The following is a 56,442-nucleotide window of genomic DNA, read 5'->3' on the forward strand; positions in this document are numbered from 1 at the left end:
GATCGATCCGGAAATCCTCAAGACCTACGAGAAGCTCGGCATCCCGCTGCGCGAGGTTGCGATCCTCGAGGGCGTCGAGCCGCCGCCCGGCGGCGAGCAGACGCCGAACCGCAAGATCGCGGTCGATGCCGTGTTCGATTCGGTTTCGGTCGCGACCACCTTCCAGAAGGAGCTGAAGGCGGCCGGCGTGATCTTCATGCCGATCTCGGAGGCGATCCGCGAACATCCCGAGCTGGTGCAGAAATATCTCGGCACCGTGGTGCCGACCTCGGACAATTACTTCGCGACATTGAATTCGGCGGTGTTCTCCGACGGCTCGTTCGTCTACGTGCCGCCGGGCGTGCGCTGCCCGATGGAGCTGTCGACCTATTTCCGCATCAACGAGCGCAACACCGGCCAGTTCGAGCGCACGCTGATCATCGCCGACAAGGGCTCCTACGTCTCCTATCTCGAGGGCTGCACCGCACCGCAGCGCGACGAGAACCAGCTGCACGCCGCCGTGGTCGAGCTCGTCACGCTCGACGATGCCGAGATCAAGTATTCGACGGTGCAGAACTGGTATCCGGGCAATTCGGAAGGCAAGGGCGGCATCTACAATTTCGTCACCAAGCGTGGCGACTGCCGTGGTCGCAATTCGAAGATCTCCTGGACCCAGGTCGAGACCGGTTCGGCGATCACCTGGAAATATCCGAGCTGCATCCTGCGCGGCGACAATTCGAGCGGCGAATTCTACTCGATCGCGATCTCGAACGGTTTCCAGCAGGTCGATAGCGGCACCAAGATGATCCACCTCGGCAAGAACACGTCGAGCCGGATCATCTCCAAGGGCATCGCCGCCGGCAAGTCGCAGAACACCTATCGCGGCCTGGTCAGCGCGCATCGCAAGGCAACCGGCGCGCGCAACTACACCGCCTGCGACTCGCTTCTGATCGGCGACAAATGCGGCGCGCACACCGTGCCCTATGTCGAGGCCAAGAATTCCTCGGCGACGTTCGAGCATGAAGCGACGACGTCGAAGATTTCCGAGGATGTGCTGTTCTACTGCATCCAGCGCGGGCTCTCGCAGGAAGAAGCCGTCGGCCTCGTCGTCAATGGCTTCGTGAAGGACGTACTGCAGCAACTGCCGATGGAGTTCGCGGTGGAAGCGCAGAAGCTGATCTCGATCAGCCTTGAAGGTTCGGTTGGCTAATCCATCCCGCTAACGGCGCGGCCGACGCGCGCCTTTCGGGTGATGCTCAGGAAAAATCAGATGTCTCTGCTTGAAGTGAAAGATCTGCAGGTTCGTGTCGAGGAGCGTGAGATCCTCCACGGGCTGTCGCTCACGGTGAACCCGGGCGAGGTGCACGCGATCATGGGGCCGAACGGCTCCGGCAAGTCGACGCTCTCCCACGTCATCGCCGGCAAGCCGGGCTATGAAGTCACCGGCGGTCAGATCCTGTTCAGGGGCGAGGACCTGCTGGAGATGGAGCCCAACGAGCGCGCCGCCAAGGGTGTGTTCCTGGCGTTCCAATATCCGGTCGAGATTCCCGGCGTCACCACCTGGAACTTCCTGCATGCGGCGCTCAACGCCCAGCGCAAGGCGCGCGGCGAGGACGAGATCTCGTCGCCGGCCTTCCTCAAGAAGGTCCGCGAGGTCGCCAAGTCGCTGAACATCCCGCAGGACATGCTGAAGCGCGGCGTCAATGTCGGCTTCTCCGGTGGCGAGAAGAAGCGCAACGAGATTCTGCAGATGGCGCTGTTCGAGCCGGCCGTCTGCATCCTCGACGAAATGGATTCTGGCCTCGACATCGACGCGCTGCGGATCGCGGCCGACGGCGTCAACGCACTGCGCTCGCCGGAGCGCGCGATGGTCGTGATCACCCACTATCAGCGGCTGCTCAACTACATCGTGCCCGACTTCGTGCACGTGATGTCGAAGGGCCGGGTGGTGAAGAGTGGCGGCAAGGAGCTGGCGCTGGAGCTGGAAGAGTCCGGTTACACGCAGTTCGAAGACGCTGCCTGACAAACGCGGGTTTTGTGATGAACGTTGTTGCAAAGACCGAGACCGGGCGCGCGCTGGGCGACGCATTCGCCGTGGTGCGCGACCGTCTGCCGGGCGAGGGCAAGATCGCCGATCAGCGGCGCCAGGCCTTCGAGGCTTATGAACGATCAGGCCTGCCGCATCGCCGGATCGAGGACTGGAAATACACCGACCTGCGCGCGCTGATGCGCGAAGTGCTGCCGCTCGCTGCATCCCCGGATGATGCCGCGCTGAGCCGCGCCAGGGCCGTCGTAGAGGCCCGCGCGATCGAAGGCGTCCGGCGCCTGGTGCTGGTCGACGGCGCGTTCGCGCCTGATCTCTCCGATTTGAAGGATCTGGAGAAAGGGCTCTCGATCAATCCGCTGCGCGTTGCGCTGGAAGCCGGCGACGAGATCGTCGCGACACAGGCTCTCGCGTCCGATGCCGCCAACCCCATGATCGCGCTGAATGGCGCGATGGCGACCGACGGTGTCGTCATCGACGTCGCCAACGGCGCGGTGCTGACCCAGCCGCTGCATATCGTGCATGTCGCATCGGGCACCGCGCCGGCCTCGACGTTCACGCGGTCGCTGCTCCGGCTCGGCCGCGATACCGGCGTGACGCTGGTGGAGAGTTATCTCGCCGCCGACGGCGCCAAGGCCTACCAGACCCATGACGGACTGGTTGTTGCGATCGGCGACAATGCGCGGCTCGATCACGTGCGTCTGGTCGAAGACAGCGTCGATGCCTTCAACATTTCCTCGGCGACGGTGTCGCTCGGCGCGCATGCCCATTTCAACACCTTCGGCCTGACCTCGGGCGGTCATGTCAGCCGCTATCAGCTGACGGTGACCTGCGCCGGCGAGGGCTCGACGGTCGAGACCAACGGCGTCAATCTGATCAACGGCAAGCAGCACGCCGACACCACGCTGTTCGTGGATCACGCGGTGCCGCACTGCGCGAGCCGCGAGATCTTCCGCGCCGTTGTCGACGACCGCGCCCATTCGGTGTTCCAGGGCCGCATCATCGTCCGCCCCGACGCGCAGAAGACCGACGCCAAGATGATGACCCGTGCGCTGCTGTTGTCAGACGACGCGGAAGCCGACAACAAGCCCGAGCTCGAGATCTTCGCCGACGACGTCACCTGCGGTCACGGTGCGACCACCGGCGCGCTCGACGAGAGCCTGCTGTTCTACATGCGCGCCCGCGGACTGCCCGAGAAGGAAGCGCAGGCGCTCCTGATCCAGGCCTTCGTCGGCGAGGCGATCGAGACCATCGCCAGCGACGCGTTGCGCGAGGTCGCAATTGCCACCGCGCAGCGCTGGCTTCAGGCGAGGGCGTGAGCATGCACAAGGCGGTCGCCAACGGCAGTTACGACGTCGCGCTGGTGCGGCAGGATTTCCCGGCGCTCGCCATGCAGATCTACGGCAAGCCGCTGGTCTATCTCGACAACGCGGCCTCGGCGCAGAAGCCGAATGCGGTGCTCGACCGCATGACCGAGGCCTACAAGAGCGAATACGCCAATGTGCATCGCGGCCTGCACTACCTCGCCAATGCCGCGACCGAGGCCTATGAGGGCGCCCGCGGCAAGGTCGCGCAGTTCATCAACGCCCGCCGCAATGAAGAGATCGTCTTCACCCGCAACGTCACCGAGGCGATCAACCTGGTGGCGTCGTCCTGGGGCGGGGTGAACATCAAGGAGGGCGACGAGATCGTCCTCTCGATCATGGAGCACCACTCCAACATCGTGCCCTGGCATTTCCTCAGGGAGCGCCATGGTGCCGTGATCAAGTGGGCACCGGTCGACGACGAGGGCAACTTCCTGATCGAGGAGTTCGAGAAGCTCCTGACCCCGCGCACCAAGATCGTCGCGATCACGCAGATGTCGAACGCGCTCGGCACGCTGGTTCCGGTCAAGGACGTGATCCGGCTGGCGCACGACCGCGGCATCCCGGTGTTGGTCGACGGCGCGCAAGGTGCGGTGCACCTGCCGATCGACGTCCAGGACCTCGATTGCGATTTCTACGCCTTCACCGGCCACAAGGTGTACGGACCGACCGGCATCGGCGCGCTCTATGCCAAGCACGAGCATCTGGTGGCGATGCGGCCGTTCAACGGCGGCGGCGAGATGATCCGTGAGGTGGCCAAGGACTGGGTCACCTATGGCGATCCGCCGCACAAGTTCGAGGCCGGGACGCCGCCGATCGTCGAGGCGATCGGGCTGGGGGCTGCGATCGACTACGTCAATTCGATCGGCAAGGAGCGTATCGCTGCGCATGAGCATGAGCTGCTCACCTACGCGCAGGAGCGCCTGCGCGAGATCAACTCGCTGCGGGTGATCGGAACCGCGCGCAACAAGGGCCCGGTGATCTCGTTCGAAATGAAGGGCGCGCATCCCCACGATGTCGCGACCGTGATCGATCGTCAGGGCATTGCGGTGCGCGCCGGCACGCATTGCGTGATGCCGCTTTTAGAGCGGTTCAACGTCACGGCCACCTGCCGTGCATCCTTCGGGATGTATAATACCAGGGAAGAAGTCGACCATCTGGCGCAGGCGCTGATCAAGGCGCGGGAATTGTTCGCATGACCGATACAGCCGAAGTCAAGACGGCCACCATGGAAACCACCTCGGCGCTGCCGGCGGAGGAGACCGAGCGCATGAGCGGCGAGATCGTCGCGGCGCTGAAGACGGTGTTCGACCCGGAAATCCCGGCCGACATCTACGAACTCGGCCTGATCTACAAGGTCGATCTCAAGGATGATCGCTCGGTCGACATCATGATGACGCTGACCACGCCGAACTGCCCGGCCGCCGGCGAGCTGCCGCAGATGGTGGAGAACGCGGTCGCCAGCGTTCCCGGCGTCGGCGTCGTCAACGTCAACCTGGTGTGGGATCCGGCCTGGACGCCGGACCGGATGTCGGACGAGGCGCGCCTCGTCCTCAATATGTGGTGATGCGTTAGGGGATCGAGCTTAACCTCGGAATTTCAGGCAATTGATTTTTCGCTGGGACTGACCACATGAGTGACATGACGCAAGCCTCGCCAACCCCAGCCAAGCCGAAGCGGCCGCGCCCGCAGGTCATGAAGCTGACCGATGCCGCGGCGGAACGGATCACCGAGCTGACCAAGCGCGCCGATTCCGAGATCGTCGGCCTGCGCGTCGGCATCAAGAATGGCGGCTGCGCCGGCCAGTCCTATACCGTCGAATACGCCCACGAGATCCGCCCGACCGACGAAGTGGTCGAGGACAAGGGCGTGAAGATCCTGGTCGATCCGAAGGCCGTGCTGTTCCTGCTCGGCACCGAGATGGACTATGTGGCCGACAAGATGCAGGCCCAGTTCGTGTTCAACAACCCGAACCAGGTCTCCGCCTGCGGTTGCGGCGAGTCGGTGCAGCTCAAGCCGGCCACGGTTTAGAGAGACGTCCGCATATCGATTGTTGTGTGATCGGCACCTGTGTTGCCCGTCATTGCGAGCGTAGCGAAGCAATCCATGTTTCCGCTTGTTGCGCGATGGATTGCTTCGCTACGCTCGCAATGACATGGATGGAGACGTGCTCCTTACCATGAGGCGACAGAAACGGGGGCGATTGGCACATGGACCGCGAATTCCTCACCGACCTGTTCGCCGATTTCGGCCCGGTCACGCTGCGCCGGATGTTCTCCGGCTACGGCATCTCCGCTGACGGCACCAATTTCGCGCTCGCCTTGCGTGCCGGGCTCTACTTTCGTGCCGACGAGCAGACCATCCCGCAATTCGAGGCGGAGGGCTGCGGGCCATTCCAATATCAGACACGGTCGAAGACCGTCACGGTGAACTCCTACTGGCAGCTGCCGGCACGGCTGTTCGATGATTCGGAAGAACTCGCGGTCTGGGCACGGTCGGCACTCGGCGCCGCCCAGCGCGCCGCGCTGCGCAAGCGGCCGAGGAAACGAGCGGCTGCGCGAAAGTCGAAGGCGCCTGCGAAGAAGACTGCAGGCAAGAAAGCTACGGCAGAAAAGGCGGTCGCGAAGAGGCCATCGGCCAAGAAGAAGCGATCGGCAAGGAAGCGATCCGCATCCTGAGCAGCCAATCCATCCACGTCATTGCGAGCGAAGCGAAGCAATCCATGGATCCGCATATGCGGCAGGTGGATTGCTTCGCTTCGCTCGCAATGACTGTGGAGGACGTGAGGGAAGTCACGCCACGCGGGTCTGGATCTCGGCGCTGTATTCCGGATCGGCCTCGCAGATCACACGGTTGCGGCCGGCGCGCTTGGCGGCATAGAGGCAGGCGTCGGCGCGCTCGATCAGCGAGTCCGTGTCGTCAGTCGGCTTCAGCATGGAGACGCCGACCGAGATCGTGACACGGCCGAGGATCTCGCCGGTCGACTTCTTCTTCAGCTCCTTGGCCATCACGGCGCGGCGGATGTGGTCGGCGACCGTCAGCGCCTGCCGCAGCGCCGTGTTGGGCAGCACCACGGCGAATTCCTCGCCGCCATAGCGGGCGGTGATGTCCTGGCCCTTGATGTTCTGCTTCAGCGACTGCGCCACCAGCCGCAGCACCTGATCGCCGGTGAGATGGCCGTAGGAGTCGTTGAACGACTTGAAGTGGTCGATGTCGAACATCAGGAGCGACAGCGGCTCGCCGCTGGCGAGCGCGGCCTGCACCGCCATGTCGATCGAGCGGTCGAAATATTTCCGGTTGCCGAGGCCGGTGAGCGGATCGGTCAGGCTCTCGGCGCGGATCGCCTCGAGGCTGTGCTGCAGGTCGCTGATCTCCGACTTCGACAGCGCGAGCCGGCTCTCCAATGCCTGATTGGTCTCGCGCATCTCGCGCGTCGATTTTGCCAGGCTATCGACGATTGCCTTGATGTGATCGCGGGTGGTCGCGCTCGCAAGCTTGTCGCTGGCGCCGACGAGGCTGGCGTCATAGGTCGCGGACACGCCGAGCGCGTCGGTGATCAGCTTCATGACGGCGTCGATCTCGCCGATGACGCGCGCGCCGACCTTGTCGATACGGTCCGAGGTCTTGATGTGCGAAAGGTAGGTCTCGTAGATCTGCTCGAGATCGGATTCAGAGAGCTTGCCGCTGCGCGCCAGCGTCTCGTTGATGACCTTGTTGAGCGGCGCGTTGTATCCGGTCGCGTAGACGTACCAGATTTCGTAGTTGCGGGGGACTGCGGTCTGGCGAAGCGAGCGGATCTGGCCAAGCGCGACTTCGGCAAAGGCCAACGTACGTTCGTGTTCGTCCAGCAGCTTGACCACTGTCACGCCCTCAATGCACGCAATGCCGATTAAGCCCGGCAGCAATGACTAAACTATTGGTGCGAGGGTACGGGACGAGAGTGAAGGCAAGGTAAATAGTGGAACTACGGGGAAGCCGGCTGCGGCGACCGTGCGGCGCGCCCGATGTTTGTCCGCCTTGAGCGCCACTTTCGGGCGCCTTTCGTTTGCTCGCCAGAGCATGATCCGGAAAAGTGCGCAGCGGTTTTCCGAAAAGATCATGCTCAAACAACGAGCTAAGGCACAATGACGCTTCACGCAAATCTCATCGCGCTTTGGTGCGAGGCGCAAACTGCGCGCATTTGCTTCAAACGCTGAGGATCAGCGCATGCGCCGGTCGCGGGCGGTAACAGAAGTGTCCGGACTACCGCCGCTGGCGCGGCGGCATCAGAGCAGGCCTTATGCGCGTGCGCGCACAGGTCGCAGCAGGAAGGCGGGCAGGTGCGAATGATCGGCGGGCTCGTGGTCCACCTCGCGCTGCGGCCGCCGTGGCTCGGCACGCCCGATCGACGGCACGTGCGACGGAGCGGCCTGCGGAGCCGAATTGCGGCCGCGGCGCGGTTCACGCTCCGGCTTCGCTGCGTGTTCCTCGCGGGGCTCCCGCTCGTGACGCGCTTCGCGCGGCTCGCGTTCACCATGGCGCGCCTCGCGTTCACCGTAGCGCGCCTCGCGCTCACGGCGCGGCTTGCGGCCGCCGCGGGCACCATCGCGCGAACCTTCGCGGCCACGCGAGCGGCGCGGCGCGGCGTCCTCGTCGGAGGCTTCGCTGTGAACGGTGTAGTCGCCCTCAGCGCGCGGGATCGGCTGGCCGATCAGCTTCTCGATCGCGGTCATCGACTTGCTATCGAGCGAGGTGACGATGGAGATCGCAGTACCGGTGCGTCCGGCGCGGCCAGTACGGCCAATGCGGTGGACATAGTCGTCGGGGTGGTGCGGTACGTCGAAATTGAAGACGTGGCTCACCGCGGGAATGTCGAGACCACGGGCGGCGACGTCGGAGGCGACGAGCAGCGGAATCTCGCCCTTCCGGAATTGATCGAGGGCCGCGGTGCGGGCGGATTGATCCATATCGCCGTGCAGGGCACCGACGCTGAAGCCGTGCTTCTGGAGTGACTTGTGAAGGACGGCGACTTCGCGCTTGCGATTGCAGAAGATAATCGCGTTGTTGAGATCCTTGGCATCGCGCAGCAGGCGGCGGAGGATCTCGCGCTTGTCATGCGCTTCGCGACCGGCCGGGACCTGCAATTGCGTCACGGTGACGGCGGTGGTCGCGGGCCTGGAGACTTCGATCCGCGCAGGATTGTGCAGGAAGGCCTCGGTGATGCGGCTGATCTCCGGAGGCATCGTCGCGGTGAAGAACAGGGTCTGCCGCGTGAACGGGACGAGCTTGCAGATGCGTTCGATGTCGGGGATGAAACCCATGTCGAGCATGCGATCGGCTTCGTCGATCACCAGCAGTTCGACGCCGGTGAGCAGCAATCCGCCGCGTTCGGTGTGGTCGAGCAGGCGGCCGGGCGTTGCGATCAGGACGTCGACGCCGCGCATCAGCTTGGAGTCCTGGTCGCCGAACGAGACGCCGCCGATCAGGAGCGCCACGTTCAATTTCTGACCGGCGCCGTATTTGTCGAACTGCTCCTTCACCTGCGCGGCAAGCTCGCGGGTCGGCTCGAGGATCAGGGTGCGCGGCATCCGTGCCCGGGCGCGGCCCTTCTCGAGCAGGGTAAGCATCGGGAGAACGAAGGCAGCGGTCTTGCCGGTGCCGGTCTGGGCAATTCCGAGGACGTCGCGCCGGGCGAGAACGTGCGGGATTGCCTGTTCCTGGATGGGAGTGGGGTTGGTGTAACCGGTGGCCGCAACTGCGGCGAGGACCTTATCGGACAGGCCTAGATTGGAAAAAGACATTGAGCCTCTGGTCGAAACCGCCGTTCGGCATCGCAGGTAAAAGGCTGTCGCGTTCGGCCCCGAAACGGCTCGCTTTTCTATAAAGCTCGGGGGCTCTGACTAACGCCGACGGACGGCAAACCTGACGAATCGCGTTTCGATCCGAGGGCCGCGTTGCCCGCAACATAGGGGCGAAAGCGGTAAAGTCAATCTTGGAACCAGCCGGATGGCCGAAAAAGCTTAACGTTTTGACTGAAATACGCGCCTTTTCGTCATTTGGCGGTCAAATGAATCACGACCCCCGTCCCGGACGGCAGGGCGACAGCGGGGGCCTCCGCGCTGTTTTTCATCCTGAATCCGCCAGGCGTCAGGCCTTCGGAATCGCCGAATATCCGGTAGAAGGTGGCGAGGCTGCCGAACCCGCAGGTGAGGGCGATGTCGGCGATCGGCCGCGGCGGCTTCTCGCAAAGCAGCCTTCGGCTCTCGCTCAGGCGCTGGGCGGTGACGGTCTGCGAAAAGCTCGTCCCGGTCGCTTCGAACAAAACGTGCAGGTAGCGCACCGAGACGCCGAGCATCTCTGCGACCATGCTTGGCGACAGCGCCGGCTTTGCCAGATGACGCGTGATGAGGCGGCGCGCGAGGCTGAGCCGGCCGACGCGCAGCGCCTGCTGCGCCCGGCGGCTGCCCGGCCTGATCACACCGCGCTCGATCAGCGCAAGGTCCGCCACGATCTTGACCAGCGCAGGAATGCAAGCGGTATCACCGGCCTCCGTGGCCTCCTTGAAGTCGGCGAGGCAAGCTTCGAGCAACGGCGCCCAGCCGTGATTGTTGGTCGCCGCTGAGCCCTGACGGGCTGGCTCAGATGCCGGGATTTGATCCGCTCGCAGGTCCGCGGCATCGAGATGAATGCGCGTCGCGCCTGTAGCTGGCGTTTCCTGGCTGTGATCCCCGTGCTTACCGCGCATCGTGACTGATCCCTCGCTCTGCATGAGCGCGCGCGTCGCCGGTAAGGAAATTTGCGGTGCCGAACCCGGGCGAAGCGCCGCAGTGGTTCTGGCGAAATGGCCGGAAAATATCTTCTCAATGCGCGCAGGCTGATCACTTCGGTTCAGCGAACGTCGGATCGCGCGGCGATGTGAAGTTCAAGGAGGTGAAGGGGGCGCGGCCGGTGTCTTGGCCGGTCCGGACAGGCGCTCAGGCCGTTCGCGCGCGGTAGTCGCCCGGCGTCATGGATTCGGATGCATTGAAGAGGCGGTAGAACGTCGCAAGGCTCTCGAATCCGCAGGCAAAGGCGACCTCGGCGATCGTCTGCCTGGGCTGCTCGCGGAGCAGGCGGCGGCTTTGTTCGAGCCGGAGCGCGGTGACGGTCTCCGAGAAGCTCATCTCGGTTTCCTCGAACAGAATGTGCAGGTGACGGACCGAAATGCCGAGCAGGCCGGCAATCAGGGTTGGCGACAGCGCTGCGCGCGCCAGGTGGCGCCGGATCAGGCGCCGGGCCAGCGACAAATGGGCGGTGCGCAAGGCCTGCTGCGCGAGCCGGCTCTTCGGCCGCATGATGCCGCGCTCGATCAGCGCGATATGGGCCAGCGCCTGCACCGTCGGCGCCGTGCCCGCCGCCGCGGCATCGTTGCTCTCGATGAGGTCGCGGAAGCATGCTTCCAGCAGGGCCCGCAGCGCGGTCTCATCCTGCATGGGCTTGGGGACGAGTTCGCCGAGCTCGGCGCCCGGCGGGACGATGTTCGCGACCGGGACCTTGATGATGCGCAGGTGGAAGCCGTCGTCGTGCAGGGGGACGGTGCGATAGGGCAGGTCCGAGTAGCTGGTCGCGAACATGCCGTCGCGAACAGCAAATTCATCGAGCCGCGCGCCGCCGAACCAGCCGCCGCCGCCAAGCTGCTGGTAGATGCACAGGCTGTCGCTGGCCGCATCGGCGATGTCGCCCGTGCGCCGCTCGACGCGGTACGGCGAGGCCCGTAGCTCGACCAGCCCGGCATCGCCGAGCTTGCGCAGCGAGAACTCGCCGAAGAAGTCGCGGCGCCGGTCGGCTTCCAGCTCGGCGGTGACGCCGAACAGCCCCTTGGCGCGGACCTCGCGCCAATAGTCGAAGCGATCCTTGGGATCGACTTGATCAGTAGACCATGTGTGCACGGAAAAGCCGTTGCGACGTGCGGAGAGCTCGAGCCGGATGGAGCTTCGAATCTATCACGCGGGCCGTAAAAAGAAACTTGACCTAAGACAAATCGGACCCCTCATTTCGGCCTGGCGCGGCCGGCCGGAATGGCCGTCCGCGGCCGGCCTTGAACCGGCGAAACGGCTGGTCCGACTATTAGGCGGCGGTCGCACGGGCGGCGCATTTGTCGTGCAGGCGGGAAAACGGGATGAAGAGCTGGCTTTCGAGACTTTCGGCGATCCTTTGGGCGGTTGCATTTGTCGCATTGGCCGCACCCGCCCAGGCCGAAAAGCGCGTCGCGCTGGTGATCGGCAACAATGACTACAGGAACGTGCCCAGGCTGCAGAAGGCGGTCAACGACGCCCGCACCATGGGCGACACGCTGAGGCAGCTCGGCTTCAGCGTCATGGTGGCCGAGAACCTCAACCGGCAGGCGTTCTCCGAGACGCTGCTCGCGTTCGACCGCGCCGTGGAACCCGGCGATACCGCGTTCTTCTTCTATGCCGGCCACGGCTTCGAGATCGCCGGCCAGAATTTCCTGCTGCCGACCGACGTCCCGGCCGCCACCGAAGGGCAGGAGGAATTGGTGCGCGACGCCTCTGTTCTCGCCGACCGCATCGTCGAGCGCTTGCAGAACAAGAAGGCGCGGACCTCGATCCTGGTGTTCGACGCCTGCCGCAACAATCCGTTCGAGCGCGCCGGCACACGCGCGGTCGCCGGTGGCGGTGGCCTCGCGCCGATGACGCAACTGCCGGAGGGCGTGTTCTCGGTGTTCTCGGCGGGGCCGCGCCAGACCGCGCTCGACCGTCTTTCGAACGATGATGCCAATCCCAATTCGGTATTCACGCGGACCTTCGCCAAGGAGCTGCTGCAGCCCGGCGAGAATCTCGTGCAGGTCGCGCAGCGCACGCGGCGCCTGGTCAGCGAGATGGCCGAGACCGTGAAGCACAAGCAGATCCCGGTCTATTTCGACCAGATGGTCGACGATGTCTTCCTGAACGGGATCGCGAAGGGGCAGGCCGAGGCGGCCAGGCCGTCCGCGCCGCCGCAGCAGGTGGTCGCGCTGCCGCCGGTCGCGGTGCCGAAGCTGCCGAAGGAGGATTCGATCAACGCGCCGATCGCGAGCTTCTCGCGGCACAATGGCGGCTGGACCGTGGTGTTCTCGATCGCCGATCCGACGCTCGGGATTTCCTGGCGGATCGGCGACAGCGGCGATTTCCGCGAAACCGGCTTCATCGACACGCTCGATCCGCGCACGCGCAAGCGGATGCCCAATCCGTCGGTCGAGCTGCCGGCCGATGCGCCGGCCGCCACGATCGAGATTCGCTATGTCGATACGCAAGGCACGATGCAGGGGCCGTTCCCGATCAAGTTCGATCCCGACGCCGCGCTGATCCGCGACCAGCGCAAGATCCTCGACATGACCGCGACCAGCTGGCTGTCATTCCGCGAATTCAACGGGCTGCTGGTCTACTATACGCACCTGATGTCGTATCGCTGCGCGATCCGCGAGGTGCGCATCGGCATCGACACCGCGGTGCCGGACAAGGTTCTGAAGATGCCATCCTGCAATTCGCGCGATCCCAGCGCGATTCCGTCTGACGCGCAGCCCTATCTGAAGCTTGCGCCGCAGACCAGGGCGGTCTCGGTCGAGCTGACCTATCGCGACGGCAGCGTGTCGGAAATCAAGACCTTCAGGCGATAGCCTTGCATCCTTGCCGCCAGATCCGCGTTACAATCGGATTCTGAGGGGCGAGGCAGCGGTGAGGACGGCATCATGGATGCAGGCAATCCGGCAGGGCCGAACACGCGTCAGATCAGGGCGCGCTGCTGTGTGGTCGGTGGCGGGCCGGCCGGCATGATGCTTGGCTATCTGCTCGGACGCGCCGGGGTCGATGTCGTGGTGCTGGAGAAGCACGCCGACTTCTTCCGCGACTTCCGCGGCGACACCGTGCATCCGTCGACCCTGCAGGTGATGGACGAACTCGGCCTGATCGACGGCTTCCTGAAGCTGCCGCACCAGGACATCCAGACGCTCGACGGCATGTTCGGCGGCACCTCGGTGCGGATCGCCGACCTCCGCCGCCTCAGCGTCAAATACCCCTTCATCGCGATGATGCCGCAGTGGGACTTCCTCAATTACCTGCGCGAGAGCGGCAAGCGCTTTCCTTCGCTGAAGGTGCTGATGAAGGCCGAGGCGACCGATCTGATCCGGCGCGGCGATGCTGTCGCGGGCGTGCACGCGAACACACTCGACGGCCCGGTCGAGATCGAGGCGGATCTGACCGTCGGCTGCGACGGACGTCATTCGATCGTGCGCGAGCGCGCCGGCCTCGACGTCGAGGAGATCGGCGCGCCGATGGACGTTTTGTGGTTTCGCGTCGGGCGGCGTCCGGATGAGACCGAGAATTTGTTCGCCCGCGTCGAGCACGGCAAGATGATGGTGACGTTCGATCGCGGCGATTACTGGCAGTGCGCCTATGTGATCGCCAAGGGCCAATGCGAGGCGGTGAAGGCGAGGGGATTGCCGGCGCTGCTCGACGACGTGCTGCGGCTGGCGCCGATCCTCAAGGCCGGCATTGCCGACGTGAAGAGCTTTGACGACGTCAAGCTGCTCACGGTCGCGATCAATCGCCTGACGCGCTGGACCCGTCCCGGCCTGCTCTGCATCGGCGACGCCGCGCATGCGATGTCGCCGATCGGCGGCGTCGGCGTCAACCTCGCGGTGCAGGATGCCGTCGCGACCGCCAACATCCTGGCGGCGAAGCTCGTTCACGGCGTGCCGTCGGAAGACGAACTCGATGCGGTGCGCCGGCGCCGCGAATTCCCGGTGCGCGTGACACAGCGCATGCAGGTGATTGCGCAGAACAACATCATCAGCGCGGCGCTGAAGGCCGGGGATCAGCCGGTGCCGTTGGCGCTGCGCTTGATCACGGCAATGCCCTGGCTGCAGGGCCTCACCGCACGTCTGGTCGCTATCGGGGTGCGGCCGGAGCACGTGCATTCGCCGGCCGCGGGCTGAACTGCGTGCCGCGCGACCGGAAGAGCGCCCGTGTTTTCAGACCATCACCGAATAGCCGCCGTCGACGGGGATCGCAGTGCCGGTGACGAAGTCCGACGCGGGCGATGCCAGGAACACAGCGATGCCTGCGAAGTCGTCGATCGCCCCCCAGCGTGCCGCCGGCGTGCGCGCAAGCACGCGCTCGTGCAGCCCGGCCACCTGCTGGCGTGCGCCTTTGGTCAGGTCGGTATCGATCCAGCCGGGCAGGATGGCGTTGACCTGGATGTTGTCGGGAGCCCAGGCGTTGGCGCAGGCGCGGGTGTACTGCACGATGCCGCCCTTGCTCGCGGCATAGGCCGCGGCGAAGCTCGCTCCGAAGATCGACATCATCGAGCCGATATTGATGATCTTGCCGTGGCCCGACGCCTTGAGCGCCGGATAGGCCGCCTTTGAGCACATGAACGCGCTGGTGAGGTTGGTGTCGATCACCTTGCTCCACTCCTCCAGTTCGAGCTCGTGCGGAGGCTTGCGGATGCTCATGCCGGCGTTGTTGACGAGAATGTCGATCCGGCCGAGCTCGCGAACGACCCGTTCGACCATGGCCGCGACGGCGGCCTTATCGGTCACGTCGGTTGCCACCGCGATCGCCTTGACGCCGCGCTTGCCGAGATCCTCGACGGCGGCCTTCGACTTCGCCTCGTTGCGGCCGACCACGGCAACCGCCGCGCCGGCGTCCGCCAGGCCGCGCGCCATGCCAAGCCCGATGCCGCCATTGCCGCCGGTGACGATGGCGACCCGGCCCGAGAGATCAAACTGTCCGTTTTTCATTGTTGTTGTCCGCTGAGGTTTGAACCGGGCGCGAGAGTGCCCGATCGTCACGGCGCTGACCAGATCGGCCACAGCCGGTCCGCCCTGCGCCGGCGGGCTTGCGCGTGGGGCGATTTCGATGACGTTCGGGCAACAAAAAAGCCCCGGACAATGCCGGGGCTTTTGCTCTGCTATCTCAGCAGGGATCAGTACGCAGCTCAGTACTTGGCAACAACCGGACCGGTCCAGTTGAAACGGTAGACCAGCGAGGTGCTGATGGTCTGGACAAGCGGCTTGAAGGTGATGTCGCGGCCGTTCGAGATGTTGGTGCCGTCGATCAGCTCCGAGATGTTCTTGTTGTCGTAGTAAGCGGCGCGATACTCGGTCTTCATGAACCAGCCCGGCGCGGTGATGCCGAAGATGTTCAGGTTGTTTTCGACGCCGCCGCCGACGAACCAGCCGCCGCGATCGAAGTCGTTGGTGTGCAGACCCGAGGGAAGCGCGCTCGCGGTGTTGAACAGCGTGGTGCCCTTCCAGTGCGAGCTGGAGTAACCGGCGTTGACGTAGGACAGGACGTTCGGCGCGATCAGATAGCCGAGGCGCGCACCAGCCGCCCAGCTGTAGTCGTTCTTGATGTTGCCGGCGACGAACGGACCCTGATCCTGGATGGTGCCCTTCAGGCTGCCGAACTGACCGTCGGCGAACACGCCGATGACCCAGCTGTTGGCGGTCTGCCAGTCGTAACCGGCACCGACGGTGCCGTACCAGCCATCGCCGCCCTGGCGCTGGTTGAAGCCGAGGATCGGCGCACCCGTGACGGTCGACTGGACGCCAGTGTCAGCATCCCAGACGCCGCCGCCGCCGCCGCCGAAGATGTAGAAGCCGGTCCAGCTCGGAGCGACCGGAACCGGGGCAGGAGCCTTGGTGTAGGGGCGGGCGGCCAGATCGGCAGCCGACGCCGATGCCGTCATCGCAGCAACCGCAGTCAGAGCGAGCAAAATCTTCTTCATATCCAAATCCTCGACTAGCGTTCGATCAGGTCGCTCAGGGGAGTGCGCTGGCACCGATTCCCGAAACTCATGGTCGGACTATACGTGGTTCCGCCGGAAATGCTGTTGCTGGTGAGACACATCCGGCTGAAAACGAAGCCACTGGGGCTCTCCGAACGGGCAAAATGGCAACGGCCGCCCCAATCTGGGGGCGGCCGGAAACTCATTTCAGATCAATCGGTTGGGCCTAGACGTCGAGCAGGTCGTCGCTGGCGAATTCGGCCTTGTCGGAAATGAAGGCAAAGCGGGCTTCGGCCTTGGTACCCATCAGCCGCTCGACCGAATCGGCGGTGCCCTCGCGATCGTCGGCCAGCAGCACCACGCGCAGCAGCGTGCGCTTGGCCGGATCCATCGTGGTTTCCTTCAGCTGCGCCGGCATCATCTCGCCGAGGCCTTTGAAGCGATTCACCTCGACCTTGGCGTTGGCGTTGAACTCGCTCTTCAGCAGCTCGTCCTTGTGCGCGTCGTCGCGGGCGTAGATCGACTTGGTGCCGTGCTTCAGCTTGTAGAGTGGCGGAACCGCCAGATAGAGATGCCCTTCGTCGATCAGCCGCGGCATCTGCCGGTAGAAGAAGGTGATCAGGAGCGATGCGATGTGCGCGCCGTCGACGTCGGCGTCGGTCATGATGATGATGCGCTGGTAGCGCAGATCCTCTTCGCGGTAATGCGCGAGCGTGCCGCAGCCGATCGCCTGCACGAGATCGGAGAGCTGCGCGTTGGCGGTCAGCTTGTCCTTGCCGGCAGAGGCGACGTTGAGGATCTTGCCGCGCAGCGGCAGCACGGCCTGCGTCTTGCGGTCGCGCGCCTGCTTGGCGCTGCCGCCGGCCGAGTCACCTTCGACGATGAAGAGCTCTGAGCCTTCGGTGCCGGCGTCGGAGCAATCGGCGAGCTTGCCGGGCAGGCGCAGTTTCTTGCCGGCGGTCTTGCGCGCAGTTTCTTTTTCCTGGCGGCGGCGCAGCCGCTCCTCGGCGCGATCGATCACGAAATCGAGCAGCCGGTTGGCCTGGTTCGGATTGCCCGACAGCCAGTGGTCGAACGGGTCCTTCATCGCCTGTTCGACGATGCGTTGCGCTTCGGCGGTGGCGAGGCGGTCCTTCGTTTGGCCCTGGAATTCAGGCTCGCGCACGAACACCGAGAGCATGACGGCCGCGCCCACCATCACGTCTTCCGAGGTGATGGACGCCGCACGCTTGCCCTGGCCCGCGCGTTCGGCGTGGTCCTTGAGGCCGCGCAACAATGCGCTGCGCAGGCCGGATTCATGCGTACCGCCATCGGGCGTCGGCACCGTGTTGGTGTAGGACGACAGGAAGCCGTCGGCATCGGCCGTCCAGGCCACGGCCCATTCGCAGGCGCCATGCGCGCCGCTGCGGCCGGATTTGCCGGAGAAGATATCCTGATGCACCAGCGTGTCGGCGTGGATCGCCGCGGCCAGATAATCCTTCAAGCCGCCGGGGAAGTGGAACTTGGCTTCCGCGGGGACGTCCTCGACGCCCTTCAACAGCTCCTGATCGCAGTGCCAGCGAATCTCGACGCCGCCGAACAGATAGGCCTTCGAGCGCGTCATCTTGAACAGACGTTGCGGCTTGAACGCCGCCTTGGCGCCGAAAATGTCGGTGTCCGGCTTGAAGCGGATCCGCGTGCCGCGGCGGTTGTTGACCTTGCCGAGGTCTTCGAGCTTGCCCTTGGGATGGCCGCGCTCGAAGGTCATGCGATGCAACTGCCCGCTGCGCGCAACCTCGACCTCGAGCCGCGAGGAGAGGGCGTTGACCACGGAGACGCCGACACCGTGCAGGCCGCCCGAGGTCTCGTAGACCTTGGAGTCGAACTTGCCGCCCGAGTGCAGCGTGCACATGATGACTTCGAGCGCCGACTTCTTCGGGAATTTCGGATGCGGGTCGACCGGAATGCCGCGGCCATTGTCGGTCACGGTCAGGAAGCCGTCGGCGGTCAGCTCCACGTCGATGAAGGTGGCGTGGCCCGCCAGCGCCTCATCCATGCAGTTGTCGATCACCTCGGCGAACAGGTGGTGCAGGGCCTTCTCGTCGGTGCCGCCGATATACATGCCGGGCCGCCGGCGGACCGGTTCCAGCCCTTCCAGCACCTCGATGTCAGCCGCCGTATAGCCGGCTTCGGCGCTTCCAGCGGATCGCGAAGCAGCCTTCGCCGGGGCGCGTCCCTTCGGTTCCGGGGCTCCGAACAGATCGTCGGCAGATTTACTTTTGGCGTTCGACTTCAATGATTTGGCCATGGTTCTTCAAGTGGCGCGCCGGTCACGGCGCGGCGAATCGGTTGCTCTGACTATGCCACGGATGGGCTGCCAATGGGGACGGCCGCACCCTGGAGCCCGGCCATCCCCATAGATAGGAGACCGCGATTACGCCCGCGAGGTGCGGAATACAACGACCGTGAACAGGGCCATGGCGGCGACCACCAGCAGTGACCCGACGATCGGCGCCGCCTCGAACGACGGTCCCTTCAGCAGCACGGCGGCCACGCCGGCCGGGAACAGGACGCCGCCGACGATATGCAGCCAGCCCTGGATTCTGGCGAGCAGCATGCTGCCCGCTTCCGGCACCAGCCGGTAGTAGAGGCCAAACAGGAACAGCAGCACGCCGCCGACCAGATTGAGATGCGCATGCGCCGGTCCCAACGTGAAGTCGTGCTGGATACCCATGGCGATGCCCGCGAGCATTCCGAACAGCAGAACGAGAACGCTCACGCACATCATCAGCGATCCGATCATCCAGTAATTCCTTTTTCTTGTGAGGGAGATGCCAACCTGGACCTCAAGGGCCTTACGGGAAATCACGCTCGATCCCCGCCTTTGTGACTTGATGTCACGCAATCGGCTGGCTTACCTGTTCTTAGGCTGCGTGCGGCTAGAAAGGTTCATTCGAGGTTCAACGGAGCGGGAAGGCACACGACGAGATGGAAGACCTTGCGCGGGCCCTGGCCGAATTCGTGCGGCACCACCAGGCCTGGGCCGCTCCGATCGTCATGTTGCTGGCGTTCGCTGAATCGCTCGCCTTCATTTCATTGCTGGTTCCGGCCTGGGGTGCGCTGGTCGCGATCGGCGCCCTGATCGGTGTCAGCGGGATCAGCTTCTGGCCGATCTGGATCGCGGGCGGCGTTGGTGCCGCGCTCGGCGACTGGGTCTCCTACTGGTTCGGCTATCGCTACAAGGAGCAGGTCGCGCAGATGTGGCCGCTGTCGCGCTACCCGGAGATCCTGCCGCGGGGCGAGGCCTTCGTGAAGAGCTGGGGCGTGCCCAGTATCTTCATCGGCCGCTTCTTTGGTCCACTGCGCGCCTCGGTGCCGCTTGCGGCCGGCATTTTCGAGATGTCGTACTGGCAATTCCAGATCGCCAATTTCGTCTCCGCGCTGGTCTGGTCGGCGGCACTGCTGCTGTTCGGCGACGTCATTGCCCATGCCATCGAGTTGGTGTGGCGGGTGGTGTAGCACCGTCAGTCCGCGACACCGGACGGGTGCCCACACGCGAAAAGAGAAACCTAAAAGTTTTTCTATCCCGGCGAGGCGACGGTAATCTCGCGGTGCTAGCTCAACAGCCGACGTTTCGGTCGTCGTCGGGCTTGCATCACCATGATCGCGCGCATCTGTCTCCTTTTCGCTTTACTGCTACTGACGCCGTTGAGCTTTGCCGCAGCCGATACATCGGCTTCAACGACTGCGGATCCGCACCGGGTCTGGATCGATCCGGGTTGGCGGCGGACGATCAGCCGCTATGCGATTACTTTCGACGAGCAGGGCCTGAGCACGACTATCTTCGATTTCGAAGCCCAGGCGCTCGAGAAGGGGGCCGAGGCGCTCGCTCGACGAACCTTCCGCTACAACAGCTATTTCTACGACTTGTCATCCAGCGAGCTTGCTACGTTGAAAGCCGACGGCCGGGTCATTGCGGTCGACGAACGCGCAATCCGAGACCAGCCGGCCTCGACGGATGGCTCCTCTCCCTATTTTGACGAGCAGCGGCAGCGGTTGGTTGCTTATCCGGACGTCGCTCCCGGCGACAAGGTCAAGGGGCGGTTGATCTACAAGGCGAAGAGAGCCGAGTTTCCCGGCGAATTTGCTGGCTACTGGAGTCAAATGGCGGATCAACCTCGCGAGGTGATGGAGCTCACGCTCGATGCGCCCGCGTCGAAGCCGTTGCATGTCGGGTTGCGCAATGTCGAACATGAAGAGGAGAGGAGAGGCGACAGGATCGTTCATCATGTTCTCTTCAGGCAAGAAACGCCGAGGCCGCGCGAGATGGACGCGGGGACATTCGACGATGCCCGGCGGTTCGAGGTCAGCACCTTCGCGGACTATGCAACTCTTGCGGCGGTGTTGAACGCCCGTAACGCGCCGATGGCGCAGCCTGACGAGAGTTTGGAAAAGCTCTCTGCCGAGATCGTCGGCGACGCCGCGGACGCCCGAAGCAAAGTTGAACGAATTCACAACTGGGTCGCGCGGAATATCCGGTACGTTGGGATCGGGCTCGAGGATGGTGGCTTGACGTCGCAACCCGCATCCGCAGTCCTCGCGGCGCGCTACGGTGACTGCAAGGCGCATGCGACGATCCTCAAGGCGTTGCTCGCGGTTCAGGGGATCGAAGCCAACCTTGTCGTGGTGAATGCCGGCCTGCAGTACACGCTGACGGAGGTCGCGACGCAGAATTTCGACCACGCGATTGTCTATGTTCCGGCAATCGACCGCTATCTCGACCCGACCTCTTCGCTGGTGGCGTTCGATTCCCTGCCGCCGAACCTCGGCGGCAAACCCGCGCTCAACATCGACAAGGGGACGATGGGCCGTATCCCGGTGACGGCACCGCAGCGCTTCGTGTTGGCAGCGGATACGGAATACACGCTGCATAGCGATGGTACACGTCAGGCGCGCTCGGTGTTGTCCGGCAATGGACTGGGAGCAAGTGTTGGACGATCCGTCGCACTAGGCCTTGACGCGGGGGACCGGCAGAACGGCGCCAGGAAGCTGATCGAGCAGGCGGGGCTGAGCGGCACGGGCGACTACAGCTTCCCGAATCCCCGCGACCTGTCCGACAGCTATGCGATCACCACGAACTTCCAGATCATCAAGCCCGTCGGCCTCAATCATCTCGAGCGGATCAGGATGCTGCCCCTGACTGACCCGCGCCCCTCGCTGCTGCTGCTCGCCACCAGCGGGCCAACCGACCGGGCCTTTCTGTGCCGCTCGCTGGAATATCGGGAGACCAGTTCGCTCACCGTGCCTGAGGGAACCAACTTCTACGAAAAGCCAGCGCCGGTCATCTATAGCAAGAGTTTCAGCGGCAGCACGGCATACGGCGCTGCGACGGGGCGGATCGAGGTCAACGCGACCGCCACGCTCAACGGCCGCACGATTCGCTCCAGCGCGTTGGTGCGGTTCAGCGTCGACGCTGCGGTCTGTCCGGCGGAATTTGCTGCGGCGATCAAGGCCGGCTTGGACAAGTTCGCGGAGTTCAAATACGGGCCGATCGGATTGACGCCGAAACCGGTACCGCTCGTTACGGAAATCAGCGCCGAGTTTACCGATGGCGTGAACGCGTATCAGGCGCAAAACTACGTGCGCGCGATGGCTCTGCTCCGACCGTATGCCGAGCATGGCAACGCCAAGGCTCAATCCTATGTGGGGTACATGTACGAAAGCGGCTACAGCGTCGAGCGCAACTACGCCGAGGCGATCCGTTGGTTTCTGATGGCCGCCGAGCAGGGCGATTCCTACAGCCAGGGGAAGCTGGGCTACGCACATGAGTACGGGCTTGGCACGGCGCGCGACGAGAAGGTCGCAGCCCAATGGTACGCCAAGGCAGCCGAGCAGGGCGATGTCTTCGGTCAGACCCACCTCGCGCGCCTCTATCGGGATGGCGCCGGTCTCGCCCAGGACTATCAGCAAGCTGCGACCTGGTTTTCGAAGGCTGCCGATCAGGGCTCGGCTTGGGCGCAGGGGAATCTCGCATTGCTCTACATCAAGGGCCGTGGCTTGCCGCTCGACCTATCCCGGGGCATCGCGCTGCTTCGGGTTGCCGCCGATCAGAACGACAGTGAGGCCCAGTACAATCTGGGATATGCCTATGAGAGCGGCACGGGTGTTCCGAAGGACATCCGGGAGGCCGCCAAGTGGTACAGCAGGGCGTCCGATCGCGGTAATGCGCTCGCCCGCACGCGCCTCGAGGGATTGCTGGGAGGCGGCGGAATTTTGGGCCACCTGCGCCAACTCTTCGGTCGTCTTTGAGCTCCTGATCTGCCTACGCCGACGACCGTGCGCCAGCGCATCCGACCCACGAGAGCCGTTTGCCGACCGTCGGCCTCGGAATAAGGCCGCGGCGCAGGGGTTAGCCCGGACGATCGCCAAGTCGCGCAACCGTCATCGCGCGGGCATCGAAAGGCTGATACAACCTCGCCTACAACTGCGAATTCACCGGGCGCCGCTTCACTAGGAGGACACCACATGGAATTGACCCGACGTCACGCTCTCGCGGGCGCTGCCGGCATTGCCGCTGCACCGTTGCTATCAGCCGTTCCTGCGGCCGCTGTGGCGGCGGTCGCCGACAAGCAGGCGCCGAGCTTCTATCGCTACAAGGTCGGCGACATCCTCGTCACCGTGGTGTCCGACGGCAAGAACGTCTTCAAGCTGGAAGACTCCTTCATCCCCAATGCGAAGCGGGACGACGTCAACGCGGCGCTGGAGAAGGCGTTCATGCCGCGCGACATGATGACGATCTGGTTCGCACCGCTGGTGCTCAACACCGGCGGCAAGCTGGTGGTGATCGACACCGGCAATGGCGCGCTGGCGAAGGCCAGCACGAAGGGCGCCAATGGCCTGTTCGCCGACAATTTCGTCGCCGCCGGCTTCGATCCCAAGAATGTCGACATGGTCGTGATCTCGCACTTCCACGGCGACCACGTGAACGGCCTCTTGACGGCCGAAGGCACGCCGGCATTCCCGAATGCCGAGGTGCTGGTGCCGGCGACCGAGTGGAAGTTCTGGATGGACGACGGCGAGATGAGCCGGGCACCGGCCGGCCGCATGCAGGGCCTGTTCAAGAACAACCGCAATATCTTCGAAGCCGGCCTGAAGAAGAAGGTCACGCCCTACGAGTGGGGCAAGGAGATCGCGCCGGGCCTGACCTCGGTCGAGACCGTCGGCCACACGCCGGGCCACACCTCCTACGTGCTGGCCTCGGGCCCGGACAAGGTCTTCATCCAGTCCGACGTCACCAACAATCCGAACCTGTTCGCGACCAACCCCGGCTGGCATGCGTTCTTCGACCAGGACGGCGACGTGGCGGAGAAGACCCGCCGGCGCATCTACGACATGGTGGTTGCCGAGCGGCTCCAGGTGCAGGGCTTCCACTATCCGTTCCCGGGCCTCGGCAATGTGGTGAAGGACGGCAGCGGCTATCGCGTCGTGCCGGCACCGTGGAATCCGGCGATCTGAACGGTTTTTCTTGACGTCAAGGAGGCGCGGCCTTATAGCCGCGCCCATGATCAACGCCGCGACCATCATCATTGCCCGCCGCCGCCGCATTATCGCGGTATGGGCGGTCGCTCGCGTTTAAGACTATCGCCTCTGCCGCCGGACCCGATCCCGCGGCGCTCTCCTGAAAAAGACACGCGGTTCGATCTGGCGGCTCCTTCGTCATGCAGGAGCATCAATCATGTATACGCCGCCGCCGTTCAAGCCTGACCGCGCCGCGAGCCTTGCCTTCGCGGAAGCGCGCGGTTTCGGCATGGCCTGCGCGTGGGACGGCGCCAAGCCGATCGCCTCCGCGCTGCCGTTCTATTTGACCTATGCCGCCGACGGGACGCCGCGGGCGCTGTTTCATGTTGCCCGTCACAATCCGCTGGTAAGGCTGGCGCGCGGGTCACCTTGGCTGCTGGCCGTTACCGGCGCCGACGCCTATGTTTCGCCGGACTGGTACGTGTCACCCGATCAGGTGCCGACCTGGCTCTATCAGGCGGTGCATCTGACCGGGCCGGTGCGGACGTTGTCGGATGACGAGCTTGCCGTTCAGATCGACGCACTGAGCGCCAAGTTCGAGGACCGGCTGCTGCCGAAAAAGCCGTGGGTGTCGGGCAAGATGACCGCCGCGAGGCTGGAAACCATGAGGAAGGCCATCGTGGGTCTCGAGATGATGGTGGAAGAGGTGGAGGGCAGCTTCAAGCTGAACCAGCACAAGTCTGAAACCGATCTCGCGGCGGTCGGCAACACGCTCGCTTTGCAGGCCGAAGCCGGTGCCCGAGACATCGCGGCCTTGATGCGCGAGGTGCGCCCGCAGGCTTTCGCGATGATACAGACCGAGATGACTACGCTTCCGAGGAGCGAGCAATGACGAAGAAGATCGGAATTTTGGGCGCGTCCGGCTACACCGGCGCCGACGCGGTGCGCCTGTTGGCGCGGCACCCGAATGCCGAAATCACCGCGCTTACCGCTAACACCCATGCCGGCAAGACGATGAGCGAGGTGTTTCCTCACTTCTTCATGCTCGACCTGCCAAAACTCGTGGAATGGGAAAAGGTCGACTGGACGCGGCTCGATGCCGTGTTCTGCGGACTGCCGCACGGGACGACCCAAGAGATCATTGCCGCGGTGCTGAAAGCCAATCCCAGAATCAAGATCCTCGATATGTCCGCGGATTTCCGGCTGCGCAACAAAGACAGCTATGCGCAATGGTACGGCCATGAGCACCGGGCGCTCGAATTGCAGGACGAGGCGGTCTATGGGCTGACCGAACTCTACCGGGAGGAGGTCACGGCCGCGCGGCTGGTAGCCTGTCCCGGCTGCTATCCGACGGCGGTGCTGCTGGCGCTTGTTCCGCTGGCGAAGGCAAAGCTGATTGACGTCGACGACATCATCATCGACGCAAAGTCGGGCGTCACCGGCGCCGGACGCGGACTGAAGCAGAACACGCTGTTCAGCGAGGCCGGCGAAGGGTTGTCGCCCTATTCGATCGGAAGCCATCGACACTCGGCGGAGATTGAGCAGGAGATTGGCGCGGCCGCTGGCTCGGCTGTGACGGTGAACTTCACCCCGCATCTCATTCCGATGGCGCGGGGTGAGTTCTGCACATCCTATGTCAAGCTCAACGGGGCTACGCCGGACGATTTGCGCGCCGAGCTGGAAAGGGCCTACGCCAACGAGCCGTTCGTATATGTGACGAAGAAGGGTGTGCTGCCACAGACGCAGAACGTGCGTGGTTCGAATTACGTTCAGATCGGCGTCGTCGCCGACCGGATCAAGAACCGCGCCATCGTGCTCTCGACGCTCGATAATCTTGTGAAGGGTTCGGCCGGACAGGCGATCCAGAACATGAACCTGATGTTCGGCTTGCCTGAAACCACCGGGCTGGAGCAGATCGCGCTGTTTCCATGAGCAGGGGTTGTTGTCGTGGGCGAGGGTGCGCTCAATCTAAGGATAACTGCCCGTCCCCGTTGGCGGCGCAGGCGCGGCCAGATGTGTTAAACGAAACGAACGAGCTCGAAAGGACCATGCCATGACCCTCACCGACACCAACCAGCCGAAAATCAGGAGCGGTGCGACCAAGGCCACCGTGTTCGTCGATGGCGCGTCCGGCACGACCGGCCTCGGCATCCAGGAGCGGCTGCTCTCGATCGGCGACGTCGCGGTGAAGCATATCGCCGAGGACAAGCGGAAGGACGCCGGTGCCAAGCGCGCGCTGATGGAGGAGGTGGATCTCGTGATCCTCTGCCTGCCTGACGAGGCCGCCAAGGAGACCGTGGCGTTGATCGACACGATGGGCAATGCCGCGCCGAAAGTGCTCGACGCCTCGACGGCCTATCGCGTTGCGCCCGACTGGGCCTACGGTTTTCCTGAGCTCGCGCCCGACCAGGCCGACAAGATCCGTAACGCGAAGAAGGTCTCCAATCCGGGTTGCTATCCGACCGGCGCGATCGCGCTGCTGCGGCCGATCGTCGATGCCGGCGTGCTGCCGGCGGATTATCCCGTCACCGTCAACGCGGTGAGCGGCTATTCGGGCGGCGGCAAGTCGATGATCGCCAGCTTCGAGGACGGCTCGGCACCGGCCTTCGAACTCTACGGCCTCGGCTTCGAGCACAAGCACGTGCCGGAGATGCAGCTCTATTCGCACCTGACGCGAAGGCCGATCTTCATCCCGTCGGTCGGCAACTACCGGCAGGGCATGCTGGTCTCGGTGCCGCTGCAACTCGACGCGCTGCCGGGCAAACCTGATGGTACCGATCTGCAAGCGGTTCTGGCGAAATGGTACGCCGGCAGCAAATATGTCTCGGTGATGCCGCTGCAGAACGAGGCCGCCAAGGGCGGGCGGCTCGAGCCGGAGGCGCTCAACGAGACCAACCAGCTCGAGCTCTACGTCTTCGCCAGCGACAAGCACCACCAGGCGGTGCTGGTCGCGCGGCTCGACAATCTGGGCAAGGGCGCCTCGGGTGCCGCGGTCCAGAACATGCGGCTGATGCTCGGGCTGGCCGACAGCTGACGGCCACGCGGATCGTGGACGACGCCACGCTGCAGTTCTATCGGCGCAATGCCGAGGCCTATGCCGGGTGGGCGAAAGCCCCGTCCACCCGGCTGATCGGCTTTCTGAAGCTGCTGCCGCCGGGCGGCGCGATCCTCGAACTCGGCTGCGGCGCCGGCAATCATGCCGCCGTCATGCTCGCCGAAGGCTTTGTGCTGCGTGCGACCGACGGGTCGCCCGAGATGGCCGAGATCGCGGCGGGCCGCATCAATCATCCCGTCGAGGCGATGCTGTTCCATGAGCTCGAGGACCGCGAAACCTATGACGGCGTCTGGGCCAGCGCCTGCCTGCTGCACGTGCCGCGCGACGAATTGGCCGGCATCATCGGCCGCATCCATCGGGCGCTGAAACCCGGTGGCGTTTTCTACGCGAGCTACAAGATCGGCCATGGCGATGGCCGCGACAGCATCGGCCGCTACTACAATTATCCTGCGGCAGACTGGCTCGCTGCGACCTACGCCGCCTTAGGGGCGTGGACGCAAGTCTCGTCCGACACCAGCGAGATCAAGAGTTTTGACGAGGCTCCCGCGACGATGCTGCATATCGTGGTGCGCAGAGCGGGTAGTTGATGCCACGCCGGCGCGGCTGTCGCCGCGACCGGCGGGAATATCTGGAATCAGAGGATCTTGAAGATCGCGAGCGCCAGCACCGCCTGGGCGAGGAAGCCGACCGTGAAGGCCACGCTGCGGAACACCGGCAGGCCCAGCGTGTACACGATCAGATGGGCGACGCGGGCCCAGAAATAGACGGCGCAGGCGAGCACGGTCCATTTGGTGGAATAGTCGGCCGCGTTGAGGATCAGGACCAGCGGCGCGAAGATCACGAGGTTCTCGACCGCGTTGTCATGGGCGAACATCAGCCGGTTGGCCCATTCCGCGTGCGGCTTGTCGCCACGCGAGGGATTGCCGATGACGCCGGAGAGGCCGCGCACCTGCCAGCGGTTGATGAGGTAAGGAATCCACAGCAGCCCGGTCAGGATCACCGTCAGCGACAGCCAGAACAGTTCGCGCGTCATCGTCTCCCCCTCACGTGAATTCGATTCCCGACCGTCGGGACCGTCTGTTTATAGCTGAGCGGAAGAGTTGGCGCTACGCGCGGACGCGGACATAGCTGCCCGGGGCGTCCTCGAGCACCTGCGTGCCGTTGGAGCCGACCATGCGCGCCGGGACCGTCTCCGGATCATGGCTTTCCAGCCAGCCGCGCCAGTCGGGCCACCACGAGCCCTTGTGCTCCTCGGCGCCCTTCAGCCAGTCGGCGAGCTTCATGTCCTTGATGTTGTCGTTGGTCCAGTACTGGTACTTCTTCGACGCGGGCGGATTGACCACGCCGGCGATATGGCCGGAGCCGGACAGCACATATCTCACCGGGCCGCCGAAGAACTGCGAACCGTAGAGCACCGATTCCGCCGGCGCGATGTGATCCTCGCGGGCGGCGAGGTTGTAGACCGGCACCTTCACCTTCGACAGATCGAGCAGCGTGTTGTCCAGCACCATGGTGCCGGTCGACAGCCGGTTCTCCAGATAGCAGTTGCGCAGGTAGTAGGAGTGGTTCGACGACGGCATCCGCGTCGCGTCCGAATTCCAGTGCAGCAGGTCGAACGAGGAGGGCGTCTGGCCCTTCAGATAATTGTTCACGACATACGACCAGATCAGGTCGTTCGAGCGCAGCATGTTGAAGGCCATCGCCATCTTGCTGCCCTCGAGCACGCCGGATTCCTGCATGTCGCGTTCGAGCGCCGAGATCTGGTCTTCGTCGACGAACACCAGGAGATCGCCGGCATGGGTGAAGTCGACCTGCGCGGCAAAGAACGTCGCCGATGTCACACGCTGGCGGCGCTTCTCGGCGAGATAGGCGAGCGTCGAGGCGAGCAGGGTGCCGCCGACGCAATAGCCGGCGGTGTGCACCTTCATCTCGCCGGTGACCTTCTCGATGACGTCCATCGCCGTCAGCGGGCCTTCGGTCATGTAGTCGGCCCAGGTCTTCTTGCCGAGCTCCCTGTCCGGATTGACCCAGGAGATCACGAACACCGTGATGCCCTGGTCGACGCACCATTTGATGTAGGATTTCTCGGGGCGCAGATCGAGGATGTAGAACTTGTTGATCCAGGGCGGCACGATCAGCAGCGGCGTGCGCAGCACGTTCTCGGTCGCCGGCGAATACTGGATCAGCTGCATCAGCTCGTTCTGGAAGATCACCTTGCCCGGCGTCGTCGCCATGTTGACGCCGACCTCGAGATTGCTCGAGTCGGACTGGCGGATCCGCAGCGTGCCGTGGCCGGCCTCGATATCCTCGGCCAGCATCTTCATGCCGCGCACCAGATTGTCGCCGTTGGTCTCGACGGTGGCGCGCAGCACCTCCGGATTGGTCAGCACGAAATTCGACGGCGCCAGCGCGTTGGTGATCTGCTGGACGTAGAATTCGGCCTTCTTGCGGGTGTGGGGATCGATCCCGTCGGCGTCATGGACCAGCTGCTGCGCCCATTTCGAGGTCAGCAAATAGAGCTGCAGGATGAAGTCGAAGAACTGGTTCGACTTCCATTCCGGATCCTGGAAGCGCTTGTCGCGCGGGGCCGGGGCGATCGCCGGCTTGGCATCGGCCTCGCCGGCCATGCGGCGCACCGCCGAGCCCCAGAGATCGAGATAGTCCTTGCCGAGCTGCATCTGCAGCGACGAGGCGCGCTCCTTGTCGGACAGCCAGTATTCGGCGATCACGCTGAAGGTCTTGATGACCTCACCGAGCTCATTCGGCGGCTTGTCGCGGACTTCTCCGGTCTGGCGCGGCTTGAGATAGGCTGCCAGCGCCTGGCCGCTGCTCTCCATCGCCCGCGCGATGTTCATGGCGAAGGCTTCGGCGTTAAATTTCGGGGCGGTCTGGGTGTCGGTACTAACGTTGCTCATCTGAGGTACAATATCGCGTCGTTTGGAGGGCGTCATCGCGCGGTGCGGCAACGCAAATCAGTCAAAATCCAGCATTTCGCTCTGTTGCGGTGCGAGAAAAAATCTTTGTTCCGTCATATTGAAGCCTCAGGGGTCGCTTTTGGTGTTCCCGCTTTAAGCGTTTCGGGCGACAATGGTTTGAAACGCTAAAGTCGAAATTAACGCAGCGGGGACGCTGCAAGGCTCGTACCAGTGCGACCCGTGTCGGCAACGTGCGACGTGCGCGCTAGCTTGTTGGGGACAATTCGGCGCATGCCGATCGATCGAATGAACAGGGGGCTCGCGGCCGCAGTGCTGCTCGCGTCGTTGGTGGCGCTGAGCGGGTGCTCGAGCACGATCGCCGATATGACGATGCCGGCCGATGCGCCGGCGCGCGAGAAGGACGCCGGCGGCTACCTGCCGGTCCATGATCTTCCGCCCGACCGCGCCGATCCGACGATCAAGCCGGCGGACCAGGCCAAGATCGAGCAGGAGCTGATTGCCGCGCGCGCGCGCCAGGCCTCGACGGCCGCCCAAAGCGGGAAGTAGCGCCCGACGAACGGCCGATCAGCGCTGGCGCCGCCCGGTGTCCGTGCTAAAAGAAACCCAGTTCAACCGCAGATCCGGCCGCAGCCCCCAGATCGTGCGCCTGAATTCGCTCTAAGTCATTGATTCAGTGCGATTTCTGTCAGAGGCCGAGCCGGCTTCCGCAAACTACGCCAAGGGGGTCGATTCTGGCATCGCGGTTGTCGGAGCAAGGGTCCCATGGAAGATTTTTACCGCATTCGCCGTCTGCCGCCTTATGTCTTTGAGAAGGTCAACCAGGCCAAGGCGGCCGCGCGCAACGCCGGGGCCGACATCATCGACATGGGCATGGGGAACCCGGACCTGCCGACCCCGCCGCATGTGATCGAGAAGCTCAAGGAGACGCTGGGCAAGCCGCGGACCGACCGCTACTCGGCCTCGCGCGGCATCAACGGCCTGCGCAAGGCCCAGGCCGCGTATTATGCGCGCCGCTTCGGCGTCAAGCTCAACCCCGACACCCAGGTGGTTGCGACGCTCGGCTCGAAGGAGGGGTTTGCCAACGTCGCGCAGGCGATCACGGCGCCCGGCGACGTCGTGCTGTGCCCCAATCCGAGCTACCCGATCCATGCCTTCGGCTTCCTGATGGCGGGCGGCGTGATCCGCTCGGTGCCCTCGGAGCCGACGCCGCAGTTCTTCGAGGCGGTCGAACGGGCGATCATCCATTCGATCCCGAAGCCGATCGCACTGATCGTCTGCTATCCGTCGAACCCGACCGCCTATGTCGCGGACCTCGACTTCTACAGGGACCTCGTCGCGTTCGCGAAGAAGCACGACATCTTCATCCTGTCCGATCTCGCCTACGCCGAGGTTTATTTCGACGAAAACAATCCGCCGCCATCGGTGCTGCAGGTGCCCGGCGCGATCGACGTCACTGTCGAGTTCACCTCGATGTCGAAGACGTTCTCGATGGCCGGCTGGCGCATGGGCTTTGCGGTCGGCAATGAGCGGATCATCGCGGCGCTGGCGCGGGTCAAATCCTATCTCGATTACGGCGCGTTCACGCCGGTCCAGGTGGCGGCGACCGCGGCGCTGAACGGTCCCGACGACTGCATCCGCGAGATGCGCGACACGTACCGCAAGCGCCGCGATGCGCTGGTCGAGTCATTCGGCCGCGCCGGCTGGGACATTCCGCCGCCGCAAGCCTCGATGTTCGCCTGGGCGCCGCTGCCCAAGGCGTTCGAGGCGGTCGGCAGCATGCAGTTCGCGACCCTGATGGTGGAGAAATCCGGCGTCGTGGTGTCGCCGGGCGTGGCGTTCGGCGAGCATGGCGAGGGCTATGTCCGCATTGCGATGGTGGAGAACGAGCAGCGCATCCGGCAGGCCGCGCGCGGTGTGCGCCGCTTCCTTGAAAGCGGCATCGAAACGTTGCACAACGTCGTTCCTCTCGCCAACCGACGCTAATCCTTCCAGGTTGCTTAATCTCCAGGTCCCTTAAATCCATGGTCGCACCCCTGAACGTGGGCATAGCGGGGCTCGGCACCGTCGGTGCCGATGTCGTCCGCCTCATCGAAACGCAAGGACGGGCGCTGGCCGAGCGCAGCGGCCGCGGCGTTCGCGTCGTCGCAGTCACGGCGCGCTCGAAAGCCAAGAAGCGTAGCCTCGACCTGCGCGGCATCGCCTGGGCGAAGAGCCCCGAGGCGCTTGCCGAGGATCCCAACGTCGACTGCTTCGTCGAATTGATGGGCGGCGCCGGAGATCCCGCGCTGTCCGCGATCGAGACCGCGCTGAAGGCCGGCAAGTCGGTCGTCACCGCCAACAAGGCGCTGATCGCCAAGCATGGACTGCGTCTCGCCGCGGCTGCCGAGAAGCACGGCGGCGCGCTGAATTTCGAGGCGGCGGTCGGTGCGGCGATCCCGGTCATCAAAACGCTGCGCGAGGGCCTCGCGGGCACCAGCGTCAACCGCGTCTACGGCATCCTCAACGGCACCTGCAATTACATCCTGACCCGGATGGAGCAGGAGGGCCTGTCGTTCGAGGAGTGTCTGAAGGACGCCCAGCGTCTCGGCTATGCCGAAGCCAACCCGTCGTTCGACGTCGATGGTCACGACACCGCGCAGAAGCTCGCGATCCTGGCCAGCCTCGCGTTCGGAACCAAGGTCGCGGAAAGCGCGGTTTATGTCGAAGGCATCTCCTCGATCACGCCGGAAGATCTCAAGGCCGCCGCGGAACTCGGTTACCGGGTCAAGCTGCTCGGCGTTGCGGTGCGCACGGCAAAGGGCATTGAGCAGCGCGTGCATCCGACCATGGTGCCGAAATCATCCTCGATCGCGCAGGTGATGGGCGTCACCAATGCGGTCGCGATCGACGGCGAGGGGATTCCGCCGATCACGCTGGTGGGGCCGGGCGCCGGCGGCGGCGCGACGGCCTCGGCCGTGGTCGCCGACATCGCCGACGTCGCCCGCGGCATCCGTGCCAAGCCGTTCGGACGGCCGGTGGAGCGGTTGCGCGACACCACCAAGGCGCCGATGGAACGCCATGAGGGTGGCTATTATATCCGCCTGATGGCGCGCGATCTTGCAGGCACTGCCGCAACAATCGCCACCCGGCTGGCGGAACAGAAGATATCTCTGGAATCCATCGTGCAACGGCACCCGGATGGCGTCGATGTGAACGGTGCGGCCAAAAAACCTTCACCGGTCCCGGTCATTCTGATTACCTATGCGACCAGCGAGGATGCCGTGCATCGTGCGCTGGCCGCAGTGCAGCGCGATAAGGTCATCAGCGGCCGGCCGCAGGTGATCCGGATCGAGAAAAACTAGCGCATGGCCTGAACGGGTCGGGCGTGAGACGATTGATGCGGGCAGGCTGGCCTGTCCCAGAGGCTTAAGGAGTACGCCGATGTCGACCCATATTTCCGTTCCGCCGCAGATGCTGCTCGAGCGCATCCTGACGCTCGAAATCGTGCGCGTGACGGAGCGCGCTGCGGTGTCGGCCGCGCGGCTGCGCGGCCACGGCCAGGAGAAGGCCGCCGACAAGGCTGCGGTCGACGCGATGCGGCGCGAGCTCAACAAGCTGCCGATCGAGGGGACGGTCGTAATCGGCGAGGGCGAGCGCGACGAGGCGCCGATGCTGTTCATCGGTGAGAAGGTCGGCCTCAATGCCGGCCCCAAGGTCGACATCGCAGTCGACCCGCTCGAGGGCACCACGTTGTGCGCCAAGAACATGCCGGGCTCGATCGCCACGATGGCGATGGCCGATGGCGGCACGCTGCTGCACGCGCCCGACGTCTACATGCAGAAGATCGCGATCGGCCCGGGCTACGCCAAGAATGTGATCGAGCTCGACGCGCCGCCGGCCGACAATGTCCGCCGGCTCGCCAAGGCCAAGGGCGTCGACCCGACCGCCATCAACGTGCTGGTGCTCGATCGTCCGCGCCATGCCGACATCATCAACAGCGTGCGTTCAACCGGCGCTGCCGTGCAACTGATCACCGACGGCGACGTCGCCGGCGTCATTCACTGCGCCAAGCCCGATGAGACCGGTGTCGACATGTATATCGGCACCGGCGGTGCGCCCGAGGGCGTGCTCGCGGCGGTCGCGCTGCGCTGCATCGGCGGCCAGATGCAGTGCCGCCTGATCCTCGACACCGAGGAGAAGCGCGAGCGCGCGCACAAGATGGGCGTCACCGATCCGAAGATGATCTACGGCATCGAGGACATGGCCAAGGGCGACTGCCTGTTCGCCGCCACCGGCGTCACCACCGGCTCGCTGCTGACCGGCGTGAAGTTCAAGAAGGACGTGATCGAGACCGAGACGGTCGTGATGCGCTCGGTCACCGGCACCGTGCGCTACATCAAGGCCGAGCATCGGCAGCTCGAGAAATTCCACCTGGACTGAGGACGAGCCTACAACAACCGTCATTCCGGGGCGCGCGAAGCGCGAACCCGGAATCTCGAGGTTCCGGGTTCGATGCTTCGCATCGCCCCGGAACGACGGACCAAAAACAACAACAAGGGAGACGCGCATGTCCGATCTGTCCGGGGTCAAGGCGCTGGTGTTCGACGTGTTCGGGACCGTGGTCGACTGGCGCACCAGCCTGATCAACGACTTCACCAGATGGGGCGAGACGCGCGGTATCAAGGCCGATTGGACCGCGCTGGTCGACGGCTGGCGCGCGGTCTATGCGGCCTCGATGGACGAGGTGCGCAAGAACCCGCAGAACGGCTACGTCATCCTCGACGTCTTGCACCGCCGCTCGCTGGAAAAACTCGTCGCGCAATTCGACATCAAGGGGCTGACCGAGGCGGATCTGCAGCATCTGACGCTGGGCTGGCATCGCCTGCACGCGTGGCCCGACAGCGTCGCCGATCTGGCCCGGCTGAAGACCAAATACATCATCTCGCCGCTCTCCAACGGCAACGTCGCGCTGCTCACCAACATGGCGAAGTTCGCAGGCCTCCCCTGGGACCTCGTGATGTCGGCCGAACTGTTCGAGCACTACAAGCCCGATCCGGAGACCTATCTCGGCGCCGCGAAGCTGCTCTGCCTGCCGCCGGAGCAGGTGATGATGGTCGCCGCGCACAATTACGACCTGAAGCACGCGCAGAAGCTCGGCCTGAAGACCGCCTTCGTGGCGCGTCCGACCGAATACGGTCCGCTGCAAAAGTACGATTTCGAGGCCACCGGCGAGTGGGACATCGTGGCCAAGGATTTCGGGGAAATCGCCAGCCGAATGGGCTGCTAGAACTGGTCCACAAATCATCGAAGCGTTACGATTCCTGCCTGATTGGGAAGGGCTCATGACGCTGCACGCATCCGCACTGCCCGTCGAGGCGCCACAGGCGTTCCTCGGCGTGACGCGGTCGCTGACCGGAAAACTCTGGCGCGACCGGCTGGATGCGCGCGGGGCGGCGCGGGCGCTCGCGATCGTGCAGCGCTATCAATTGCCGGAAATGCTGGCGCGCGTGCTGGCGGGGCGCGACGTCGGGATCGACGAGGTTCCCGACTTCCTCGACCCGACCATCCGCAAGCTGATGCCGGATCCTCACACGGTCACCGAGATGGAGCACGCGGCCAAGCGCATCGCGGATGCCGCGGTGCGCGGCGAGAAGGTTGCGATCTTCGGCGACTACGACGTCGACGGTGCGACCTCGGCCGCGCTGCTGACCTGGCATCTGCGCCATTGCGGGCTGGACCCGCTGATCCACATTCCCGACCGCATTTTCGAAGGCTACGGGCCGAACGTCGACGCCGTGCGTGCGCTGGCGGCGAAGGGCGCGACGCTGCTGGTCACGGTCGATTGCGGCACCACCAGCATCGAGCCGCTGGCGGAAGCCAGGAAGCTCGGCATGTCGGTCGTCGTGATCGATCATCACCAGACCGGCGATGTGTTGCCCGAGGTCGACGCACTGGTTAATCCGAACCGGCCCGACGATCTCTCGGGGCTCGGCCATCTTGCAGCGGTCGGCCTCGTGCTGGTGACCTTGGTCGCGGTGAATCGCGAACTGCGCCAGCGCGGCTTCTGGACCGGCGAGATGCCGGAGCCGGACCTGCTCAGCGTGCTGCATCACGTCGCGCTCGGCACCGTCGCCGACGTCGCGCCGCTGATCGGACTCAACCGGGCCTTCGTCGCCAAGGGCCTGATCGCGATGCGCCGCCGCGATCATGTCGGCCACACCGCGTTGATGGACGTGGCGCGGCTGAACGGCCCGCCGGAGGCCTGGCATCTCGGCTTCATGCTGGGACCGCGCATCAATGCCGGCGGCCGGATCGGGCGCGCCGATCTCGGCGTGCGGCTATTGCTCGAAGGCGATATCTCCGAAGCCGCGCGGATCGCGGCCGAGCTCGATCGCCTCAATGCCGAGCGGCGCGTGATCGAGCAGGCGGCCGAGGCGCAGGCCGAGGCCGAGGCGCTGGCCTCGCTCGGGCTCGAGGACAAGGGCGCTGTCATCGTCACCGCGACGGAAGGCTGGCATCCCGGCGTGGTCGGGCTGGTGGCGGCGCGGCTGAAGGAGAAGTTCGCGCGTCCCGCGTTTGCGATCGCGCTGGAGCCCGGCGGCATCGGCACCGGATCGGGCCGCTCGATCGGCGGCGTCGATCTCGGCAAGGCGGTGCGGCAGGCGGTGCACGACGGCCTTTTGATGAAGGGCGGCGGGCACGCGATGGCGGCCGGGGTCACGCTGCGCAAGGAGAAGCTCGCCGAATTCCGCGCCTACATGGAGAGCGCGCTGGCGGCCGACGTCGCCAATTCGCGGCACGAGAACGAGCTGTTCATCGACGGCGCCGTGACCGCGCGCGCGGTGACGCCGGAGTTCGCTGCGACGCTCAATCGCGCGGGCCCGTTCGGCAGCGCCAATCCGGAACCGGTGATCGCGCTGCCGTCGCATCAACTGGTCTATGCCGACGAGGTCGGGCAGGCGCATCTGCGGCTGCGCTTCAAGTCAGGCGACGGCTCGATCGTCAACGGTATCGCGTTCCGTTCCGTCGGACAGAAGCTCGGCAGCGCCTTGACGCAAAATCGCGGCCAGCAATTGCACGTGGCGGGCTCTCTTGCGGTCGACCGTTGGCAAGGCACCGAACGTGTGCAATTCCGTGTCCTCGACGTCGCGGTGCCGGATCAGGGCCCGACGGTGATCCGATAAGAAACGTTGGGAGAGGACATGGCAGGACAGGTTGAAGGCAAGGTCGCGCTGGTGACCGGCGGCGCATCAGGCATTGGCGAGGCCATCGTTGAATTGCTCGCGCAGGAAGGCGCGACCGTTATTGCGACCGATATCGATGAGTTGAGGGGACCCGAGCTCGCCGCGCGGCTGAAGAAGGCTGGTCGCGACGTGGTCTTTCTGCCGCAGGATGTTACCAGCGAGGAGCGCTGGATCGAGGTTGTCGCTGATATCGGCAAGCGCTATGGCCGCCTGGATATCATGGTCTCGAACGCCGGTATCGGCATTGGGGCGCCTTCGATTGTCGAGATGTCGCTCGCGGACTGGCGCCGCCAAACCGCCATCAATATCGACGGCGTATTCCTGTCGGTGAAGCACTCGCTGCCGCTGATGCGTAAAACTGGCGGCGGCTCCATCATCATGATGTCGTCGCTGGCCGGCCTGCGCGGCGCGGCGACCCTTTCCGGCTACAGCGCCACGAAGGGCGCGGTCCGCTTGTTCGCCAAGTCGATCGCGATGGAATGCGCGCAGATCGGCGACGGCATCCGCGTCAACTCGGTGCATCCCGGCATCATCGACACGCCGATCTGGGGCAAGATCCCGACTGGCGCGACCGGTGCCGGCCAGAACGCGCCGATCGATCCGGAGGAGCGGGCAAGGTTCGCGACGCCGCTCGGACGCGCCGGCCAGGCCATCGAGATCGCCCAGGGCGTGCTCTATCTCGCTTCCGACGCGTCACGTTACGTCACGGGCAGCGAGCTCGTGATCGACGGCGGCATGAATGCCGGCGGCGTCGTGCGGCAGCCTGCGAAATAGTCTCCGTCATTGCGAGGAGCGAAGCGACGAAGCAATCCATAGTCCCGCATATGCGGAGGGATGGATTGCTTCGCTGCGCTCGCAATGACGGTGAGCGGTCAATGCGGCAGCCTGCGAGCAGATAGGAGCGAACTGTCGTAGCCCGCATGAGCGGAGCGACATGCGGGATGACCGCCCCGGGTATCGCTTTCGCTCACCCGGGCTACGCAGATCGCATGATGGCTAGCCGCCTTGCCGTAACCGCGCCAGAACCTTGAGCCCGCCGTAACCGTCGGCGGGCAACAGGCCCATCTTGATTTGAAAATCCTTGATCGCCTTCATGGTGTCGTTGCCGACGCGGCCGTCGGTGCCGCCGGTGTCGAAGCCGGCCTTGGTCAGCCGCGTCTGCATCTCCTGCACCTCGGCGAGCGTCAGCGCGCGCTCCGAGCCCGGGAAGGGCTGGATGAAGGGCGGCCCGCCGAGGCAGCGATCGCCGAGATGGCAGATCGCCAGCGCGTAGTTCATCGACGGGTTATAGCTCTTCACCGAATTGAAGTTCGGACCGAGCAGGAAGGCCGGGCCACCCGCGACCGGGATCCACAGCTGCGCTGATGCGTTCGGCTGCGGAAACGGCTGGCCGTCGGCTCTGACGACGCCGGCGCTGGCCCAGGCCGCATAGGTGCGGCTGCCGCCGGCGCCGCCGCCGGGCGCGCGGACCTCGTAGCCCCAATGCTCGCCGCGGTGCCACTTGCCGCGGTTGACGAGATATTTCGCGGTCGAGCCCAGCGCGTCGTCGGGCCGGCCGAACGGCGAGACCTTGCCGTCGCCGTCATAGTCGAAGCCGACATTGAGCCAGACTTCCGGCATCCACTGCGAATGACCCATCGCGCCGGCCCAGGAGCCGTTCATCTCCTGGGGCGTGCTCCAGCCGCGCTGCACGATCTTCATCGCGTTGATCAGCTCGGTCTCCCAATAGGCCTTGCGGCGCGGCTCGTTCCAGGCGAGCGCCGCCAACGAGGGAAACACCGGCGTCATGTGGTTCTGCTGCACCAGCGGATCGCCATAGGCGGACTCGACGCCCCACAGCGCGAGCAGCGTGCCGCGCTCGACGCCGAAGTCGCGTTCGATCCGGCCGAACAGCGCCTCGTTCTTCTTCAGCGCCTCCTTGCCGTGAATGACCCGCCAGTCGGAGACGCGGCGATTGATGTACTGCCAGATCTGCTCATGGAATTCAGGTTGGTTGCGCATCTGCCTGAACACGCTCATGTCGGGCTCGATCCGCCCCATGCAGCGATTCCAGGTCGCCTCCGAAATGCCTTTTGCGAGCGCGCGGGCGCGAAAATTGTCGCGCCACTGGTCGAAGCCCGGAGGGGCGGCGGCGAGCGCGCCGAGCGGATTGACGAGCACCACGCCGGCCGCGAGCCCGGCCTTCAGGACGGCGCGGCGGGCAGGGGACTTCGGAGAATCAGGCTGTTTCATCGGGCCAGTGTAGCGGCGCCGATCGGATGAGCCAAAAGCCACGCCGCCGCAGGAGCGATAGTTTTGAGCATGACCTCATCGGAAAATCGGTTCCCATTTTTCCGGGTCATGCTCTAGCTATCCTGCAAATCTATGGCGATTTTTGACAGCCACCGGCGCACCACCTGTTCCGACCTGGCATCGAGGCCGGCGGCGAGCCGGCGTTCCTGGGCCTGGGCGATCTGCCGGCATTTCTCCAGCAGTGTGGTTCCATGGCTGGTCAGGGTCCATTGCAACACGCGGCCGTGGACCGGGTGCGGCGTCTTGCCGATTGCCCCGTCGCGCTCGAGGTTGCGGATGATCACGCTCACGGTCTGCGGGGTCAGCAGCGCGACGCGAGCCAGATCGGCGCCGGAGAGCCCCGGATAGGCTTTCAGCATCGTCAGCACGACGAATTGCGGCGAGGTGACGCCGAGCCGCCCCAGCCGGCGCTCCATCGACAGCCGCGAGGCCGCGTGGGCCTGACGCAGCAGATAGGCGAGATAGCCCTGCTGGCCGCGCTTGCCTTCGCCCGGCGCCGGAACGGAAGGGGCGAGCAGGACGTCGCCAGTGCTCGATCCCGTGTTCGCTGCGGCCCTTCGGCCGGCGGCTTTTCCGACCGGATGCCGCTCGGCGGCGCCGGATTTGCCTCGTTTCTGCATTGCCGCCATGTCGCCTGCTGTCGCCTTTGCCGATGTCCGCATCTTGCCGATGATATCAGAGCTCTGATAATATCTCAGTACACTGATAACATGAGGCCAGGCCAATGTCACATGCCCGCAAGGAATACACCGACTTCGAGAAGCTCGCGCCCGACGTCTTCGCCGCGGTGCGCGCGCTCGGCCAGTTCGCGGCGAAGGCCGGCCTCGACAAGCAGCTGCTCGAACTGGTCAAGCTGCGCGCCTCGCAGATCAACGGCTGTGCGTTCTGCGTGCAGTATCACATCCTGCAGGGCGAGAGCCTCGGCGTGCCCGCCGACAAGCTGAACCTCGTCGTGGTGTGGCGCGAGGCGCCGCAGTTCACGCCGCGCGAGCGCGCCGCGCTGGCCTGGACCGAAGCGTTGACGACCTTGCCGAACGGCGTCAGCGACGAGATCTATGCGCAGGCCACCGCCGAATTTTCCGAGCAGGAGCTGACTTACCTGACCTCGGCGATCGCATCGATCAATGTCTGGAACCGGTTCGGCGCGGCCTATCGCTGGACGCCGCCGCCGCGCCGGCAGCGTGCGGACGCAGCGGCTTCGTAACGTCGGAGACGGATCAAACGGCAACTGACAGGGAGAAAACAATGACCTCGATGGCAATGACTCCATCCCTTCCATTCGCGCGGCCGCCGCGGCCGGTCGCGCTGGCGGTGATCGCGGGACTGGCCTCCACCTTCGTGATCGGCAAGGCAGTGCCGACCCCGATGGACGCGATCTCCTCTGTCATCGCGCCACTGTGCGCCAGCGCCAATGCGGCGTCGCCGCTCGACAAGGTCGAGGTCATCACCTCGCACGCGCTGCCCAATGTGGCGGGCAAGCGTGTCACGGTGGTGCGCGTATTCTACGGTCCCGGCGGCTTCACGCCGCCGCACCGCCATTCCGGTTCTGTGACGGCCTACATCACCAAGGGAGAAATCCGCTCCCAGCTCGGCGGCGGGCCGGTCGAGACCTTCAAGGTCGGCCAGTCCTTCTTCGAGCCGCCGGGCTCGACCCACATGGTCTCGGCCAATGCGAGCACCACGGAGCCGGCGGAGCTGATCGCGGTGTTCGTGGCGGACGAGGGCGCGCAGCTGACCACGATGCTCGAATAGCGATCGGTTGGGCGCTCGTTCTGCTAGACGTGCGCACTGGACCAGTTCGGTGCCCAGTTCGCGTGAAACTGGACCTTGCGCGCAACGGGCCGTGTCGATTGATTGCACGACACGTTGCGGCGACGGTTGCCGACGAGGGACAAATCGATGATCAGCCTGAAGGGGCTCTCTGCCTTCCCGATAACGCCTTCGAACCGGGATGGGCGGGTCGATGCGGGTGCGCTCCGCGCCTTGCTCGACCCCTTGATTGCGGCGAAGGTGGATTCGGTCGGGCTGCTCGGAAGTACCGGCTCATATCCGTATTTCAGCCGCGATGAGCGGCGGCGCGCCGTGCAGGCGGCCACCGCACTGGCAGACGGCAACACACCAATACTGGTTGGCATCGGCGCACTGCGCACCGACGAATGCGGTGCGTTTGGCCCAGGATGCGCGTGATGCCGGCGCGACGGCAGGCCTGCTGGCGGCGGTTTCCTATACGCCGCTGACCGATGACGAGGTCTTTGAGCACTTCCAAGTCGTGGCCCGCGAGAGCGGGTTGCCGATCTGCATCTATGACAATCCCGGAACGACCCACTTTCAATTCACGCCGGCTCTCATCGGCCGTCTGAGCCGGGTCGAGGGAATCGTCGCGGTGAAAAGTCCGGCGCTGGATGCTTCGACCGTGGCGGGCCATCTCAGGGAATTGCGGGCTGTGGTTCCGGACGGCGTTGCGTTGGGTTACAGCGCCGACTGGAATTGCACCGAGGCGCTGCTGGCGGGCGGAGATACCTGGTACAGCGTTGTCGCAGGAATCTTCCCGAAGGTCTGCGTGGACATCGTTCGCGCCGCGACGAGCGGCGATGCGGCCCGGGCGCGAGAGCTCAACGCGCGTCTGCAGCCGATTTGGGATCTGTTCAGGACATATTCCAGTCTGCGTGTTGTCTACGCACTTGCCAATCTCAGAGGGGCCTGCACGGCTGAGCCTCCACGTCCGATATTGCCGCTGCCCGCGGACGCTCAGAGGCGGGTCAGGGAGACGTTGGCTGCGATGGAGATCGACTGATCGCAACCACGGCGGAGGGCGCTAGATGCCGGCGCGCGCCAGCGGGTCGCGGCCGAACCGGTTGTCGCCTTTCGATCCCGGCAGCACGCTCAGCGTTGCGACCAGCGCCAGATAGGGGATCCAGTATTTGACGTGCAGCGCGGCGGCGAGGTGGGGAACGGCGAGGATCGTCAGCGCCCACCAGCCCGAGACGTTGAGGTCGTGCAGCCGCTTCACCAGGATCGCGGCGAACGGCCACAATGACAGCATGAGCAGCAAGCGCAGGACGGACAGGTCGTCGGCGGGCGGGCTGCTGTCGTAATACCGTGGGCCGGGGTCGAGCCTTGCGCCGATGCGAATGACGAGCATGTCGACCAGCACGAGGCCGAAAAACCCCAGGCCGAATTCCTGACGACTGATGCGGCCTTTCACCGACAGAAAGAACCAGCTGAAGGTCGAGAGCATGCTTGGTTGTGGTCCAGCCTGAATGGGCATCTGATACAGACTTGAGTCCGACGGTCAAAGCGGGACAGGTTCCCGCGGTTTGCTGCTTCCATCATGATCATTCAAGCTGGCAATTGTCGCCGTGACATGGCGCGCATCGATGCGATTCCGAATGGAACCTGCGGTGGGTGTTTGCACAATTTCGGAATAATGGAATAATGCCGCTGATTTGCCCGACGTGTCAAGTTGTCGTGTCGAACGACGGCAGCCGCCGGCTACTTTGCATGGGGTTGTTTTCGATATTTTGGCAGTGCGCCCCGAACCGGTGTCCCCTTCGCTCGACAACACCCTAATTGCCGCCGCCCTCCTGGGTGTCGATGCGATGCACGACGTCGTCGGGCAGGGCATGGGCCACGGCGGCTGCAAGCCCGGGCTCCGGTCCGATCTCGCGGCCGCGGCCGCGGATCAGCCGCTCATAGGCCGACACCAGCGTGGTGTAGGGATTGACCCACAGCCAGCCGTCGCGCGTGAACAACTGGACGTCGAAATGCAGATGCCGCGATGTGCCGTTGGGGTGGTCGAGATAGTTCGAGACCACGCCGATCTTCTCGCCCTCGCTGACGCGGCGTCCGTTGAGCAGGCCGTCGGCATCCATCACCGACGGGTTCATGTGCATGTAGCGGAAGCGGACATGCTCGGTGCGGGTGTTGACCTGCAACGTCGCGGCCTGCTGCTGCGCCGAGCGGATCACGATACTGTCGCGCACCGCAACGACCGCCTGCTGCTTGGGGTCGCAACCATCCTTGCTGTCGACAGGACATGCGCCGGGGCGGATGTCCTGGCCCTGATGGCCGTAGCCGCTGGCGCATTGGCCGACCTCGAAGCTGCGCGCCTCGCAGAAATTGTCTTGCCAGGGATACGTGTCGATGGCCGCGCCGGGCTTGCGCTTGGCGAAGGATTGCGAGTGGGCGAAGGCCGGCGCCTTCTCGAGCGGAAAGCGGATCTGCGAATAGACGGTGAAGTCGGCGTGGCCGCCTTGTTGCCTGCGGCCGCCGCTGCCCGCGACGATGTCGCCGCTCGGGTGGTATGTGAAGTCGGCGGATTGCGCGGCTGGTCGCTCGGCGATGTCGGAGGCGACGTCGCTGCGCGGCCGTAACGGTTGGCCGCCGGCGATGCGCAGGGCCTTCAGAAACCGCTCGGCGACCGGATAGGCCTCGCGGCAGGCCAGCCGCTTCGGCCGCGGCGCGCTGTCGAGGCACTGGATCGAGACGACATAGGGAATCCCGAAGCGAGTGAAGGCGTAGCGGACATAGCCCTCGCGAATGAAGCGGCGCAGGTCCGGAAGCTGCGCGGCCAGCGTCCTGACCGGCTCGCCCTTGCCGCCGAGCCGGTCGGCGAGGTCGTAGACGAGGATCGAGCCGGAAATCTGCACCTCGACCGGCTTTGCAAATGTCCGCGGCGGCAGGCCGTCGCCGGCGCCGGGGTCGAGCGAGAACACGGCATCGTAGCCCGATGCACCGGCATGGAAGAAATCGACCGCGCGGAAGTCGGCCTGGTAGCGCGCGATCGACAGGCTGTCCGGCGCACCGTTTTGCCGCGCTTCGAGATAGCTTGCGGGGTCGAGCGGCAGCAGCACCGGGATCGGGCTCTGCGCAATGCCGGGAAACAGCGGCGCTGTCACCGCGTTCAACTGCACCAGCGCAGGCGTCGCCCGCGGATCGGTGGCGGGCACGCGGCGCTGGCCTGCGAAAGTGAAGCCGGCGGCGATGGCCGGGCGGCTGCCGATCTCCTGCCGCAGCTGGTCGAGCACGGCGCGCCATTCGACCCGCATGGCCGAGATCGATGGCGTTCGGAATTCGTCGGCATGGGCGCCGGGAAGAGGCGAGAGCAGGGCTGCCAGCCAGCAACTGACGAAGCTGACCACCTTCCTGTTCACTGCACACCCCGGGCTCATGTCTGATCGCCCGAGAGACTAAAGCAAGTTCCGGAAAAGTGTGTAGCGGTTTTCGGTAAAGTTGACGCTTAACCAACAAGTTGAGGCGCGGTGACGATTCATTTCAAATCCCACCGCGCCTCAAGCGCTCAGTCCTTGGCGCGTTCGACGTAGGAACCGTCTTCGGTCATGACCACGATGCGCGTGCCCGTGGTGATGTGCGGCGGCACGCCGGTGCGCAGGCCGTTGGACAGCATGGCCGGCTTGTAGGACGAGGAGGCGGTCTGGCCCTTGGTCACGGGCTCGGTCTCGACCACTTCCAGCGTCACGCGCTGCGGCAGCTGGATCGCGACCGGGTTGCCCTCGTGCATCGAGAGCTTCACGGTCATGTTCTCCTGCAGATACGGCGCGGACGAGCCGACGATCTCCTTGGAGACCTGGACCTGGTCGTAGTTGTCGTTGTTCATGAAGTGGAAGCCGTCGCCATCTTCATAGAGGTAGTTGTAGTTGTGGTCCTCGACGGTGGCCTTCTCGACCTGGTCGGTGGTCTTGTAGCGCTCCGAGACCTTCACGCCGTCGCCGATGCGGCGCATTTCGATCTGGCTGACCGGGGTGCCCTTGCCGGGATGAATGTTCTCGGCGGAAAGGACCACATAGAGCTTGCCGTCCTGCTCGATGACGTTGCCCTTGCGGATGGAACTGGCGATGACTTTCAAAGGTGTTTTCCTGAATTTGAGAGCCTAAGGGCGCCAACCGGATCGGCAGCCCCTCGGTCATGGCGGCGATTTCGGGCTGCAACATACTGATTTGTCCCTGAGATGCCAGTCTTTTGCGGCCGAATTCGCAAGGTTGCCAACCGTCCCGGCCGTCCCGATCGGCCCTATTTTTCGGCCATGGGCTCATCCGTTTTAGCGAATCTGCCGATGGGACGCGCGAGCCGTGGTTCAGGTTCAGCCACGTGCGCCCATGGACAAGGTGCGCGTCTTTCGACAAGAAGGGATCAGCCTCGCGGCGTTCCGCGGAGGCTCGGGCTGTGTAGGCTTATGAACTTGCGTAGAATCAATCGGTTGCGCAGTACTCTTGAGTGCGGATGGCGGCTCGTTGATGTTGAATCCATGAGGATGCTCTGGCGATGACAGCTCATGACCGGCCGTCGCCCTGGTGGATGCCGCAGCGCTATGCCGACCGCAGGCCGTTCCTGCAGGCGCGGACGGCGATCACGCGAGCGCTGCGCGCCTGGTTCGAGGAGCAGGGATTTGCCGAGGTCGAGACCGCGATCCTGCAGATCTCGCCGGGCAACGAGACCCATCTGCACGCTCCTCGCACCGAGCTCAGGCAGGCCGATGGCTCACATGCGCCGCGCTATCTGCGCACCTCGCCAGAGTTCGCCTGCAAGAAGCTGCTCGCGGCCGGCGAGCCGAAGATTTACGAGTTCGCGCGGGTGTTCCGCGACCGCGAGCGCGGCGACCTGCATCTGCCCGAATTCACGATGCTGGAATGGTACCGCGCCAATGCCGGCTATGACGCCATCATGGCCGACACGATCGTGGTGATCGCCCATGCGGCGCAGGCGACCGGGATCGGCCGGTTTTCATTCCGCGGCAGGACGGCCGATCCGTTTGCGGAGCCGGAGCTGCTGACGGTCGCGGCGGGTTTCGAGCGCTTCGCCGGCATCGATCTCCTGGCGACGATCTCAGGCGGCGAAGGCGACCGCGAGGCGCTGGCGTCGGCTGCTGCAGCGCGGGTGCGGGTTGCAGATGACGACACCTGGTCCGATATCTTCAGCAAGGTGCTGGTCGAGCATATCGAGCCTCATCTGGGACAGGGCCGTCTGACGGTGCTGTTCGAATATCCGTCGCCAGAGGCCGCGCTGGCGCGCACCAAGGCCGGCGATCAGCGCGTCGCCGAGCGTTTCGAGGTCTATGCCTGCGGCGTCGAGCTCGCCAACGGCTTCGGCGAGCTGACCGACGCGGCCGAACAGCGCCATCGTTTCACCGCAGCGATGGACGAGAAGGCCCGCCGCTATGGCGAGCGCTATCCGCTCGACGACGACTTCCTTGCCGCGGTCAGCCAGATGCCGGAGGCCAGCGGCGTCGCGCTCGGCTTCGACCGGCTGGTGATGCTCGCGAGCGGCGCGCCACGAATTGATCAGGTGGTCTGGACGCCGCCTGCGGGAGAGACATGAACAGGATCGATCCAAAACTGGCGGCGACGCTGCGACAGCCGCGCGAGCTGGTCGATGCCGGGCTCGCGCCGGTCGCGGCACTTGCCGAGCTCGAGCGGGTCGCTGCGCGGTACGCGGTCGCGGTGACGCCGGAGCTCGCCGCGCTGATTGACCCGGCCGATCCCGCCGACCCGATCGCGCGGCAGTTCATCCCGAGCGCCGACGAACTCGTCGAGCAGCCGGGCGAGAACGCCGATCCGATCGGCGACGACGCGCATTCGCCGGTCGCCGGAATCGTGCATCGCTATCCCGATCGGGTGTTGTTCAAGCTCGTCCATGTCTGCGCGGTGTATTGCCGGTTCTGTTTCCGGCGCGAAATGGTCGGGCCGGGAAAGGCCTCGGCCTTGTCCGATGACGCCTACCGTGCGGCGCTGGATTACATCCGCAGCCATCCGGAGATCTGGGAAGTCATCCTGACCGGCGGCGATCCCTTGATGCTGTCGCCGCGCAGGCTGACCGAGATCATGGCCGATCTCGCCGACATCAATCATGTGAAGATCGTTCGCCTCCACACCCGTGTTCCGATCGCCGATCCGGGCCGTATCAATCCCGAGATGATCGCGGCACTGCGGGTCGAAGGCGCGACGACCTGGATTGCGATCCATGCCAACCATCCGCGTGAGCTGAGCAACAATGCCCGCGCAGCGTGCGCGCGCCTTGCCGACGCCGGCATTCCCTTGGTAAGCCAGTCCGTCCTGCTGCGCGGCGTCAACGATGATGCTGCGACGCTCGAGGCGCTGATGCGCGGCTTCGTCGAGTGCCGGATCAAGCCCTATTATCTGCATCACGGCGACCTTGCGCCCGGCACAGCGCATTTGCGCACCACGATCGAAGCCGGGCAGGAACTGATGCGGGCGTTGCGCGGGCGTGTGTCCGGACTTTGTCAGCCGGATTATGTGCTCGACATCCCCGGCGGCCACGGCAAAGCGCCGATCGGCCCGAGCTATTTGTCGCAGCCGGCTTCCCGCGAACGTGAAGATCCGATGGAACGGCGCTACCGTATCGTCGATTATTGTGGTGACGTTCATCTTTACCCGCCGCAATCCTGAGGCGGCGATGAGCGGGGCCGGGGACGGACGGCAGGAGCCGCCCGAGGACGAGGGCAACCGCAGCATCGAAAATGCTGTGATGTTCGGCTTCTTTGTGGTGCTGGTCGCCGCGGGAATCTGGCTCCTTGGCACGATGGCCGATATACGGAAGGTACAGGATTGCGCAGCGCAGGGGCGACGCAACTGTGCTACCGTCGAGGTGCCGGAACGGGCGCGATAGGGTTGAGAAGCGGAGACGCGAGATGCGGAAGACAGTTTTGTTGATGGCTCTGATGATGGTTGCGGCCGGAGCGCCCCAGCTTGGCATCTCCCAAGCCTGGGCGCAGCAACAGGGCGGATCGTCCTCCATGCAGAAGGGCGGGACGGTCCCGGAGGCGCCGATCGGACATCGTCAGCCGCGCCGCGGCGACGTTGGCAGCGAGAAGAATATCAGCGATCCGAACAGTCAGGCCAACAAGGAAGACGCGGCGCTCGACAGGAAGATCAAGAGCATCTGCCGCGGTTGCTAACCGACGCAGCTGACCGGCGAGGCGCGATATTCGCCCCGCCGGCAACGCTCAATCCGTTCGGCCGAATCAGGCCGAACGCTCCTGCAGGCCGTCACGCCGCACGCTGCGCCTTGCGTCGACGGCATCGGCCAGCTGCTTCAACACGTCAGCCGTCGTCTCAAGGTCGACGCAGCCGTCCGTGATGCTCTGGCCGTAGGTCAGCGCCTTGCCCGGCACGACGTCCTGGCGTCCCGCAACAAGATTGCTCTCGATCATCACGCCGATGATGCGCTGTTCGCCGCCTGCGACCTGGCGCGCGATGTCGGCGGCAACCGCCGGCTGGTTCTCCGGCTTCTTGCTGCTGTTGGCGTGGCTGGTGTCGACCATCAGCCGCGCCGCGACACCGGCGCGGCCGAGCTCGGCGGCGGCAGCATCGACGCTCGCGGCATCATAATTCGGCGCCCGGCCGCCACGCAGGATGACGTGGCAGTCTTCGTTGCCGCTGGTGGCGGCGATCGCCGAACGGCCGCCCTTGGTGACCGCCATGAAATGATGCGGGTGTGAGGCCGACTTCACCGCGTCCGCCGCGATCCGCACACCGCCGTCGGTGCTGTTCTTGAAGCCGACCGGGCAGGACAGGCCGGAAGCCAGCTCGCGATGGATCTGGCTCTCGGTGGTGCGCGCGCCGATCGCGGCCCAGGAGACCAGGTCAGCGATGTATTGCGGCGTCGTCATGTCGAGGAATTCGGTGCCGGCCGGCAGGCCGAGATTGTTCACCGCCGACAGCACGTTGCGGGCGAGCCGCAGGCCCTTGTTGATGTCGAAGCTGCCGTCGAGATCGGGATCGTTGATCAGCCCCTTCCAGCCGACGGTGGTGCGCGGCTTCTCGAAATAGACCCGCATCACGATCTCGAGGCGGTCGGCGAGCTGTTCGCGCAGGCTGGCGAGGCGCTCGGCGTAATCGACGGCCGCCGCGGGATCGTGGATGGAGCAGGGGCCGACGACGACCAGCAGGCGGTCATCGGTGCCGTTCAGGATCGCGTGGACGGCGTTGCGGGCGCCCATCACCACCCGGGTCGCCGTCAGGGTGCGCGGGACCTCCCGCATCACCTCCTCGGGCGTACTGAGCTCTTTCAATTCCTTGATGCGAAGATCGTCTGTCGTACTCAACACGGCTGGCTCCTTTGGAGTTCGGGACCTGCCGGCACACAAAAAAGCCGCCAGGTCTGGCGGCTTGTTTTGGACGTTTGCTGCAATTCTTCAGATTGAGCGCGATCCTCCTGCCGCCAGCGAGCTGTCGTAGCTAAAGTACCAAAAATAGCTGGTGGCGACGGTGATCATGGGGCGGCTCTATAGCGCAGGGATTTGGGGCTGTCACCCCCCAAAAGCAAGCCCCCCGCGGTTCGGCGTCAGGTGTTGCGCGCCGCCAACGCCATGCCGATCAGGGTCGCCCCGCCGAACATCAGATTGAGGCCGACGAGGAGGCCGATCGCCCATCCCGCGGATTCCGGCAAGCCCGCGATGATGAAGAATGCGATCACGATGTCCATCAGGCCGGCGATCAGCAGCCAGGACCAGCGTCCCGACAATTCGCGGCGGTGCTCCAGCGCGTACATGACGGTGGCGACGCCCTCGGCGACGAAATAGGCGCCGACCACGATGGTCAGCGTCAGCACACCCTGCATCGGACGGGCGAGCAGCACCATGCCGGCCAGCACGGCGAGCGCGGCCGAAATCAGCGACCACCAGAAGCCCGGCATGTTGCGCGCCCAGAACGTCACGATCAGCCCGCCGATCCCTGAGATCAGGAACATCCAGCCGAGGAAGATGGTGACGGCGAGGCTCGCGAAGGTCGGCACGATCATCGCGGCGATGCCGAGGATCACGAGCAGGATGCCTTCGAACAGGAACGCCTTCCAGTGCGCTTTCACCGCGGCCTGCATTTCCGATCGCAGCTTGTCGAGGTCGTTGGACAGGGGCATCGCGGCTCTCCGGATCTGCGCGTGTGCAGTCTATCCTAACCGGCTACAAATGGTCAGCCCCGTCAGTTGCGGCAGCGATAGCTGTGCGCTCATCTTTCCGCATGGCGGTTTTCGACAGCCAGAATCCTTGGCACAAGTCTGGCCGCCAGATATCGCGAGGCGCGCGGCGACAGATGCAGGAAGTCAGCCGATACCAGGTCGTTTGCGCTGGTCCCGACCCTCGTCAGACATCCGTCCGCGTTGCAGAGTTCGTCATAGAGCGACAGATATTCGATCCCGAGATCGGCGGCGATCTGCCCAACCCTGTCGTCAGCCTGCTTGGTCGATCGCACGTCGCGGCTGCGTTCCGGGATCAATGCATGATGGCGCAGGAAATATTGCACCGTCAGATGAGGCACCGTGTCGGTCCAGACCGGGACAGGGCCGACCAGGATAACACGGGCGGCGCCGGCCTGTCTGAGGGCGACAATCGTCGGGCGGAGATCGTCGGCGGTGGGTTCTCTGCTCCACACCAGGTGCAGGAGCACGACATCGGGGTGCGAGCGGGTAACCGCAGCAACGATGTGGCGGTTGGTTTGAACACAAAACGGAATGGTCTCGGCCTGCGCGGTGAAGAGCGGCGGGCAGGAATTGACGGTGAACTGGGCTAACCCGAATTGATCGCCCTGGACTTGCCGCAGCCCGGCGGCAAGCATGCCGGCGGTCGAATCGCCCCATACGAAAACAAGCGGGCGCTTGCTGGCGTCAACGCAACTCGGATCAAACGCGGGATCGGCGGAAGCGGAGATATGACATTCGCCGTATCTCAGGAAGTCCCTGGATACGGTCATGGCGCCGGCTTCGCGAACGATCGCCGGAAGCCGAAAGGCAAAGCCGTCGACGATCGCCAATGCTCCCACCGATGCAACGGCCACCATCGATGCCGCAAGGACCGGCGCCACCCGCCACTGCCCGAACCTGATTGGGCGCTCGACGTAGCGATAGGTTGCCCAGGCCAGAATGAAGCTGGCCCCAACGGCCAGCCCGTTCTCGGCCAAAGTCAGGGGACGACCTTTGAAGCTCGCCGCAAAAACCAGGATCGGCCAATGCCAGAGGTAGAGCGGATAGCTGATCAGCCCGATCGCGACCGCGGTACGGGTCGAGAGAAATCGATTGCGACCTGACATGATGAGGGCGGCGGCTGCGGCGACCGGCGCCACCGCTGCGATCCCGGGGTAGGTCATGGAGGGCGAATAGAACGCGGTTACCGCCGCGATCACTGCGAGCGCGGACCATCCGAGAAGGTCGCGCGCCGCGGAGAATCCGCTGGGCAGGCAGACGGCCACCAATGCTCCGGCCGCGAGTTCCCACGCCCGCGTGAACGGCTGGTAGAATGCGGCTTCAGGGTTGGTTCGAACGACCAGGATATTTGCGACAAGCGATGCGATGAAGATCAGGGCAAGGGGAGCGGCGGCGGCGATCCGCCATCGCATCAGCGCCCACAGCAGCAAGGGCCAGACAAGGTAGAACTGTTCCTCGATGCCGAGCGACCAGAGATGGAGCAGCGGCTTCGTTTGCGCGGCCGCATCGAAATAGCCACCCTCCGAATAGAACAGCAGGTTTGCCGAGAAACCCGCGCCTGCCGCAATCTCCTTTCCAAGGGCCACCAACTCGCTCGGCATCAGAAGTTGCCATCCGGCGATGAAGGCGGCGATCAAGACGACGATCAGGGCAGGAAAAATCCTGCGAATGCGACGCGCATAGAACGTCGCAAGGCTGAAGCTCCCGTTCTGAATGTCGCCATAGATGATCCCGGTGATCAGGTAGCCGGAAATGACGAAGAAGATGTCGACCCCGACGAAACCCCCAGGAACATATTGCGGGAACGCGTGGCCGAGCACGACCAACGAGACGGCAACGGCCCGCAGGCCGTCGATATCCGGCCGATAATTCTTGTAGTTGTGCCCCATCGTCCTCTCGCGCCTGGTCTGTGTCTCTCCCTGAACCCGCCGAGGTTGTTTTGCAAGGGGAGCGGTGCCGGCCGGGCGCTAGCTTTGACCGGGAGCGGACGGAAAGCCCTCCGAGGCGGTCCGCATCCGGTTGCGGCCGAGGAAGTAGACGGCGGTGGTCGCGATGAGCAGCGCCAGTCCGATCAGGATCGAGGTGAAGCCGATCGGGACCAGGATGAACGACGCATTGCGCTCGGGATTGACGTACCAATGATGCAGCGAGGTGAGCAGGAAGGAGACGCCGGCAAAGCCGGCGCCGCCGCCGATCAGCAGCAGCGCCCACATCCGCCGCAGCTGGCTGAGCCGCTCGCGCGCAACGTCGGTGCGCGGCGCATGATGCTTGCCGAGGCGTCGCACCAGGCGGATTGCAAAGCCGATCGAGGAGAAGCCGATCAGCACGCTGGCCGAGCCGAGCAGCAGCCGCGTGGTCGAGCCGAGATCGGGGATGCGCTGGAGCGCGAGCAGCGGAAAATCGAACGCCGCGTGCAGCGCGACCGGCGCGACCAGCACCAGCGCCCAATTCGTCATGCGCGCCCAGTCGCGGTGACCCCGGTAAGCGCCGAGCGCGCCGCCGGAGCGCGCGATCGCAAGATAGGCGCCGGCGATGATGCCGAGCGCGCCGTGGAACGGCACCGTGAGCACGCTGCGCAATGCCGCGAGCGCGCGCCACATGTCCTTGTGCTGGACCAGATAGGCGAGGTTCTCATAGGCGGCAAATCCAAGTCCGGCGGCCGCGCCATAGACCACCGTATCCATCGGATCGGCGAAGGCGCGGCGCCGCGTCGAGATGACGACGATGACGAGCACCTTGACGATCTCCTCCGGTGCCGCGACTCCGAAAGCTGCACGCACCGCCTGCGTCGCCCAGGGATTGTCGGGAATGGCAAGCAGCGCATTGAACGGAATTCGCGCCAAGCCGAGCAGGGAGATGCTGGCCGCGCCGAGCACGAAGGCGAGCCACACCTGAACCGGCGGTCCGGGGCGCTCGTCAGCGGCGATGACCAGCCACAACACCAGCAATGCGGGGGCAATGGCGGCGGCGCCGATGACGGTTGGAAGCGACTCAAGCAACAACATGAGCCGGACGGGCCCCTTTAATGGCACCAAAGCGATGCGTGCCGAAGAAATGGCAGCAAGTTCAGCGGATTGCAAATCGGTCTGATGCCGTTCTCGTGACCAATATGCCACGGTGCCTTACGAAAGCGGGTTGGAAAGTGCCGTTGCGGACCTTGATCAGCTAAGGGCCGAGGGCGGCTCCCGGACAGGTTCCTGCCAAGCGTCAGGTCCATGGCGTTCCAGGCGCAGGAGCTTTGGTAGCCCGACGATTCCGGGATCGCGACCTGTGGGTCCGATCAGCTTTCGGCACCGCGTCCCCGTCGTTGGGCTATAATGCCGTGGGCAAGGCGACTGATCCGGTAAAAGCCAGAGATGCTTTCGATTGATTCTGCTGTGATCGTTCTTGCCGTGATCGCGCTGTTTGCGGCGTTTGTAAATGGCGCGCTTGGTTACGGGTTTTCCTCGCTCACGGTGCCGGTCGCACTCGTCTTCTACACCAACCGCGTCCTCAATCCCGCGGTGGTCATCGTCGAAGTCTTCGTCAATCTGTATGTCCTGTGCATCAACCTGAGCGGCGTTCCGGCCGTGTGGCGGCGCGTGCTACCTATTCTCATCGGCATGCTGCCCGGTATCGCGGTCGGAGCCTTTGCGCTGACGTCGCTTCAGCCCGGCTGGACCAAGTTCGCCACCTACTCGATTATTCTGCCGCTCATTCTGTTGCAGGCGGCCGGTTGGCGGAGGCCGATCCAGTCGAAATGGCTGGTCGGTTTGCCCTTCGGAACGATGCTCGGGATCTTGTACTCGGTCACGACCATTTCGGGCCCGCCGCTGGCGATCCTCTTCAACAATCAGGGCCTCGTCAAAGATGAGTTTCGGGCCGGTCTTGCACTGGTTCGGGTGACGGAGTCGAGCCTGACTGCAATCGCGTATTACAAGCTCGGTCTGTTCATCGACGAGAGCCGGAGCATCCTGCTCGTGCTGGTTCCCTGCGTTGTCCTCGGCATACCGCTCGGTGCCTGGCTGATCCGGCGGCTGGACGCCGAGACGTTTCGCCGGATCTGCATGAGCTTTGACGCGTGGGTCGTGGGATTCGGGCTGTCGCGCGTATTGATCGAAGTGAAGCTGATGGAAAGCCCGTGGGCCTACAGCGTCATGGCCGGCACGATCCTGATCGACATCTGCTTGCTGTACGTCTTCTTCACCGCGAGGAGAAGCACCGTGCAGAACTCGCACGCGTTGGCTTCGCTGAAGTCGGGCAACCGGGGCGGTCCGACCTGAAGGTGATCTAACCTGCGAGCAGGCGCCGGCAGGTTTCGACAAATACCTCGGCACCCGTGACGATATCGGCGTCGTCGGTGTTCTCGCTCCAGTGATGGCTGATGCCACCGATCGACGGCACGAACAGCATCGCCGCCGGCATGATGGTGGCGAGGACCTGGGCGTCATGGCCGGCGCCGCTCGGCATGCGCATCGATTTGCCGCCGGCGCAGGCTGCGCTCGCGGCTTCGATCGAATCCTGGAATGCAGGCGTCATCATCGCGGGCACCCCGGTGCGGATGCGCTCAACCTTCACACCGCAACGGCCCTGAGCGGTGGCCTCGGCCGCCAGGCGATGCAGCTGTTGTTCGAGGCGGCCGATCACTTCGGGATTGTCGTCGCGAATCTGGAATAGCATCTCGGCGCCGCCTGGAATGATGCTCGGTGCGCCTGGGTCCAGCGTGATGCGGCCGGTCGTCCACACCGTGCGCGGTCCCGACAGGGCAGGGAAGCTGTCGTCGATCGCGACGCAGAACCGCGCCAGCCCGAGGCCGGCGTCCTTGCGCACCGCCATCCGCGTGGTGCCGGCGTGGTTCTGCTCGCCGGTGAACGTGATGCGGTACTGCCAGATGCCGACGATCGAGGTGACGACGCCGATCTTGAGTCCGCTACTCTCCAGCGTGTCGCCTTGCTCGATATGCGCTTCGAGATAGCCGATATGGCGGCCGGCCTCGGCATTAAGGCGCGGGCGGCCGGCGAAGCCTGCGTCGCGCAATGCATCGCGCATGGTGCGATCGCTGGAGCGGTCGCGGGCTGCGTCGATGTCGGCTTCGGTCACCGCGCCGACAAACGACCGGCTGCCGAGGAAACTGCCGAAATGTCCTTCCTCGTCGCACCACGCGGCGACCTCGACCGCGCCGTTCGCGTCCGGGTCGGTGTTGATGACGCGCGCCGCCTCGAGCGCGTAGATCACGCCGAGCGGCCCATCGAGCCAGCCCGCGTGGTTCTGGCTCTCCAGATGCGAGCCGGCGAGCAGCTTTGGTCCCGCCTTCGCGCTGGAGCCGAGCACATTGCCGATGCCGTCGATCGTTGCGGTGAGATTGGCGTCGGGCAAACGCGCCGCGAGCCAGTCGAGCGAGCGCAGATGCGGTTCCGAAAATGTCGGCTTGTGCACGCCGGCCTTGTAGGCGCCGATCGCGCGCAGCGCGTTGAGATCGGCGAGCACGCGCTTGCCGTCGAAGCGACCGTTGATGCCTGGCATGATTGGACTCCGGATTGCCGTCTTGATTTGCGCCTTGGCGCCTCAATCCCGTCTTGATGCCGACGCGGTTGGATGCGACGGAACAATCAGGGCAAACGATTTCTTAGCGGTTCTGCTCTTAGGTCGCAGTACGAATAGCGTGAGAGTGTGATCATGTCTGCATTCCGGAACTGGGCTCGCAAGGCCGCTGTGCTGTTTCTTCCGATCGCTGTCGGCGCCTGCGCGCAGGTCTCGCAGCAATACAGCATGACCACGCCCCCGCCGGGGACAGGTCCGCTGGCCTGGGACGGTGCCGGACAGGACCCCAATCTCCCGCAGCCGCGGCGCCATGCGCGGAATGCGTCGCCCGCGGTGGCGGAGACATCGCCTGCGCAACTGTCGGAAGCGGATGCCGACGACCGGCTGGCGCGCAAGCTCGTGATCTGCAGCACCTGCATCAAGCGGACGCCTGTGGCGGCGCAGCCGAATAATCGTCAGGACGTCGCCAGCAATCACTAGCGGCTGGCGCTGAGCGCTGTTGGTGGACATCGAGCCGGCTCGCAGGCCTTAGTTAGGCCACGATGTCGGTCGATGCGCAGGCCCATGTCGATCCGAAGATTCATTGTTCCCGTCGTCGTCGTCGCGCTTGCCGCCGCAATCCTGATTCACGTCGGGGGCTCGCGGGCGCATGCGCATGTGCCGACGCATTGCGGCTTCTGGACCTCGATCGAGGCCGGATTGTCCTGCAGGTGATGTCCTTCCGGTGATCCCAGCGGCAACCCGGGAAAAGCGTTCTGAACGCTTGCCCGCCCGGCCAATCGCCACTATACGTTCGCCGGTCGCGGCTTGAGGGCTGTGGCCAGTCCGGCGC

The 56,442-nt window shown here is 64.7% G+C and carries 52 protein-coding genes and 1 pseudogene; 33 read left to right on the forward strand and 20 right to left on the reverse strand.

The genetic code is table 11. From position 1 onward, the window contains the following. The 7 genes from sufB to J6525_RS10370 form a co-directional block, all read left to right on the forward strand. Positions 1–1,189 (forward strand): Fe-S cluster assembly protein SufB (gene sufB / locus J6525_RS10340; protein ID WP_225644125.1); only part of this gene is annotated, 1,189 nt, incomplete at its 5' end. 60 nt (positions 1,190–1,249) lie between these two features. Then, positions 1,250–2,002, forward strand: a complete 753-nt coding sequence (sufC, locus tag J6525_RS10345) for a Fe-S cluster assembly ATPase SufC (protein ID WP_028342146.1) — start codon at positions 1,250–1,252, stop codon at positions 2,000–2,002. Between the two features lie 17 nt (positions 2,003–2,019). Continuing rightward, positions 2,020–3,342, forward strand: coding sequence for a Fe-S cluster assembly protein SufD (gene sufD, locus J6525_RS10350; RefSeq protein ID WP_225644127.1), 1,323 nt, complete (start codon positions 2,020–2,022; stop codon positions 3,340–3,342). Continuing rightward, a complete protein-coding gene (locus tag J6525_RS10355) occupies positions 3,339–4,586 on the forward strand; it encodes a cysteine desulfurase (protein WP_092083469.1) in 1,248 nt (415 codons plus the stop codon). Before sufD ends, J6525_RS10355 begins: the two co-directional genes overlap by 4 nt. Continuing rightward, positions 4,583–4,954 carry an SUF system Fe-S cluster assembly protein gene (locus J6525_RS10360; RefSeq protein ID WP_016845787.1) on the forward strand — a complete coding sequence of 124 codons (372 nt, stop codon included), beginning with the start codon at positions 4,583–4,585 and terminating at the stop codon, positions 4,952–4,954. Before J6525_RS10355 ends, J6525_RS10360 begins: the two co-directional genes overlap by 4 nt. A gap of 74 nt (positions 4,955–5,028) precedes the next feature. After that, a complete protein-coding gene (locus tag J6525_RS10365) occupies positions 5,029–5,418 on the forward strand; it encodes a HesB/IscA family protein (protein WP_050384272.1) in 390 nt (129 codons plus the stop codon). A 179-nt stretch (positions 5,419–5,597) separates the two neighbouring features. Further along, positions 5,598–6,065: a TfoX/Sxy family protein gene (locus tag J6525_RS10370; protein WP_225644129.1), complete on the forward strand. Its 468-nt coding sequence runs from the start codon at positions 5,598–5,600 to the stop codon at positions 6,063–6,065. 114 nt (positions 6,066–6,179) lie between these two features. Here J6525_RS10370 and J6525_RS10375 read toward each other — a convergent pair whose 3' ends face one another. The 4 genes from J6525_RS10375 to J6525_RS10390 all read right to left on the reverse strand — a co-directional run bounded on the left by J6525_RS10375 (position 6,180) and on the right by J6525_RS10390 (position 11,294). Next, positions 6,180–7,247, reverse strand: a complete 1,068-nt coding sequence (locus J6525_RS10375) for a GGDEF domain-containing protein (protein WP_225644399.1) — start codon at positions 7,245–7,247, stop codon at positions 6,180–6,182. Between the two features lie 417 nt (positions 7,248–7,664). Further along, positions 7,665–9,167 (reverse strand): DEAD/DEAH box helicase, encoded by a 1,503-nt coding sequence (locus J6525_RS10380; protein ID WP_225644131.1) that lies wholly within the window; start codon positions 9,165–9,167, stop codon positions 7,665–7,667. 251 nt (positions 9,168–9,418) lie between these two features. After that, positions 9,419–10,111: a helix-turn-helix transcriptional regulator gene (locus J6525_RS10385; protein ID WP_225644133.1), complete on the reverse strand. Its 693-nt coding sequence runs from the start codon at positions 10,109–10,111 to the stop codon at positions 9,419–9,421. A gap of 229 nt (positions 10,112–10,340) precedes the next feature. Continuing rightward, a complete protein-coding gene (locus J6525_RS10390) occupies positions 10,341–11,294 on the reverse strand; it encodes a helix-turn-helix transcriptional regulator (protein WP_225644135.1) in 954 nt (317 codons plus the stop codon). A 230-nt stretch (positions 11,295–11,524) separates the two neighbouring features. On the opposite strand from J6525_RS10390, the gene J6525_RS10395 reads away from it, so the two are divergent. Then, positions 11,525–13,021 (forward strand): caspase family protein, encoded by a 1,497-nt coding sequence (locus J6525_RS10395; RefSeq protein ID WP_225644137.1) that lies wholly within the window; start codon positions 11,525–11,527, stop codon positions 13,019–13,021. 72 nt (positions 13,022–13,093) lie between these two features. Then, on the forward strand, positions 13,094–14,338 hold the full coding sequence (locus J6525_RS10400) for an FAD-dependent oxidoreductase (protein ID WP_225644138.1): 1,245 nt from the start codon (positions 13,094–13,096) through the stop codon (positions 14,336–14,338). A 36-nt stretch (positions 14,339–14,374) separates the two neighbouring features. Here J6525_RS10400 and J6525_RS10405 read toward each other — a convergent pair whose 3' ends face one another. The 4 genes from J6525_RS10405 to J6525_RS10420 form a co-directional block, all read right to left on the reverse strand. After that, a complete protein-coding gene (locus J6525_RS10405; RefSeq protein WP_225644140.1) occupies positions 14,375–15,145 on the reverse strand; it encodes a glucose 1-dehydrogenase in 771 nt (256 codons plus the stop codon). A 197-nt stretch (positions 15,146–15,342) separates the two neighbouring features. Next, entirely contained in the window at positions 15,343–16,134 is a 792-nt protein-coding gene (locus tag J6525_RS10410) for an outer membrane protein (protein ID WP_225644143.1), read from the reverse strand. Between the two features lie 226 nt (positions 16,135–16,360). After that, entirely contained in the window at positions 16,361–18,421 is a 2,061-nt protein-coding gene (gene parE, locus J6525_RS10415) for a DNA topoisomerase IV subunit B (RefSeq protein ID WP_225161023.1), read from the reverse strand. 126 nt (positions 18,422–18,547) lie between these two features. Then, positions 18,548–18,916, reverse strand: coding sequence for a hypothetical protein (locus J6525_RS10420; RefSeq protein ID WP_092083460.1), 369 nt, complete (start codon positions 18,914–18,916; stop codon positions 18,548–18,550). A 185-nt stretch (positions 18,917–19,101) separates the two neighbouring features. Between J6525_RS10420 and J6525_RS10425 the strand changes: the two genes are divergently transcribed. The 7 genes from J6525_RS10425 (at position 19,102) to J6525_RS10455 (ending at position 27,273) form a co-directional block, all read left to right on the forward strand. Further along, positions 19,102–19,632: a DedA family protein gene (locus tag J6525_RS10425; RefSeq protein WP_225644144.1), complete on the forward strand. Its 531-nt coding sequence runs from the start codon at positions 19,102–19,104 to the stop codon at positions 19,630–19,632. A gap of 141 nt (positions 19,633–19,773) precedes the next feature. After that, complete coding sequence (locus tag J6525_RS10430) at positions 19,774–22,422, forward strand: DUF3857 domain-containing protein (RefSeq protein WP_225644146.1); 2,649 nt, start codon at positions 19,774–19,776, stop codon at positions 22,420–22,422. Between the two features lie 216 nt (positions 22,423–22,638). Beyond that, a complete protein-coding gene (locus J6525_RS10435; RefSeq protein ID WP_050384280.1) occupies positions 22,639–23,628 on the forward strand; it encodes an MBL fold metallo-hydrolase in 990 nt (329 codons plus the stop codon). A 220-nt stretch (positions 23,629–23,848) separates the two neighbouring features. Continuing rightward, positions 23,849–24,523 carry an FMN-binding negative transcriptional regulator gene (locus J6525_RS10440; protein WP_225644156.1) on the forward strand — a complete coding sequence of 225 codons (675 nt, stop codon included), beginning with the start codon at positions 23,849–23,851 and terminating at the stop codon, positions 24,521–24,523. Further along, positions 24,520–25,563 carry an N-acetyl-gamma-glutamyl-phosphate reductase gene (argC, locus tag J6525_RS10445; protein WP_092083456.1) on the forward strand — a complete coding sequence of 348 codons (1,044 nt, stop codon included), beginning with the start codon at positions 24,520–24,522 and terminating at the stop codon, positions 25,561–25,563. Before J6525_RS10440 ends, argC (J6525_RS10445) begins: the two co-directional genes overlap by 4 nt. Before the next feature lie 121 nt (positions 25,564–25,684). Beyond that, a complete protein-coding gene (argC, locus tag J6525_RS10450) occupies positions 25,685–26,665 on the forward strand; it encodes an N-acetyl-gamma-glutamyl-phosphate reductase (protein ID WP_225644164.1) in 981 nt (326 codons plus the stop codon). 14 nt (positions 26,666–26,679) lie between these two features. Further along, positions 26,680–27,273 carry a class I SAM-dependent methyltransferase gene (locus J6525_RS10455; protein ID WP_225644166.1) on the forward strand — a complete coding sequence of 198 codons (594 nt, stop codon included), beginning with the start codon at positions 26,680–26,682 and terminating at the stop codon, positions 27,271–27,273. A gap of 47 nt (positions 27,274–27,320) precedes the next feature. Here J6525_RS10455 and J6525_RS10460 read toward each other — a convergent pair whose 3' ends face one another. Both J6525_RS10460 and J6525_RS10465 read right to left on the reverse strand, forming a co-directional pair. Beyond that, positions 27,321–27,719 carry an MAPEG family protein gene (locus tag J6525_RS10460; protein WP_092083453.1) on the reverse strand — a complete coding sequence of 133 codons (399 nt, stop codon included), beginning with the start codon at positions 27,717–27,719 and terminating at the stop codon, positions 27,321–27,323. Between the two features lie 73 nt (positions 27,720–27,792). After that, complete coding sequence (locus J6525_RS10465; protein WP_092083452.1) at positions 27,793–29,601, reverse strand: PHA/PHB synthase family protein; 1,809 nt, start codon at positions 29,599–29,601, stop codon at positions 27,793–27,795. Positions 29,602–29,892: 291 nt separating this feature from the next. Between J6525_RS10465 and J6525_RS10470 the strand changes: the two genes are divergently transcribed. From J6525_RS10470 to J6525_RS10500, 7 genes are all read left to right on the forward strand, one after another. After that, complete coding sequence (locus tag J6525_RS10470) at positions 29,893–30,168, forward strand: hypothetical protein (protein WP_016842954.1); 276 nt, start codon at positions 29,893–29,895, stop codon at positions 30,166–30,168. Between the two features lie 216 nt (positions 30,169–30,384). Beyond that, positions 30,385–31,605: an LL-diaminopimelate aminotransferase gene (locus J6525_RS10475; protein ID WP_092083451.1), complete on the forward strand. Its 1,221-nt coding sequence runs from the start codon at positions 30,385–30,387 to the stop codon at positions 31,603–31,605. A 38-nt stretch (positions 31,606–31,643) separates the two neighbouring features. Continuing rightward, on the forward strand, positions 31,644–32,963 hold the full coding sequence (locus tag J6525_RS10480) for a homoserine dehydrogenase (RefSeq protein ID WP_225644168.1): 1,320 nt from the start codon (positions 31,644–31,646) through the stop codon (positions 32,961–32,963). A gap of 79 nt (positions 32,964–33,042) precedes the next feature. Beyond that, on the forward strand, positions 33,043–34,041 hold the full coding sequence (gene glpX, locus J6525_RS10485; protein ID WP_050420275.1) for a class II fructose-bisphosphatase: 999 nt from the start codon (positions 33,043–33,045) through the stop codon (positions 34,039–34,041). Between the two features lie 127 nt (positions 34,042–34,168). Continuing rightward, on the forward strand, positions 34,169–34,888 hold the full coding sequence (locus tag J6525_RS10490; protein WP_225644170.1) for a haloacid dehalogenase type II: 720 nt from the start codon (positions 34,169–34,171) through the stop codon (positions 34,886–34,888). Positions 34,889–34,943: 55 nt separating this feature from the next. Then, positions 34,944–36,785 carry a single-stranded-DNA-specific exonuclease RecJ gene (gene recJ, locus J6525_RS10495; protein ID WP_225644172.1) on the forward strand — a complete coding sequence of 614 codons (1,842 nt, stop codon included), beginning with the start codon at positions 34,944–34,946 and terminating at the stop codon, positions 36,783–36,785. Positions 36,786–36,803: 18 nt separating this feature from the next. Next, positions 36,804–37,619: a glucose 1-dehydrogenase gene (locus tag J6525_RS10500; protein ID WP_225644174.1), complete on the forward strand. Its 816-nt coding sequence runs from the start codon at positions 36,804–36,806 to the stop codon at positions 37,617–37,619. A gap of 222 nt (positions 37,620–37,841) precedes the next feature. Here J6525_RS10500 and J6525_RS10505 read toward each other — a convergent pair whose 3' ends face one another. Together J6525_RS10505 and J6525_RS10510 are read right to left on the reverse strand one after the other, a co-directional pair. Next, on the reverse strand, positions 37,842–39,077 hold the full coding sequence (locus tag J6525_RS10505; RefSeq protein ID WP_225644176.1) for a lytic murein transglycosylase: 1,236 nt from the start codon (positions 39,075–39,077) through the stop codon (positions 37,842–37,844). 113 nt (positions 39,078–39,190) lie between these two features. Continuing rightward, complete coding sequence (locus J6525_RS10510; RefSeq protein ID WP_225644177.1) at positions 39,191–39,766, reverse strand: MarR family winged helix-turn-helix transcriptional regulator; 576 nt, start codon at positions 39,764–39,766, stop codon at positions 39,191–39,193. 95 nt (positions 39,767–39,861) lie between these two features. On the opposite strand from J6525_RS10510, the gene J6525_RS10515 reads away from it, so the two are divergent. The 3 genes and pseudogenes from J6525_RS10515 to J6525_RS10525 all read left to right on the forward strand — a co-directional run bounded on the left by J6525_RS10515 (position 39,862) and on the right by J6525_RS10525 (position 41,931). Continuing rightward, positions 39,862–40,341: a carboxymuconolactone decarboxylase family protein gene (locus tag J6525_RS10515; protein WP_225644180.1), complete on the forward strand. Its 480-nt coding sequence runs from the start codon at positions 39,862–39,864 to the stop codon at positions 40,339–40,341. A gap of 41 nt (positions 40,342–40,382) precedes the next feature. Then, positions 40,383–40,889 (forward strand): cupin domain-containing protein, encoded by a 507-nt coding sequence (locus tag J6525_RS10520; RefSeq protein ID WP_225644182.1) that lies wholly within the window; start codon positions 40,383–40,385, stop codon positions 40,887–40,889. A gap of 147 nt (positions 40,890–41,036) precedes the next feature. Next, a pseudogene (locus tag J6525_RS10525) lies at positions 41,037–41,931 on the forward strand (dihydrodipicolinate synthase family protein). A gap of 21 nt (positions 41,932–41,952) precedes the next feature. Here J6525_RS10525 and J6525_RS10530 read toward each other — a convergent pair. From J6525_RS10530 to efp, 3 genes are all read right to left on the reverse strand, one after another. Beyond that, positions 41,953–42,375, reverse strand: coding sequence for a DUF805 domain-containing protein (locus tag J6525_RS10530; protein WP_092083443.1), 423 nt, complete (start codon positions 42,373–42,375; stop codon positions 41,953–41,955). 328 nt (positions 42,376–42,703) lie between these two features. Next, the gene (locus J6525_RS10535) at positions 42,704–44,308 is read right to left on the reverse strand and encodes a M23 family metallopeptidase (RefSeq protein ID WP_225644184.1); all 1,605 of its coding nucleotides are present in this window, start codon (positions 44,306–44,308) and stop codon (positions 42,704–42,706) included. A 128-nt stretch (positions 44,309–44,436) separates the two neighbouring features. Continuing rightward, positions 44,437–45,003 carry an elongation factor P gene (gene efp / locus J6525_RS10540; RefSeq protein WP_016844580.1) on the reverse strand — a complete coding sequence of 189 codons (567 nt, stop codon included), beginning with the start codon at positions 45,001–45,003 and terminating at the stop codon, positions 44,437–44,439. A gap of 416 nt (positions 45,004–45,419) precedes the next feature. On the opposite strand from efp, the gene epmA reads away from it, so the two are divergent. The 4 genes from epmA to J6525_RS10560 are packed head-to-tail and all read left to right on the forward strand — an operon-like array spanning position 45,420 to position 48,069. Then, positions 45,420–46,472, forward strand: a complete 1,053-nt coding sequence (epmA, locus tag J6525_RS10545; protein ID WP_225644186.1) for an EF-P lysine aminoacylase EpmA — start codon at positions 45,420–45,422, stop codon at positions 46,470–46,472. Next, positions 46,469–47,560, forward strand: a complete 1,092-nt coding sequence (locus J6525_RS10550) for a lysine-2,3-aminomutase-like protein (protein ID WP_225644188.1) — start codon at positions 46,469–46,471, stop codon at positions 47,558–47,560. Before epmA ends, J6525_RS10550 begins: the two co-directional genes overlap by 4 nt. Next, the gene (locus J6525_RS10555) at positions 47,529–47,780 is read left to right on the forward strand and encodes a hypothetical protein (RefSeq protein WP_225644190.1); all 252 of its coding nucleotides are present in this window, start codon (positions 47,529–47,531) and stop codon (positions 47,778–47,780) included. The genes J6525_RS10550 and J6525_RS10555 overlap by 32 nt, the downstream gene beginning before the upstream one ends. Before the next feature lie 43 nt (positions 47,781–47,823). After that, positions 47,824–48,069: a hypothetical protein gene (locus J6525_RS10560; protein ID WP_225644401.1), complete on the forward strand. Its 246-nt coding sequence runs from the start codon at positions 47,824–47,826 to the stop codon at positions 48,067–48,069. Positions 48,070–48,135: 66 nt separating this feature from the next. On the opposite strand, the gene J6525_RS10565 is transcribed toward J6525_RS10560, so the two are convergent. The 4 genes from J6525_RS10565 to J6525_RS10580 all read right to left on the reverse strand — a co-directional run bounded on the left by J6525_RS10565 (position 48,136) and on the right by J6525_RS10580 (position 53,095). Next, complete coding sequence (locus tag J6525_RS10565) at positions 48,136–49,221, reverse strand: 3-deoxy-7-phosphoheptulonate synthase (protein ID WP_225644192.1); 1,086 nt, start codon at positions 49,219–49,221, stop codon at positions 48,136–48,138. A 236-nt stretch (positions 49,222–49,457) separates the two neighbouring features. Further along, positions 49,458–50,030 carry an HdeD family acid-resistance protein gene (locus J6525_RS10570; protein ID WP_225644194.1) on the reverse strand — a complete coding sequence of 191 codons (573 nt, stop codon included), beginning with the start codon at positions 50,028–50,030 and terminating at the stop codon, positions 49,458–49,460. Between the two features lie 89 nt (positions 50,031–50,119). Continuing rightward, a complete protein-coding gene (locus tag J6525_RS10575) occupies positions 50,120–51,979 on the reverse strand; it encodes an acyltransferase family protein (protein WP_225644196.1) in 1,860 nt (619 codons plus the stop codon). 78 nt (positions 51,980–52,057) lie between these two features. After that, a complete protein-coding gene (locus J6525_RS10580; protein WP_028342108.1) occupies positions 52,058–53,095 on the reverse strand; it encodes a PrsW family glutamic-type intramembrane protease in 1,038 nt (345 codons plus the stop codon). 372 nt (positions 53,096–53,467) lie between these two features. On the opposite strand from J6525_RS10580, the gene J6525_RS10585 reads away from it, so the two are divergent. Further along, positions 53,468–54,352, forward strand: a complete 885-nt coding sequence (locus tag J6525_RS10585; protein ID WP_225644197.1) for a sulfite exporter TauE/SafE family protein — start codon at positions 53,468–53,470, stop codon at positions 54,350–54,352. A 7-nt stretch (positions 54,353–54,359) separates the two neighbouring features. Here the strand turns inward: J6525_RS10585 and J6525_RS10590 are convergent, their stop codons facing one another. Continuing rightward, on the reverse strand, positions 54,360–55,592 hold the full coding sequence (locus J6525_RS10590) for a Zn-dependent hydrolase (RefSeq protein ID WP_225644199.1): 1,233 nt from the start codon (positions 55,590–55,592) through the stop codon (positions 54,360–54,362). Between the two features lie 153 nt (positions 55,593–55,745). On the opposite strand from J6525_RS10590, the gene J6525_RS10595 reads away from it, so the two are divergent. Continuing rightward, complete coding sequence (locus J6525_RS10595) at positions 55,746–56,090, forward strand: hypothetical protein (RefSeq protein ID WP_156436340.1); 345 nt, start codon at positions 55,746–55,748, stop codon at positions 56,088–56,090. Positions 56,091–56,174: 84 nt separating this feature from the next. Then, positions 56,175–56,324, forward strand: coding sequence for a hypothetical protein (locus J6525_RS10600; protein WP_016844593.1), 150 nt, complete (start codon positions 56,175–56,177; stop codon positions 56,322–56,324). Positions 56,325–56,442 lie beyond the last annotated feature (118 nt).

Source organism: Bradyrhizobium australafricanum (genome assembly GCF_020329495.1).
Lineage (GTDB): Bacteria > Pseudomonadota > Alphaproteobacteria > Rhizobiales > Xanthobacteraceae > Bradyrhizobium > Bradyrhizobium australafricanum.

What these genes read in the sequence shown, in the direction of transcription:
- sufC (WP_028342146.1), top strand. Translation starts at nt 1,250, where the DNA reads ATGTCTCTGCTTGAAGTGAAAGATCTGCAGGTTCGTGTCGAGGAGCGT.
- sufD (WP_225644127.1), top strand. Translation starts at nt 2,020, where the DNA reads ATGAACGTTGTTGCAAAGACCGAGACCGGGCGCGCGCTGGGCGACGCA.
- J6525_RS10360 (WP_016845787.1), top strand. Translation starts at nt 4,583, where the DNA reads ATGACCGATACAGCCGAAGTCAAGACGGCCACCATGGAAACCACCTCG.
- J6525_RS10365 (WP_050384272.1), top strand. Translation starts at nt 5,029, where the DNA reads ATGACGCAAGCCTCGCCAACCCCAGCCAAGCCGAAGCGGCCGCGCCCG.
- J6525_RS10370 (WP_225644129.1), top strand. Translation starts at nt 5,598, where the DNA reads ATGGACCGCGAATTCCTCACCGACCTGTTCGCCGATTTCGGCCCGGTC.
- J6525_RS10380 (WP_225644131.1), bottom strand. Translation starts at nt 9,167, where the DNA reads ATGTCTTTTTCCAATCTAGGCCTGTCCGATAAGGTCCTCGCCGCAGTT.
- J6525_RS10385 (WP_225644133.1), bottom strand. Translation starts at nt 10,111, where the DNA reads ATGCGCGGTAAGCACGGGGATCACAGCCAGGAAACGCCAGCTACAGGC.
- J6525_RS10395 (WP_225644137.1), top strand. Translation starts at nt 11,525, where the DNA reads ATGAAGAGCTGGCTTTCGAGACTTTCGGCGATCCTTTGGGCGGTTGCA.
- J6525_RS10400 (WP_225644138.1), top strand. Translation starts at nt 13,094, where the DNA reads ATGGATGCAGGCAATCCGGCAGGGCCGAACACGCGTCAGATCAGGGCG.
- J6525_RS10405 (WP_225644140.1), bottom strand. Translation starts at nt 15,145, where the DNA reads ATGAAAAACGGACAGTTTGATCTCTCGGGCCGGGTCGCCATCGTCACC.
- J6525_RS10410 (WP_225644143.1), bottom strand. Translation starts at nt 16,134, where the DNA reads ATGAAGAAGATTTTGCTCGCTCTGACTGCGGTTGCTGCGATGACGGCA.
- parE (WP_225161023.1), bottom strand. Translation starts at nt 18,421, where the DNA reads ATGGCCAAATCATTGAAGTCGAACGCCAAAAGTAAATCTGCCGACGAT.
- J6525_RS10420 (WP_092083460.1), bottom strand. Translation starts at nt 18,916, where the DNA reads ATGATCGGATCGCTGATGATGTGCGTGAGCGTTCTCGTTCTGCTGTTC.
- J6525_RS10425 (WP_225644144.1), top strand. Translation starts at nt 19,102, where the DNA reads ATGGAAGACCTTGCGCGGGCCCTGGCCGAATTCGTGCGGCACCACCAG.
- J6525_RS10430 (WP_225644146.1), top strand. Translation starts at nt 19,774, where the DNA reads ATGATCGCGCGCATCTGTCTCCTTTTCGCTTTACTGCTACTGACGCCG.
- J6525_RS10435 (WP_050384280.1), top strand. Translation starts at nt 22,639, where the DNA reads ATGGAATTGACCCGACGTCACGCTCTCGCGGGCGCTGCCGGCATTGCC.
- J6525_RS10440 (WP_225644156.1), top strand. Translation starts at nt 23,849, where the DNA reads ATGTATACGCCGCCGCCGTTCAAGCCTGACCGCGCCGCGAGCCTTGCC.
- argC (WP_092083456.1), top strand. Translation starts at nt 24,520, where the DNA reads ATGACGAAGAAGATCGGAATTTTGGGCGCGTCCGGCTACACCGGCGCC.
- argC (WP_225644164.1), top strand. Translation starts at nt 25,685, where the DNA reads ATGACCCTCACCGACACCAACCAGCCGAAAATCAGGAGCGGTGCGACC.
- J6525_RS10460 (WP_092083453.1), bottom strand. Translation starts at nt 27,719, where the DNA reads ATGACGCGCGAACTGTTCTGGCTGTCGCTGACGGTGATCCTGACCGGG.
- J6525_RS10465 (WP_092083452.1), bottom strand. Translation starts at nt 29,601, where the DNA reads ATGAGCAACGTTAGTACCGACACCCAGACCGCCCCGAAATTTAACGCC.
- J6525_RS10470 (WP_016842954.1), top strand. Translation starts at nt 29,893, where the DNA reads ATGCCGATCGATCGAATGAACAGGGGGCTCGCGGCCGCAGTGCTGCTC.
- J6525_RS10475 (WP_092083451.1), top strand. Translation starts at nt 30,385, where the DNA reads ATGGAAGATTTTTACCGCATTCGCCGTCTGCCGCCTTATGTCTTTGAG.
- J6525_RS10480 (WP_225644168.1), top strand. Translation starts at nt 31,644, where the DNA reads ATGGTCGCACCCCTGAACGTGGGCATAGCGGGGCTCGGCACCGTCGGT.
- glpX (WP_050420275.1), top strand. Translation starts at nt 33,043, where the DNA reads ATGTCGACCCATATTTCCGTTCCGCCGCAGATGCTGCTCGAGCGCATC.
- J6525_RS10490 (WP_225644170.1), top strand. Translation starts at nt 34,169, where the DNA reads ATGTCCGATCTGTCCGGGGTCAAGGCGCTGGTGTTCGACGTGTTCGGG.
- recJ (WP_225644172.1), top strand. Translation starts at nt 34,944, where the DNA reads ATGACGCTGCACGCATCCGCACTGCCCGTCGAGGCGCCACAGGCGTTC.
- J6525_RS10500 (WP_225644174.1), top strand. Translation starts at nt 36,804, where the DNA reads ATGGCAGGACAGGTTGAAGGCAAGGTCGCGCTGGTGACCGGCGGCGCA.
- J6525_RS10505 (WP_225644176.1), bottom strand. Translation starts at nt 39,077, where the DNA reads ATGAAACAGCCTGATTCTCCGAAGTCCCCTGCCCGCCGCGCCGTCCTG.
- J6525_RS10510 (WP_225644177.1), bottom strand. Translation starts at nt 39,766, where the DNA reads ATGGCGGCAATGCAGAAACGAGGCAAATCCGGCGCCGCCGAGCGGCAT.
- J6525_RS10515 (WP_225644180.1), top strand. Translation starts at nt 39,862, where the DNA reads ATGTCACATGCCCGCAAGGAATACACCGACTTCGAGAAGCTCGCGCCC.
- J6525_RS10520 (WP_225644182.1), top strand. Translation starts at nt 40,383, where the DNA reads ATGACCTCGATGGCAATGACTCCATCCCTTCCATTCGCGCGGCCGCCG.
- J6525_RS10530 (WP_092083443.1), bottom strand. Translation starts at nt 42,375, where the DNA reads ATGCTCTCGACCTTCAGCTGGTTCTTTCTGTCGGTGAAAGGCCGCATC.
- J6525_RS10535 (WP_225644184.1), bottom strand. Translation starts at nt 44,308, where the DNA reads ATGAGCCCGGGGTGTGCAGTGAACAGGAAGGTGGTCAGCTTCGTCAGT.
- epmA (WP_225644186.1), top strand. Translation starts at nt 45,420, where the DNA reads ATGACAGCTCATGACCGGCCGTCGCCCTGGTGGATGCCGCAGCGCTAT.
- J6525_RS10550 (WP_225644188.1), top strand. Translation starts at nt 46,469, where the DNA reads ATGAACAGGATCGATCCAAAACTGGCGGCGACGCTGCGACAGCCGCGC.
- J6525_RS10560 (WP_225644401.1), top strand. Translation starts at nt 47,824, where the DNA reads ATGGCTCTGATGATGGTTGCGGCCGGAGCGCCCCAGCTTGGCATCTCC.
- J6525_RS10570 (WP_225644194.1), bottom strand. Translation starts at nt 50,030, where the DNA reads ATGCCCCTGTCCAACGACCTCGACAAGCTGCGATCGGAAATGCAGGCC.
- J6525_RS10575 (WP_225644196.1), bottom strand. Translation starts at nt 51,979, where the DNA reads ATGGGGCACAACTACAAGAATTATCGGCCGGATATCGACGGCCTGCGG.
- J6525_RS10580 (WP_028342108.1), bottom strand. Translation starts at nt 53,095, where the DNA reads ATGTTGTTGCTTGAGTCGCTTCCAACCGTCATCGGCGCCGCCGCCATT.
- J6525_RS10590 (WP_225644199.1), bottom strand. Translation starts at nt 55,592, where the DNA reads ATGCCAGGCATCAACGGTCGCTTCGACGGCAAGCGCGTGCTCGCCGAT.
- J6525_RS10595 (WP_156436340.1), top strand. Translation starts at nt 55,746, where the DNA reads ATGTCTGCATTCCGGAACTGGGCTCGCAAGGCCGCTGTGCTGTTTCTT.
- J6525_RS10600 (WP_016844593.1), top strand. Translation starts at nt 56,175, where the DNA reads ATGTCGATCCGAAGATTCATTGTTCCCGTCGTCGTCGTCGCGCTTGCC.